The following is a 56,267-nucleotide window of genomic DNA, read 5'->3' as shown; positions in this document are numbered from 1 at the left end:
AATATCCTCATGACTGTCAACAAGAAGTGCAGTTGCCTGACGAACCTGACTTTCCTAGAATCCCAGAAAATCAGATCGAGCGCTCGACACGGGTGGCCGAAACCAACTCATTGGTGGAACTCCCTTTCGTCCCCATGCCCTTAAAATGCTGATATCTGATGTGTGTAAAGATGAGGCTGAACGAACTCTCTGCGTCCGCTGCCTCTTTCTGGAGAACGATCGCCTTTGTGTTGTGGAGTTAGCGCCAAGAAAATATAACGAGCAACAATTTCGAGCAATTCGACTAGGCCTTCCACAGATCGAGTGGCGCTAGCACTCAAGGTAATGCCCAACAGGCTCAGTAAAGCAATTGCAGTGTAGGTTTGCATGGGTAGTATCCGTGTCAGTGTCTATTACCTGATACGGACTTGCCTGGATCGATCAGGATAGATTTCTGGCAATTTTCGGAACTTTGCAAAAAACCTTACCCATTCAATGCTACTGCTCCTGCCAGCAGCCAAGCACCGGCAAAATTCAGCCTGCCCGATACTGTCAGAGGCTTTTCGGTTTCGCAATTATGTAAAAATCTGTCGGTTTCCGAATCTAAAGTCACGAGTTGCCAAGTTTGACTGGCTACGGATGCGGGACTTGTCAGGGTTAGCGTCCAATCTTGTGCGCTCAGGCGGCGGAAAATGCCCGAAAATTGGCTGTCGGTATTTGCTGTTTTACCGCTGGGATTTACAGAGAAATCCGGTTCAAATGTCAAGGTTCTGGGTTCAAATACAGAACTTTCGTTGAGAAACCCGGTTTTTTGATCGCTTTTGACTGACAAAGGAAAAGGACATTCGCCGCTGGCGGGATATGCTTGAGGTCGATCGAGATAATAGCGTTGCCGATCGAGCCAATCCGATCGATCTAGTGTCAAATTAAATAAAGGAATAACTGTCGCCCTCGCCTCAGCATCTTGCAGCAAAGCTTCCTGCAAAACTCTCACCGACAAATCCCGCGGCTGACATCCAGCTTCCGCGCACAAAGCCGCCGCCATCCCCGCCGCCTGTCCGATATTCATCACCACAGGCTGCAAGCGAGTTGCACCGTTGGCAATGTGAGACACGGAAATATTTTTTTCGCAGACTAGCAAACCGTCTGTACTCTCAGGAATTAGCGCACTGTAGGGAATTGTAAACGGAGTCCCAGTCCAGCGGCCGCCCCAACGGATGGATTTGGGCTGCAAGGGAATGTCGCCACTGGGATAATGGTGGTCATTTGCGTAGTTGCCGATCGCAATTGTTTCACAAATTCCCTCAGAATTGATCGGCAATTTCGCTACTTTTGCGCCGACAAACGGCAAAATATCTTGTTCTGTGACTGTACTTATCCCTCGCAAACGGCGGCTTTCTCGGTAGTAAGGGTGCAAGGCGAAAGCAGAAAGCAGGGAAGAATTGGGTTGATTTTCGATCTGGGAAATCGGGAAAATATTTTGTGCTAAGCCGTAGCGGCGGCCGAGTTTGGTTTGAATGAAGCGGGCGAAACTTTGAGTGTGCCAGAGACTTTCTTGGAGGAATTCTTGTCGGGATGTTTTTGATCCAATTAGTCGATCGACTCCTTCACCATAATCATTACCACGAATCGGCCAATTAATCATCAACAATCCGCCGGGAAGCCTACCGTAATTGAGAAATTGCTCGGGAGTGTAATCTTTCCAAGCATCGGAAAATCGATCGGGATTGTCAACAGGCGGCGCGGGAATTTCTGGCGCAATCGCACCTTCCCCAAAATCCTGCATAATTGCCACCCAAGTCGGAGCTTGCACCGAATACCGTTCTGTGAGATCGTTAGAGGCGATCGGCGCGCTGGGTTCTCCCCATTCAGCTTGGAATTCCCAACCCCAGCGGTGCCCAACTTCCCCTAAAGCCAGCAAATCTCCCAATTCCGTTGCATCCAAAGTGATTTTTGCCGTCACCGTAAAATCTGCAAACCGAACGCCAGAAATTCTGTTGCCTTCCCATAGCACATCTTGAGCAATTTGTCCAGAAATCCACTGCAAGTTTGGTAAACACTTAACCCAATCAGCAAAAATTTCAGCACCGATGCGGGGATCGTAAGTGAAAAAACTGACCCAGCCCCAATCTAAACCTCCCGGCTGTCGCTGCTGGAGTTCCCCCAGAAACGCGCCCCACAAACCTGTCTGAAAGGCGGCTAATTCGTTGCCGTCTGGAGCTGAAACGCCTGCTGTCGTCAGCATTCCTCCCAGCCAGGGAAATTCGCTGACTAAAATAGTTTTGGCACCTCGGCGGGCTGCTTGCACGGCTGCTGCGGTGCCGCCGGTGCCACCACCGACTACCAAAACATCTGCTTTTAAGGTTGGGGACATGGGGAATAGGATTTTAGATTTTAGATTTTAGATTTTAGATTGCAAGAGGCTCAGTCAGGTGCTACGGGATAGATGTTGGGCACGCTTGCGATCGCCAATTAAATTTTAAGATGTAAAGACTTGATAAATCATATATCGGTAATTACGCAGAGACCGCACATTTTTTATTTCCGCAACACTTTCAGATTACTTATTTCTGCTCTTCCTCTGTATCAAGAACATCCTTTGCGTCGATCGAAAAAATTAGTTATTGTGAGACCGATCGCCTTTCAAATCAAAAAAAAGTAGAAAATGGGCAACCGCGACAGTAAAATAATAAATCCTGTAATTTCCTCACAATTCACTACTAAAAAAGCAATTGAAAATGGACAAAGGTTTTATTTTGTGGTTCACCGGGCTGAGCGGTTCCGGCAAGACAACTATCAGCAAAGCTCTCGAACCCGAATTGAAAGCGAGAGGCTGCAAAGTTGAAATATTGGATGGAGATGTCGTTCGCACCAACTTGTCAAAAGGTTTGGGATTTAGCAAAGAAGACCGAGATACTAATATTCGGCGGATTGGATTTGTCGCGAACCTGTTGAGTCGCAATGGAATTGTGGCAATTACGGCAGCTATTAGCCCCTACAGAGCCATTCGCGACGAAATTAGGGCGATCGAGCCAAATTTTGTGGAGGTGTATGTCAAAGCACCGTTAGAAGTGTGCGAATCGCGTGATGTCAAAGGGCTGTACGCTAAGGCCAGAGCCGGAGAAATCAAAGGTTTTACGGGCGTTGACGATGCTTATGAAGAACCGCTCAATCCTGAGATCGTTTGTTACACAGAGGGGGAAAGTGTCGAAGAGAGTGTTAAAAAAGTTCTGAGCAAGTTAGAAGAGTTGGGTTACATTTGATGTTGGCGGGGTAAGAAGAGGATAGGGGCAAACAGCGATGGTGGTGAAAAGTTCTTCGCGCGGCGTACAACTCGATCAAAAATCTCACCCTTCGGCCTCCTCCGCACAGAGGGAAAGCAGAGGATTTTTCGCCTCTGTTTGCAGGAAAGCAACTGAGGGAGAGGTTTTGAGCAAAAGCGACAAGCTGGGTTATCGGGCAAGTAATGCTGTGAAAAATTTAATTGTCCAAAGTTTAACCGTGTCAGTGCTGGCGGTGGCGGTGGGTTCATCTCCGGCGGCGGCCCAGTTTTTGCCTCCTCCTCCTCCTCCTCCTGCTTCGGGTTCTCCCCTTCCTGTACCGGTACCCGCAGCGCCGGGATTTCCGACATTTCCGGCAAGTGCACCTTCAAGTGTACGATCGGAAGTTTACACTTTGGGCGCGGGCGATCGCATTCAAATGGACATCTTCAACGTCCCGGAATACAGCGGCCCCAACGGTCAACACCAAATACAGGCCGACGGTTCCCTGAGTTTGCCCTTAATTGGCAGCCTATCCGTGGCTGGAATGACCTTAGAACAAGCTTCTAATGCTGTCAAGGAGCGATACGGCAAATATCTCAAGCGTCCTTGGATTACGCTGAAACTACTAGCGCCGCGGCCTTTGCAAATTGCGATCGCGGGCGAAATCAACCGCCCCGGAGCCTATACAATATCTTCAGCAGCAGGCCCCGGAGGCACAACAGAGCAAATTGGAACTCAAATGCCCACGATATCGCGAGCTCTGCGAATGGCGGGCGGAATTACCCAGTCAGCAGACGTGCGGCAAATCAAAATCCGCCGCCCCCAGCGCAACGCACCCGAACAAATTATTAGTGTGGATTTGTGGGAATTATTGCAAAACGGTGATTTGCGGGCCGATATGACTTTGCGCGACGGCGATACGATATTTATTCCCACTGTAACTAGCCTCAACCGCCAAGAAGCACCGACTTTAGCAGTAGCTAACATTACCGGACAAAGCACTCAACCAATTAATATTGCTGTGGTGGGCGAAGTAACTCGCCCCGGTACTTATACTTTGGCCAAAGAGGTTCAAAGTAGGGTACAAGAGAATGAAATGGGTGCAGATTCTGGTTTGTTTGCTGCGAGGGAAACTCCCGGCTCCGGGGAAACTGTTTTGCAGCAAACTGTAACGAGAGCTATTAAAATGGCGGGCGGTATTACGCCGGTAGCTGATATCAGACAAATACAAGTTCGCCGCCTGACGCGGGCGGGTACCGAACAAATTATTAATGTGAATTTGTGGCAACTTTTGGAAGGGGGAGATGTATCCCAAGATTTAGCGCTGCAACAGGGAGATACGGTAATTGTTCCCAAAGCCGAAAATCTCGATGCACTCGAAGGCGCACAAGTTGCTAATTCTAATTTTTCACCGGATTCGATTAAGGTGAGTCTGGTGGGAGAAGTTGTGAAACCGGGGGCTTTTGCTTTACAGCCCAACACTACTTTAAATCAAGCGCTGGTAGCAGCGGGAGGTTTTAATAAATCGCGGGCAGAAATGGATTCGGTGGATTTAATTCGCCTCAATCCTAACGGTACTGTTTCGCGACTAAGCGTTAAGGTGAATTTTTCCGCAACCGCCAATGAGGAAACTAATCCCAAACTGCAAAATAATGATGTAATTATGGTAAGGCGATCGAGCCGCGCCACGTTCTCGGATAATGTAGGCGGGACTCTCGCTCCTCTGAGCCCACTGTTGGGAATATTCCGATTGTTCAATATTTTTCGGTGAGTTGAATAGACTAGCGCTAAGGCTTCATCAACCCGCTTTCTAGAAAAAATTTCAGTTTGGTAACGAGATATCTAGTCAGAAACCGGGTTTCTGAAACTGCGCCCGCCGTACAGATGTTTAAACTAATAAGTTGTAGAAATCAAATGAAACCAGGGAAAAAATCTCAAATAACACTGTTTAATAACAATAAAAAAGCCGCTGGACAGCAAAAATTATCTTCCGTGCTTTATGAAGAAGAGCAATTTTTTAGCAGAGACAATACAGAGGAAGAAGAGTTAAGTTTTTGGGAAGTTTGCCGCAGTCGCTCCCTGTTAGTGATCGGTGTAGCAGCGGCAGTGACAACCGGGGTTTTTGCGTGGACGCTGAATCAAAAAAGCGAGTACGAAGGGCGCTTTCAATTATTGGTAGAACCCGCAGTTACGCAAAACACTTTAGCAAAAATCTACTCCGGCGAGGTAAAACTGCAACCCGCAGCCCCCGCAACTCCAGAGCAGCCAGGTTTTGACTACGAATCGCAAATACAAGTTTTGCAAAGCCCGCAAGTAATGTCGCCGATTATCAAAGAGTTGCGGGCTAAATATCCCGAAATAAATTACAACTACCTTTTGAACCAAAAAGCAGATAATTTGCCGTTTTCTCAGCAAACTAGGCTGTCGATTAATCGCTTCAAAAATACCAAAATTATCGAAGTTAGATATCGGGATTATGATCCGAAAAAAATTCAGTTTGTTTTGGAAAAAGTTGCCCTAGGCTACCGCAACTACAGCGTGCAAGATACCAGAACTCAAATTAGCCAGAGTCTGGATTTTGTGAAATCGCAAATTCCCAACCAGCAAAAGCGCCAACAAGTTCTGCAAACTGAAATTCAAAAGTTGCGCCAGCAATACAATTTCATCGATCCGCAAATTCAAACCCAACAACTGGCGCAGCAAATCAGCCAACTTCAAGCGCAAAGATTGGACGCGCAAACGCAGCTCAACCAGCAGAGATTGCTCTATGCCAACTTGCAAAATCAGCTGGGATTAAACCAGCAACAAGCCTTGATGGCTTCGGCTCTGAGTCAAGCTCCCCGCTATCAAGCGATGCTGACTCAATTGCAGCAATTGGAAGGGCAAATTGCGATTAACTCGGCTACATATACAGACAACTCTCCGCAAATGCAATTGTTGCGAGATCAGCGGAAAAATTTGATTCCTTTGTTGAAGAAAGAAGCCCAACAGGTTTTGGGAACTGATTTGGCTAAGGTGAATTCGCAAGTGCTGGCTTTTCAAGATCCGGTGCGGATTAAGTTAATCGAACAGTTTATCGGTACTGCTAATTTAATTCAGGTGTTGGGGGTGCGGAATCAAGTTTTGGAACAGGCTGCTAAGCAGTTGAATCAATATTCTCAAGGATTCCCGGTGATTTTGCGGCGCTATTCTGATTTGCAGCGGGAGGCGGAGTTGACTAACAGTACGCTGAATAGTTTGCTGGCAAAACAGCAAGCTTTGCAGCTTGAAGCTGTGGGTAAAAAAGAGGTGGCTTGGGAAGTTATTGCGAAGCCGGAAATTCCGCGCTACAAAAATGGCGAGTTGATGGCTGTGGCTCCGATTATGCCTTTGAATTTGGCTTTGGGAGGATTGGCTGGTTTGCTGTTTGGGATGCTGGCGGCGCAGTTGGCGGAACGGTTTAATAATAAGACGGTGTTCCACACTCCAGAGGATGTCAAACACTCGATTCGCCTGCCTTTGTTGGGGGTAATTCCTGCTAGCGATAAAATTTTGAGACTGCCGCCTGCGGAAACAACTCCGATTGATGTGGGAACTTCGCCGATGCCTACGGATGCTTTTCAAGAGGCTTTTCGATCGCTCAATGCTAATATTCGGTTGTTAAACGTTGATACTCCGATCAATTCTTGTGTAATTACGTCTTGTCAAGTAGCTGACGGCAAGTCTACTGTGGCGGTAAATCTGGCGCGGGCGGCGGCTGCAATGGGCCAGCAAGTGCTGTTGGTGGATGCGGATTTGCGGAGGCCGCAGGTGCACGAAATGCTGGGTTTGCCGAACTGGCAAGGCTTGCACAACGTGATTGCTGAGGATTTGGATGTGAAACAGGTGATTTTGCGATCGCCCCGTGATGAAAACCTATTTGTGTTAACATCAGGCCCGGTTCCTCCCGATCCCACAAAGGTGCTTTCTTCCAGAAAAATGCAGCATTTAATGGCAGCTTTGGCAAGTCATTTTGACTTGGTTATTTACGATACTGCGCCGCTTTTGGGTTTGGCGGATGCGAATTTGTTGGCGGCTCATACTAACGGATTGATGCTGGTGGTGGGGCTGAATCAAACTGAGCGGGAGGCGCTGTTGTTGGCTTTTGAGGATTTGAAAATGGCGGGGATTCCGCTGTTGGGAATGGTGGCGAATAATGATAAGGGCAGCAGGTATTTCTATCAGTCTTACGTGCAGAATTACATTCAGGAAAAGTCTGTTTAGGAGCGTGTAGTTACTCGTTTGTTACTTGTTACCAGGCTCTGCCTGGTAACGGAGATCCGGAGGCTCTGCCTCCATTGTCGATTGTCCCAGCCGAGGCAGAGCCTCGCTTATATGGGTTCCCAGGCAGAGCCTGGAAGTTGCTCAGGCGCATTCGATCGCAAACATAAACTTTAACAACAAAATTTCTTAATATTTGCGATCGCTCCCCTACACTATAATTAAAAGTTGAGAGATTTAAACAAATCCCGGCACTTGCAAGTTAGCAAGACCTGAAAACGTGGATGTAAAATTTCAATTTTGTAATAGATTGATACAACAAATCCCCAGCTAGCTGGAGAAATAGCAGGGAGTTTTGTATTTTTTGAAATGGAGATCAAACAATGGCTATTGCTACTATCAACCCGGCAACGGGAGAAACGCTGAAAACTTTTGAGCCGATCGCAGATGAGGCAATTGAAGCTAAGCTGGAATTAGCACAGCAAGCTTTTAACAAGTACCGCTACCTGCCGTTTGAGCAGCGAGCAATCTGGATGCAGAAAGCAGCGGATATCTTGGAGCGCGATCGCGAAATTTACGCTGAAATGATGACGCTGGAAATGGGCAAAACACTCAAATCGGCGATCGGCGAAATAGAAAAATGCGCCTTAGTTTGCCGCTACTACGCCAAAAATGCCGCTCAATTTATGGCAGACGTACCCGCAACCACCGACGCTAGCAGTAGCTTTGTCCGCTACCAACCGCTGGGCGCTATCTTAGCCGTAATGCCCTGGAATTTCCCATTTTGGCAAGTTTTTCGGTTTGCCGCACCGACGCTGATGGCGGGCAATGTCGGCTTGCTCAAACACGCTTCCAACGTGCCGCAGTGCGCCTTGAAAATCGAACAAATTTTCGCGGAAGCTGGCTTTCCCGAAGGAGTTTTTCAAACTTTGTTAGTGGGAGCCGACAAAGTAGCTAAGATAGTTGCGGACGATCGCGTAAAAGCAGCAACTCTCACCGGTAGCGAACCAGCCGGGGAAAGTTTGGCAGCAAATGCGGGCAAAAACTTGAAAAAAGTTGTGCTGGAATTGGGAGGAAGCGACCCATTTATTGTGATGTCCAGCGCCGATTTACCAGCAGCTTTATCAACTGCTGTCACATCGCGAATCCTGAATAACGGTCAATCTTGCATAGGTGCTAAACGCTTTATTTTAGCAGAAGAAATCGCCGATGAATTTATCAAAGGATTTGTGGAAAAATTCGAGCAATTAAAAGTAGGCGATCCGATGTTACCCGCAACCGATATCGGCCCTTTGGCTACCCCCAAAATTCTCGAAGATTTGGACAATCAAGTGCAAGCTTGCATCAAATCGGGAGCAAAACTTCTCACAGGCGGCCGCCCATTGTCAGAGAATGCCGGCAATTTCTACTTGCCAACTATTCTGGCAGATATTCCCCCGGATGCTGCGGCGCGCCAACAAGAGTTTTTCGGCCCAGTAGCCTTAGTATTCCGGGTTGCAGGCATCGATGAGGCGATCGCCCTGGCAAATAGCACATCCTTTGGCTTAGCTGCTACCGCTTGGACTACAGTAAGAGAAGAGAGCGATCGGTTTATTTCCGAACTAGAAGCAGGCGCCGTATTCATCAACGGCTTAGTCAAATCAGATCCCAGATTGCCCTTTGGTGGCATTAAGCGATCGGGTTACGGACGCGAATTGAGCATCCAAGGAATCCACGAATTTGTCAACATTAAAACAGTGTGGGTAAAATAAGCGCGCACTCAATAAACTTTTCGCAAAAACCCAAATCTATCTGCGTTTATGGTGGCACGGGCGTCCCGCCCGTTTATGGTGGCACGGGCGTCCCGCCCGTTTATGGTGGCACGGGCGTCCCGCCCGTTCTTCTATCTGCGGTTATAAACTCAAATGCAGTATTTTTGCGAAAAGTTGACAGAGTGCGATCGCCTAAAAACTTTGTCAGCCTCAAAAGCTGTACAATAAATCCCGACATTGCAGATTATTTGAGAAAAACAAATCCACACTTACAGAGGAAAAAAACGGCAATGAACACAGCTCAACTACTCGTAAAATGTTTAGAAAACGAAGGCGTAGAATACGTCTTCGGACTGCCAGGAGAAGAAAATTTAGAAGTTCTAGAAGCCCTAAGAAACTCTTCAATTAAATTTATTACTACTCGCCACGAACAAGGTGCCGCTTTCATGGCCGACGTTTACGGCCGCCTCACAGGCAAAGCCGGCGTTTGCTTGTCCACCTTGGGCCCCGGCGCAACTAACTTAATGACAGGAGTTGCTGACGCTAACTTAGACGGTGCTCCTCTAGTAGCAATTACTGGACAAGTCGGCACAGACAGAATGCACATAGAATCGCACCAATATTTAGATTTGGTCGCTATGTTTGCGCCAGTTACTAAGTGGAACGCTCAAATTGTCCGCCCTAGCACCACCTCAGAAATCGTCCGCAAAGCCTTTAAAGTTGCTCAAAGCGAAAAGCCGGGAGCAGTTCACATTGACTTGCCAGAAAACATCGCAGCAATGCCTGTAGAAGGAGAGCCACTCACCAAAGACAACCGCGAAAAAACTTTTGGCGCTTACCAAAGTCTGAATAAAGCTGCTGTAGCAATTTCTAAGGCAAAAAGTCCTCTGCTTTTAGTAGGAAACGGCACGATTCGCGCTAATGCCAGCGATGCTTTGACAGAATTTGCTACTCGATTAAATATTCCGGTAGCTAATACTTTCATGGGCAAAGGTGTAATTCCTTATACTCATCCTTTGGCACTTTGGACGACGGGATTGCAAAAACGGGATTACATTAGCTGTGCTTTTGAAGAAACAGATTTAGTGATTGCTGTTGGCTATGATTTGATTGAATATTCCCCGAAAAAGTGGAATCCTGACGGCAAAATTCCGATTATTCACATTGGAGCTCTGCCAGCAGAAATTGACAGCAGTTATATTCCTGTTGTAGAAGTTGTGGGGGATATTTCTGATTCGCTGAATGAAATTTTGCAGCGTGCCGATCGCATGGAGAAAACCGATCCTTTTGCTAAGCAGTTGCGGGCGGATATTCGGGCTGGGTACGAACAATATGCAAACGACGACGGTTTTCCGATCAAGCCGCAAAAACTGATTTACGATTTGCGGCAAGTCATGGGCCCGGAAGATATTGTTATATCTGATGTGGGAGCTCACAAAATGTGGATCGCGCGGCACTATCATTGCGATCGCCCGAATACCTGTTTAATCTCCAACGGATTTGCGGCAATGGGAATTGCGATTCCAGGCGCGGTGGCGGCAAAACTCGTTTATCCCGATCGCAAAGTAGTAGCAGCAACGGGCGACGGCGGTTTTATGATGAACTGTCAAGAGTTAGAAACTGCGTTGCGCATCGGTACTAATTTTGTGACTCTCATCTTTAATGACGGCGGCTACGGGTTAATTGAATGGAAGCAGGAAGATTATTTTGGTCATTCAAATTTCATCAAATTTGGCAATCCCGACTTTGTGAAATTTGCCGAAAGTATGGGTTTAAAAGGCTATCGCGTGGAAGCGGCCAGCGATTTAATTCCTATCCTGAAGGAAGCGCTCGCTCAAGATGTCCCCTGCGTGATTGACTGTCCGGTAGATTATCGGGAAAATGCCCGTTTCAGTCAATTATCTGGGGATATGAGTTGCAATACATAAGTTAGGAAACGGGCATTTTTGTGTCCGTGTCAATCAAGATAGTTCACTTACCTGAAATCTGCTGTATTTCGGGTAAGGGAGACTCTTCGAGATAAAGTCTTGTAGCTTCTTTGAGATTGGCGATCGCTTCTTCAATGGTTTCGCCTTGGTCAACTGTGCCGACTTCGGGACATTCGGCAATGTACATATCTTCTTCTTTATAAATGATGGCTGTGAAGCTTTGAGTGCTCATAGTTTTTTTGCTTCCATCATCAGAGGTTGCTTGCTTTCTATTACCTAGTCTATCTCGGATGAATCATTTTTACAAGTATAGGGTTGAAATGGGCGATCGCTACGGGATCGCTGCGCCGCGCGGGCTTTTTCAGAAATTTGCGAGACGAAGGGCGATCGCGTTTGCATAAAAACAGCTTTCGGGTTAGATAATTTTCAAGATAGCATTCGGGCATGAGCAATTTCTCTGTCACATATAAGACGAACTTGTGAATTAAAGAGAGTGTCGTCTCCGGTTTCAAGAAACCAGATAGAACGCACAAACTGAGTGGTAACTATTTTAATTATGCTAGGATACTCTTGCGAAAAGTAGTGACATGACACGCGATCGCTCCCATTAAAATCCCGATCGCCTATGTTAAAATTATGGAAGCTCAACCACGAGAAGTACAAAACTACCTGAAAGCCGACGGGACAAGTCCCTTTGAAGGATGGCTTGATTCCCTTCAAGATACTAAAACTGTATCTAAAATCAAGAAGCGACTGAGGCGAGTTGAGCTTGGCAATCTGGGAGATTATCGCTCAGTAGGAGCGGCAGTTTATGAACTTAAAATTGATTATGGCCCAGGCTATCGGGTTTATTTTGGACAAGTCGGGTTAACAGTTGTGTTGCTGCTATGTGGCGGTGATAAAAGCACTCAAGAACGAGATATTAGCCAAGCTAAAAAATACTGGAGAGATTATGAAAGAACTCAAAGTGCCAACAACTAGAAGCTACCACGAATACTTGATTTCTTCTCTTAAAACCCCTGAAAGTGCTGCTGGCTATATCGAAGCCATGTTGGAATTGGAGTCAGAAGGCCCCGAACCTGAATTGCTGCGAGCAGGACTTAAAGATGTGGTGGATGCTTATTTACAGATGAATGAGTTATCGGCGGGAGCTAAATTTATTTATGAGAAATTAGATCGGATGTTGTCTGAGAGTGGGGGTGAAGAAATTTATGCTTTGATAACTCTACTAGATCAACTGGGGTTGCAGTTAGCTGTCGCAGTAAAATAGGTAATTAATAAAGGAGTTAGGGGGGGATGCTTGCCACTGGCTACACGCGCTTTGACTATCAGACCTGACTTTATTTCTAGATTGTCACCAATAGCTATAGTATAATTGAAAATATTATCCTTATAAAAGCCATGTCTCAAGCAACATTAACTGATGTTTCCTTAGATTCAATATTAGAGCGTTTGACACAACTTACTAAACTGGAACCAGACTGGGATTCTTATGGTGCATTGCCAGTTTCGCCCGTTGCTTTTGTGAAAGCCTGTCAACTTCTCATTGATGTTAAATATGCTCTTTCAGCTTTAGTTGGCGATCGACTTTTACCATCAGATGTCGCACCAATTGCTGATGGTAGCTTACAAATGGAATGGCGGGGGCCGCACGGGCAACTAGAAGTGGAAATTAAGCCTGACGTGGATTTCAGCTATTTGCTAATCAAGGGTGAAGGAAGCGAGAGAAAGTTTGAGGAGAAAAACCAGGTATCATTGTCTGAGGTCTTGAATGTGGTGTCTCAGGTTTTGATTCCATAAGTCAGGGTATGGTAATGCTAGAAGAAATTGCAGATAACGATCTCCTTTATCGTCGGATTCCTAATGTACATCTTTATGAGGATGATACTGTAAAATCAGTTGCTTTTCAGGTTAGAGGAAAACCTGATGATAGTATCTCAGTTGAGTTAGCTCGGCTAACAACTCCGCAGGAAAGTTTAGCTTTTGCGAGAAATCCTGATACTACTAAGGTGGGTGTTTTGGTAGCGGGATACGCCCGTTCTTTAGGTTTTATTGTCCGGCATGATCCCTTGCCAGATAATTTAGCTCATTGTCTGATTGAGGGGGAAAATAATAAAGTTAAGTGTAAACTCTTAGCTGAAGCTACAACTATTTTGACTTTGCCTGAGTAAAGGCGATCGCGCTTTATGGATGAGATGAAATAAGAAAGGGCGATCGCTCTTTTGCAGAAAATAGGGAGAGAAAGGGCGATCGCGCTTTTTCAGCTTCAAGTATTCGGATTAGCTGTAGCCTTCGTGATGTACTGGATAATCAGATCAAAATCCTTACGGATGTCTGCCAGTTGTTTTACCCAGGTATTTGAAGAAGAAATCGCTTCCTCTTCCTTCTGACGAGCGGCTGCAATTTGCTTCTCAATCTCTCCGTAAACTTGTTGCTCAAATTCTCGCAACTGCCCTTCAAGTTGATTTTCTAGGTTTTGAGATATCGCGATAAACTGACTTGTAATTTCGCTTCGAGCCTCAGACATTTTCTGCTCTTGCTCCTGTTCTTGTTTGGCTTTATAAAATTCCGCTCCGATTGAAACTAATGTTAGAAGAGGCCCGACAAACATAGCGACATTAGCAATGTCTTTAGCAATGTTGACTGCTTGCCAAGGTCGAAAGTTAAAGCCGATAAATTCTCCGACAGTCAAAACAGTTTTATGGAGATTGCTTCCTACCACATCCATAGAGCGTAAAAAACCCCCTCCAGCAGTAGGTAAAAACCCTCTTGTCCCTAAGTCAGTAAGTTGACTTACATCAAGTCCTACTTTTTCTCCAACTTGGAAAAGCATTTCAACTTGCTCTATCAGTCGATTCCTATCTTCATTTTGTATAGATACTTTTTGGTTGACCTGCAAACGGGCTACAAAAGCCTGGACTAAATTACTTTGCAGTATATCTTTAACTTCATCTTGTATTGACTCAACTGCTGTATTCACAGCTTGTTCCATTTCGCGCCCTGCTCTCTCATAGTGTTGTTGTACCTTGATTTCAGCCTGTTTATTAAGCATCTCAAAGTTATCTTTGCCACCAACTGCTGAGGCGAGGATTCTGCCTTCATTAACAACTGCTGATGACAATAGTAGTGCTATGCTATGAATCTTGGTACGGAGACGATCGCGCTCTTTACGCACTGTACGAGATAAACGGTTTAGCACTTCAAAAAAAGCAGAGTCTTCGCTAGAGTTGCGAGTAAAGCTCAACTGAGCATCGTCAACACAGCTTAGAGCAATTCGGACGGGTGTATCAAAACGAGCAAGGGAGCCACGACGCTCTACAAACTGATTGAGAGCATCAATAAAAGTTGGAAATCGGCTGATTTCCGTCAGAAAATCATCGTTGCCATCAATGCCTTCATAATAGTCTTTGGCATCGATAAAGCAAATCGGAAATTCATCGAGACTGTAAGGCTTCAGTGCATCAGCAAGACTTTGGCGGTAGTTAGCAATCTTTTGCTCTTCTTCTCCTGCTTCATCAGACATTTTATTGATAACCAGCATCATTTTCCAGCGATAGCCTTTTTCATAGGCTAACTTCTTGAAATTCTCTGCTGTCAGTGAGTCAAAGAGCATATAGGTGAGGCAGAAAACCAGCAAGTCTGATTTGTTGATCGCTTCATAAGTAGTTTCATCGTGATCTTGGCGGTCTGTAAAAAGTCCAGGCGTATCAATTAGTTTGATGTCGCTCCAGTCATAATTGGTAGTTTTATCAGTAGCAATATCAGCATCAATGCGAATATCTCGCCGTCCTGTCAATGCAGAAATAATGGTTGATTTACCTGCACTGTACTGCCCCACAAAAGCTACTCCGAGAATCCCCTGCTCTCGATACTCTTTTAATTCATCGCGCACTTTTTTGCGGATAGCTGTTAGTTCGGCTGTGTTTCCCAGAGCCAGTAAGTTGTCAAACTTTACTAGCGTTTTTTTGAAAGATGCACCGACATCAGCAGCTTTAAAGTTGGGGTTGTTATGGGTCATGGTAGTTTAGTCCTTATTTGGGAGATTTGAGATAGCTAAAGGAAATATCCTCTTGAAGGATGTGTTTGATATCCTCTAGTGATTTTAGTCGCTGAACTTTCGATTTTGTTACAATCTTCATGTTACGCCCGAAATCTCGGTGAACTTTAGCAATGGTTTCGGCGATCCGCTCATCTGTGAGAGGTTCGTTTTCTTCAACACACCAGTCAATAATTCGCTTGGCATAAGCACGATTTAGATAATTTGCTGTACCTGATAACTTCTTTTTTGCTTCTTCAAGCTGAGTCGCAAGTTCATCTAGTCCTTTAATTAACTCCTCAAAGTAGGCCTCAATATTCACGGCAACAGAATCACAAAACTTGCTGAAGTTAGCCTCAGCGTCTCTGAGGGTGGCTTGCTTATGCTTGCTCAATTGCTCATTTAGTGAAATTGAGATGTTTTTAACAGCCTCGCCACGCTTTTGATCTTTTGATTTAAAGCGATCGGCAAGCCAATTGATCATCAAACCACTAACCATTACGATTGCAGTCGCAGCAAGCGCAGGTAAACCAAGAGGTGTTAAAGCTAGTCCTGCTAAAGGTATAAGAAGAATGCTACCTATTTTAAAAGCTAATTTATTGAAAGTCTTTGAATCCTGCTCGACAAACTGAAAGTTACCACCTTCTAGTTGAGCAATTAGTTTTAATTCATTTCCGACTTCTTCAAGAACTTCCTGAACTTCTTTGTTAAATTTTTCGCCATTCTCTTGAAATGCGGCTTTCAGGCGTTCCTCAAATCGGATAGACTTTAATTTTTGTTCCCATCCAGACTTCATTTGATTTTCCTTGGATTCCCAATAAGCCTCAGCAAAAGATGGAATAGCATTGATAGCATCTTGAAAAATTGACACGATTTGTTGCTGTAAAGATTCGCGGCTGTCCCTTCCTGCTGTCTGGATTTGCTTTTTGACCGTCTGACGCTTATTTTTCAGCGTCTCTGTCAATTTTTCATAGACTAAAGCTTGTTGATTCACCCATTGGTAAGGATTATCAATTGCGCCTACGGTAGAACCAAGCAGAGTTTGAGAGCGCCGAATTGCCCCATGATTAACCAGAGATTCACGAATTGAATCAAGAAAATCCTGCATCCGGCTTGCGTTAAAAAGCTCCTCTTTCTTCTTTTCGTGTTCGGGTTCGCGGGAAAGCTGCGCCGCCAGCAACATCACAGGAACAATCTTGAAGTAGTCATTAGCATAATGCTCTTGGGCGTAGCGACGGATACGTTCAATGTGTCCGCCTAGCCCACTTTGACCCTCCATATCAAAGACTTTATCGGGGTTCTTTAAGAAATGCTCCAGCCGTCGAGAATCGCGTAAGTTATTCTTGACATTCAGTAGAATAATTAATGGCTTTGCTTTTTCCTTTAATAACTGCAAGAAACGAAACTCACTCTCTTGGATACTGTCATTTGTCACCACATAACAAATCACATCTGACTCGTCGATAATACTTTTAGCAATTTCTTCGTCACTTTGGCCGCCCGGAGCACCAATCCCAGGAGTATCAATGATGCGAATATTCTTCCACTCGTACACCCGATTAAACCGAGTTGTGCGCTGCTTGCCTACACCGATCGCATCCCATCCATCATCTGTAACTATAGCGTGAAGAGTGCTTTTCCCCGCCTTAGTTCGGCCCATAAAGGTGATGCTGAAATGATTGAGAGCGCGTTCCTTGGCCCGAAGCGCCTCCCGTACACTCTCCATTTCTTTAATAATCTCGGCACTCAGAGAGTTTCTAGTATCCTCAAGTTGCTTGGCGACTTCCTTAGCAGTGGTAGCTTGACCTTTCCCACCTGTTTTATGTTTGATGTCTTCGATAGCCAGTTGAATATTTTTGCCCAAATTGGAAAGTGCTAGTAAAGCTCTTTTAAGCGCTAATTCTGCAAATTTGTAATCTTCATCAGCGATGACTGCACACTGACGAATCGCCTCATCATATTCTGGCCCAGTTAACAGGATTTCCCGTCGTATTTGCTCAACTTTTTGCTCACTCCCAGTGAGCTTTGCTACATTATCCACTAATGCGCGTGAAAGGAGAGAATCAGCCCCTTTAAGGAAACGCGCACCGATAGAGAGTTTCTCTTGCTGATTGTCTTCGCCTATAAATCGAGTATCACTAAAGGCTCCAACTTCTGCCAACTGTCGCTGTACTTCTCCCGTTGGCCAGTTCCAAATCCCTGCTACTTGTTCCGCCATCTGGCGTTCTAATGCTGAACAGAAACCGTCAACATAGGCGATCGCCAACATTTGCGACATGGCCTCACTTTGCTGACCGGGCGACACTTTCCGAGCTAAATCTTCAACAGAAAGCTGGTTTTCATCTTGAGCCAGAATTTTTTCCATCTCCGCGAGAGTGCGTTGAGAAGCGCTGATCTGGAGCGCGAGTTCGCGTAGTGCTTTTGACTCTTCACTATGAATCTGCTGATCCGCACATACCATGTGCGTGACTAATAGGAATGGGTAGTCTAGGTGTTCGGTAGTTTTTGAGATTAGGTCAGACATTTTCACTTATTCAATTTTAGGATTTTTTACTAATTAAGGCAACGCACCAGCCATCGTGTAAGGTGCTTGATTTACTCGTATCTTCTTCCTTGTTCAAATAAATTGACCAATTATTTGTAATTTGCATACCTCCCTTGTTGCTGGAGTCAAGCTGAATCGTAACCGATACGGTAGTATCAGATGCTACCATATCTAGAATTTTGACGTTTCTAGGTGCAAAGAAAGATGATGCAAAATCTTGAGACTTACTACACCAGTAAGAAGTACCACTATTTCCCTTGTTCACGATGTCATCTAAATATTGCTCCATAAACTTTGTAGCTGAATCTTTTACTGGATCGCTGGTTGGTGACGGCGGACTAGAGGAGGCTACCACCGCAGGTAATGGAGTTTGTTGAGCAATTAGTATTCCTTTAAAGCTTAGAGCTGCTAAGACAATAACTCCTCCTGCCAGCAAAACTTTTTGACTCTGTGGATTCTCCTTAAGATGATTTTTAGATATTTCTAATACTTCTTGAAACTTTTGCTGTTTTATTAACTGAATAACTTGAGTCAAAATTTCAGGTTTATTTGCAAATTTATCTGTTGATAATTTTTTTGAATCTGAACTAACCTCTGCCTTTAGCTCAAACTCTCGATTCCAAGCCGGGAAATCCTCACCCACCTGCTGCCCGTAAACCTTCACAGAAGCGATGATCGCCCCCGCCTTCAAATTCGTCAACTCCCTGCGGACAATCCTAACAGCCGCTTCCTCATCAGGAACCCGATCGCCCTCCAGCATCACCTGCAAACAACCATCTTGCAAACTCGCAGTCGCACTAATCCCCTTATTTTGCAACGGCAGATTTAACAGAGATGCGATCGCCTCCACATCCCCAAGCTTAGCCCGTTCCTTCAAACTAAGCTGATTTGACTCCGTATTTTCACTAGCACTTGCCCGCCCATCTGTAACATCCGTAACAGGCAACTTTAGCCCCGCCACTTCAAACTCTTGACTCCACGCCGGCACCTTCGCGCCCGTCTGTCGCCCGTAAACCTTCACTTTCTCAATCGATGCAGCCCCCAAACCAGCGATCGACTTACTCACCCACGCAGCTAGGGCTTGCTGACTAGGCGCTTCTGTCGCTTCCAGCATCACCTGCAAACAACCATCCTTAAGGGAAGCTGCGGCGGTGATGCCCTTGGCTTGTAGCTGGCGGTTCAGCAGAAGGGCGATCGCCTTTGCATCTCCCTGTTTCGCGAGTTCCAAAATATTCGGTTGTGTCATAACAGGTAAATACAACTAGCAGTTAACATAACATCTGCTGTCTTAAGTATAAATTGTTTCTTAAGTACCAAAACTTGTCAAGCCATATAAAGTCATATTTAGTAGTTTTTTTCCCTCCAACTAGGTCATAAAAAGTCACATTTAGTTGGTTGCTACTAAAAAAGTCATATTTAGTTGGGTTACAATCAGGTCAACCCCTTGCATCTGCCTAACCGATGGACGTTGAAGAAGCCTTAAAATTTACAGACAATCTAGCTTTAACTACTACGGGAAAACACTTAGATAGTCTGCAAAAAGCTATACTGCGCGGCGCTTGGGACAATCAAAAATATAAGGAAATTGCCGAACAACACCACCGTTCAGAAAAATATGTTAAAGAAGTTGGCTTCAAATTGTGGAAAATTCTCTCAAGTGCATTAGATGATGAGAAATTATGTAAAGCCAATTTTAGAGCTAAACTAGAAAATTTACGAGTTGGGAATGTCTCACTCGTCGGGAATGGCTGCATCCATATTGGCAACATCTCTGCTGAAAGTTTGCACTCTCCAGAAGTCTCACAATCTGAACCGCAAGACAAGGATAAATTTAAAGAAAAAGCAAGCAATTCCGAACCTCAAGTACATTTAGACTTATCTGACGCACCAGAACCCAACCTATTCTATAACCGCACATCCGAACTCACCACCCTCAAACAGTGGATTTTGGAAAACCGCACCCGCCTCATCACCATATACGGCTTATCCGGTATCGGCAAAACCGCCCTAACTCTCCAATTAATCCCACAAATTCAACACGAATTCGATTATATTATTTACCGCAGTTTCCGCAATTCTCCACCCCTGCCAACCCTGCAAACAAACTTAATTCAATTCGTCTCCCAGCAACAAGACATCGAATTGCCCTCACTTATTGAGCATTTGCGATCGCACCGCTGTCTCCTAATCCTCGATGACGTACAAACGATTTTCAGCAGCGGACAACTCGCAGGCCACTACCAACCAGGCTATGAAAATTACGGCACATTCTTCAAACAACTAGCAGAATCATCCCACAACAGTTGCTTAATTCTCCTCACTTGGGAAAAACCCAGAGAAATTGCCGCCCTAGAAGGCGAAAACCGCCCGTGTAAATCGCTGCAACTCAACGGTTTGGGCGCGGAAGCAGGGGAAATATTCAGAGAAAAAGGTTTAGCAGAAGAGGAAAAATGGTCGCAACTGATTGACCTTTACCGAGGCAATCCCTTATGGTTAAATATAGTTGCAACTATGATTCAAGACTTATTCGGTGGCAGCGTTTCCGAGTTTCTCTCCTATGATACCCTATTTTTAGGTGATTTAGAATGTCTGCTGCACCAGAAGTGCGATCGGCTAACCGAATCAGAAAAACAAGTGATATCCTGGTTAGCTAGTGAAGCCGAACCCGTTGAAATATCAAAATTTTCAGCCAATCTCGAATTATCCCGATCGGCATTGTTACAAGCTGTACAATCCTTGGGACGGCGTTTATTAATTGAAAAAGTGAAACAAGGTGATAAAACACTTTTCACACTCCAGCCTGTATTAATGGAGTATCTGAAAAACCAGCATTAATAACTCACTCAATTTGTGATTAACTAAATCTCTCAATAAACATATCGGGAGTAATAATTTCTACTGTCCTAAAAGGATTTAATATCAACAAATCCATATCCCCCGTAACAATTATATTGGCATTACCACTAACAGCTAACTCTAAAAACTTATTATCTTTTTCATCTCGACACACTGCGATTGTTTCGGTAATAGAGACTAACTGGGATGAACTGATAAATTTAAGCAAAAATACCTTTCTGTCTTCTAAAGAAAGATACTTGTTAAACTTTTGACGATTCAAAACTTGCTCTAATTCTTTTAAAGTCGCTTCAGAATATAAAATTATTCCTTGTTTTTCTGCCAATTCGATCGCCCGAAATGGTACTGAGGTTTTAAAAAGCAAAGCACTGATTAAAACATTAGTATCGATCGCAAATCTATTCATCATTATCGGCTAAAATCTCCTGTAAAATTTCTGGTGTCAAGCCGCGCTGTTGTGCTCGATCAGAAATTTCTGCCATTACCTCCGTTAAAGTTTTGTTGTGTAAATTTTCTCTCAAAAATAATTGAAGAATCGAGCTTAACTGTTTATGAGTCTCAGGAGTAGCCCCTTCAAAAGCCTTCTTAATGTCTTCATCAACTTGAATTGTAATTGTTGTCATAACCCTTAAAAAGATAAAAAGTTAATCAGAAAACAATTTCTTGCTTACATTTATTGTATCACAGGGTGTTAAGTTCAATTTCTACTAAGACCCCATATCCCTCAGCTTGCGCCACGCTACGCTATCAGCCAAATCTGCCTCAATGCGCTTACGTGCGATTCACGCTCGGGATAGCTTCGCCGATCGCACATCCGAACTCACCAACCTCAAACTGTACTATACTATAGAGCGTCCCGCTGGCGACCATCACTCACCAGCATCCCGATCGCACTCCGATGAGTAAATCTAAAATCTAAAATCGACTAATCTATTACTTAACTATAATGAAAATCGCCACCTGGAACGTCAACTCAATTCGCACCCGCATAGAACACGTTACTAACTGGTTACAAACAAACCAAATAGACATTCTCTGCTTGCAAGAAACCAAAGTTACAGACAAAGACTTTCCCCTGCAACCCTTCCTCGACATCGGCTACCACTGTTATATTTCCGGTCAAAAATCCTACAACGGCGTAGCTATTTTTAGCCGATCGCCCATGTCACAGATCAGCGCCGGATTTTCCCCCATTCTCGGCGACGCAACCGTCGGCAGCTTCGACGAACAAAAGCGCCTCATAGCCGGGGTTATAGACGATATTTGCATCATCTCCGTGTACGTTCCCAACGGTTCCGAGGTGGGTTCCGAGAAATATGAATACAAACTAAAGTGGCTCAAACTGCTGCAAGAATACCTCAAAATAGCACTAGACAAATCGCCCAACCTGTGCATTTGCGGCGACTTCAACATCGTACCGGACGATCGAGATATTTACAATCCCAAAGCTGCTGCAAACTCAGTTGGCCTATCAGTAGCCGAACGCCAAGCATTAACAGAAATCACCGAATTAGGATTGAGCGACCCCTTTCGCAAATTCACCTCAGAAGGCGGACATTATAGCTGGTGGGACTACCGCGCCGCCGCATTTCCCCGCAACAACGGTTGGAGAATCGACCACCATTATCTCAGCCCTACCTTGTACGAAAAAGCCAAAAACTGTACAATAGATATTGCTCCCAGAAAATTAATCAAACCCAGCGATCACACCCCCGTAATTGTCGAAATTTGATTTATAAGTTATAAATAAAACTAAGGCAAAAGAAACCCGGTTTCTACCCTAAATCTTAGGTTGAGCAACCATAAATTTAAGAAATCCGGTTTCTTGAATCCTAGGCGATGCTTGACAAAAGAAACCCGGTTTCTACCCTAAATCTTAGGTTAAGCAACCATAAATTTAAGAAACCGGGTTTCTAAAACCCCTTGCAGAAGATTCCTTCTTCAATCCGTTAAATCCGTTACAAAATCCGCTGCCGAACTTCCTTCTCCCATAACAACCAACAACCAAAAATCATGTTCTTAGTAACCGGAGCAACAGGCGCACTAGGCCGCCGAATTGTACGAGAAATCAGACAGCAAGATCAGCCTGTGCGCGCATTTGTTCGCCTCGCTTCTCGATACTCAGAACTAGAAAACCGAGGCGCAGAAATTTTTATCGGCGACTTGAAACAAGACAAAGATATCAAAAAAGCTTGTCAAGGAGTGCAGTACATCATCAGCACCCACGGCACCGGCGGCGACGTTCAAGCAGTACACTACCGCGCCAACATAGAACTAATCGACTGCGCCAAAGAAGCCGGAGTGCAGCACTTTGTCTTTCTTTCGGTACTGGGAGTCGATCGCGGATACGAAGATTCCGCAGTATTCAAAGCCAAGCGAGAAGTTGAAAAATACCTGCAAAACAGCGGATTAAATTATACCATTTTGCGGCCTGCCGGTTTTGCTTCGAGTTTGTTACCGCTAGCAGAAAGGTTTCGAGAAACCGGACTTTACCTGCTGATTGGCGATCCCAAAAACCGCACCTCTGTTGTCAGTACCGACGACTTGGCAAAAATTGCAGTAGACTCGCCAACAGTCGAAGGCGCGCGCAACCAAATTTTACCAGTCGGCGGCCCAGATGTGCTGACCAGAGACGATATTGCCCGCATTTTTGGACGGTTATTCAAGCGCGAACCGATGGTAATTAACCCTCCAATGGTTGTGTTTGACGGATTGCGAAATGCCTTGGGTTTATTGAATCCTCAAGCTCAAAAAGGCTTGGGAACTTTGCGGGTATTGTTAGCTAACGAGTTTTTCTGCACTCCCGAAGAAGTGCAAAATCTGGAATCAATCTACGGCATGAGAATGGAATCTCTGGAAAGCTTTTTTCGGCGCAATTTGAGCGTTTAAAAAACTCGTTCGCAGTTGCTGGAAAGCGCAACTGCGAACATTTTAAGCAGACATAGGCACAGCTTCAACACTACCAATATAGCTGGTAGTTGTTATGGGTGGAGAAGTCGGCTTAGCAATCAAATAACCTTGAACAAAAGTTGCTCCCCGTTCCCGTACCCAATCGAACTCCTCCAAAGTTTCCACACCTTCAGCAACAGTTTTAATCTCTAATTGAGCGGCAACTTCTAACATTTTTTCAGTAATTAGTGCCTTATAATAATCTTGATGGACGTTGCGAATTAATTGCATATCCAACTTAATAAAATCTGGACGCAACTGGTGCATCAAATTTAAATTTGAAGAACCGCTGCCAAAATCATCCATTGCAATTAAAAAACCCGCTTCTCGGTAAAACATCAGAATCTTAATCAAGTGATCCATATCAGGAGGGTGCTGAGATTCCGCTACTTCAAAAACAATATTGCTGTGAGGAATTCCCGATTCATCAATAGCCTGCACCGTCATTCGCAGGCACGTAGCGGGATCGTAAACGGAAGTCGGAGAAAAATTAATAAAAAGCAGTTCTTTGATATCGTGGACTTTGGCTTCGCGAATAGCGCGAGTCCGGGCTAGAGCATCTAGCTGAAAAATCATGCCCGCTGATTCAGCTTGACCAAAAATCCGACCCGGAGGAATTAAGTTTCCTTGCTCGTCAATTCCTCGGAGTAGCGCTTCGTGGGCAAAAATCTTAGAAGTATCTGAGGTATAAACAATCGGCTGAAAATGCGTAGTAATGCGTTCTTCGGACAATAAATCTAATAGCCAATCCGACTGGCTGAAGTTAATAAACGAGTCTAAGGAAGTGCTGCGATAAAAATCGCTAAATTTTGGTTGTTCAGCTTCGCGCATCCACAAAACTTTTGTCTCTTTCAACTCTTGATTTGTCAGCAACGAGGATGCTAGGGCGCTAAACTTTTCTCTCGCTATTCCCTCAAGGATCACATACAGACACTTGCTCTCTTCTAAAAGCTGGAATTCAAGTTTAGCCTTTGCCAGTGCAGAAATAACTTTTTTCAGCGTGTGCGATACTGGAAACCACAGGTATAAACCTCCGCTGCCCTCTATTTTTTCGGGTACTGTTTCGCAGCGAGAGCAGGAGCCGAAGGTTTTGCCACTTCTTTGCACTAGAATATCCTCCGATTTTTTGGTAGAGTTTAAAAATGTTAGCAATTAATCCTCATTATAAGCTAATTCAGCGATTAATACATCTATCTCAAGATTTACATCTTGATGAACTTGTAGTTAAAAATTATTGCAGTATTTTTATGTGCCTGTGGTTTCAAACTTTGGTGAAATATTTAAGCATTGAGCAAATACCTGTAATCAACACAGTCCCAAATCCCAACAGAGGGAGAATACTAAGATTTGTTGCTCTAATTCTTTACGCCTTATTTTCTGATTCGCTTTGCAAAAACAGCGACTACAGTTATTTTTTTGGCAAAGGGGAATCAACACGCACGCGCGGCGCAGCTATCCTGAGCAGGAATCGCCCGATCGCCAATTTGTGCTCCACCATAAGTATAGAACGCCGAGCGATCGCCCAAACAAAATTCCCACAAACTCAATAGCTGCGGCATATCCGATTTAATTTGAAAATCGGGATGACAGGATTTGAACCTGCGACCCCCTCGTCCCGAACGAGGTGCGCTACCAAGCTGCGCTACATCCCGAATTTAGTCAATATACTTTTAGCATATCACTCAGGTAAAAACTTAGCAACCTCGTATATAATGTTTTGTAAAACATTACTCAGGCGGAGACAGGCGTGACAGTTAAGCCCCAGTGGTTGCGAGTTAAAGCCCCCCAGTGGGAGCGCGTCGGCAATGTCAAAGAAATTTTGCGGGATCTATCCCTAAATACGGTTTGCGAAGAGGCATCGTGTCCGAACATCGGCGAATGCTTCAGCGCAGGTACTGCGACATTTTTGATTATGGGCCCGGCTTGTACCCGCGCCTGTCCTTACTGCGACATCGATTTTGAGAAAAAGCCCCAAGCTCTAGATCCGACGGAGCCCGAAAGATTGGCGCAAGCAGTGCAGCGACTCAAACTCAACCACGTCGTGATTACCTCTGTTAACCGGGACGATTTGCCGGATGGGGGCGCATCTCAGTTTGTCGAGTGCATTCAAGCTGTGCGATCGACAATGCCCGATACAACTATAGAAGTTTTGATTCCCGATTTGTGCGGCAACTGGCAAGCTTTAGAAATTATTCTCGCAGCTAAGCCCGATGTACTCAATCACAATACCGAAACGGTAAAACGACTTTACCGCAAGGTGCGGCCGCAAGGAAAGTACGATCGCACCCTCGAACTTTTACAGCGCAGCCGCGAACTCGCACCGGGGGTTTATACCAAATCCGGGATCATGGTCGGACTGGGAGAAACAGACGCTGAAATTCGGGAGGCGATGCAGGACTTGCGGGCTGTTGGCTGCGATATTTTGACAGTTGGACAGTACCTGCAACCGACTCAAAAGCACTTGAACGTAGAAACTTTTGTGCCGCCGGAACAGTTTGATGCTTGGAGAGAGTTTGGCGAATCTTTGGGATTCTTGCAAGTTGTCGCTTCTCCCTTAACTCGCAGTTCCTATCACGCCGAACAGGTGAGGGAACTGATGAAACTTTACCCGCGCTAGCAATTTTCATCTGAGTTAACTCGCGCCCGATCGCACAATTTTCACTGAAACTCGATCGGGTAACAGCATTGATGACAAGTTAAGCCGGAGGCTGCATTTGTCCAGCAGCCATTAGGCGAGCAATTTACTCGGATTTTGGATCGCAAACTGAGATTCCGGCGAGCTTAGGGAGGGCAATATTTATGCCCGCTCACCCCCAAATCGCGAATTTTACACTCTTAAAAAGCATTTTTTTGAGTAATATTACGGATTGACAAATGCAACGCCAGTCTTAAATTTTAATCACAGCGGTAATAGCGGCGAAAAACCTACACTTTCTGTGCCAGCGGGAGTGCAAAAGAGCCTGTTTTTGATGGTGTTCATATTCGGTGAGGTTAAGTCCCAAGCCCCAGCCCACACCCAAAAAAGTTAGAGATCGATCGCCCCATCCCACTCGAAACCTACGCTAAATAAATGGAGCAGCCGGGTTTTTTGCTCGAATTTCTGAATTTAAACCGATAATTTTCAGGAAGCAACCCCATTGCTTCGCCATCCGCCAACTGGGTCGGGCAGGCGGCCGAAACTCTCAAGCTCATATTCTGTAAGGGATTAAACTTCCACCAAACTCCAATAGATATGATCGAGAGGGCTAAATATATAAAGTTTTATTAAAAAAATCCCTATTTTTCCGAAGTGATCGGGAACCAGGTTATTGGTGATGAAGATTAACTTAACTTCTGACGAAGGTCACTTGTTTTTAGCTGGTCATTATCTATACTAGCTACATAAACAAAGAAGTACAACGCACTTTTCGGGCCTTCAACCTGTTACATCAGAAAGTTCTTAGCGTTTTCCCGAATCTTGGTAAAACAAGTGGGGCAGCCAAAGCTCGATCGAACAACAGCACAAAAGTCAGGAAAGTTAGTCAAGAAACAAACAGCGGTGATGCTTCGTCTTAACAAAGTGGGCATCATAATTATAAAAAACCGCTAAGCGTAGCATCTTTTCACCCGGAGCAATTGAGAAAATCACTATGCCAGCCACCTCTTTTTACGCTCAAGCTGAATTCGACGAACAACTGCGAGTCAATCCCTTGCAAGATGTAGATGTGTTGGATGAAGATGCTGAAGAAGCTGGAGACGAACCCATCGACCAAGACTCAGCAGAGACTGAAGATGCCGACACAGCATCCAAATTGCAAAAAAATGCCAGCCGTCGCACTACAGATTTAGTGCGCCTGTACTTACAAGAAATCGGTCGGGTGCGTCTCTTGGGTAGAGACGAAGAAGTCTCCGAAGCTCAAAAAGTTCAGCGCTACATCAAATTGCTGGAATTGCGCAACACCGTTGCCTCCCAGGAAGAAGGGCTTATTGGGCGCTTCGTGCATCTAATTGAGGTGCGCGATCGCCTGTCTGCACAGTTGGGACACAAACCTTCCCTAGAACGCTGGGCATCAACCGCTGGCGTCGAGGACGTGCCAGAACTCAAGCGAATTATGGCAGAAGGCAAGCGCCAGTGGGCCGAGTTAGCAGAGATGACAGTGGAGGCGATCGAAAGAATTCAAGCCGAAGGCGTCGAAGCTAAAGACCACATGATTAAGGCGAACCTGCGCCTGGTGGTTTCGGTGGCAAAAAAATATCAAAATCGCGGTTTAGAATTGCTCGATTTAATACAAGAAGGTACTCTCGGACTGGAGCGAGCTGTCGAAAAGTTCGACCCGACTCGGGGCTATCGGTTTAGTACATACGCCTATTGGTGGATTCGGCAGGGAATTACGCGGGCGATAGCGACTCAAAGCCGCACCATCCGCCTCCCCGTCCACATCACCGAAAAACTTAACAAAATCAAGAAAGCCCAGCGCAAAATTTCTCAAGAAAAAGGTCGCACAGCGACTATTGAAGATATCGCTGTCGAGCTGGACATGACAGCGCCCCAAGTCCGAGAAATTTTGCTGCGAGTCCCCCGCTCTGTTTCTCTGGAAACTAAAGTGGGCAACGAAAAAGATACAGAGTTGGGCGACTTGCTCGAAACCGACAGCATCTCCCCAGAAGAAATGCTGATGCGAGAAGCTCTGCACCGCGACTTGCAGCAACTGCTGGCAGATTTGACCAGCCGCGAACGCGATGTAATTCTGATGCGCTTTGGTTTGGGCGACGGACACCCCTACTCGCTGGCAGAAATCGGTCGCGCTCTCGACTTGTCCCGCGAGCGAGTCCGCCAAATTGAAGCCAAAGCTTTGCAAAAACTCCGCCAACCCAAGCGCCGCAACCGCGTGCGCGACTATCTGGAGTCTCTGGGCTAAAGGGGGTGGGTGTGCATTTATTATCAAAATTAATGGGTTTAAAACCCCGTACTTGTAGGACGGCTTTGTGTTAGAATGTATATACCGAGAGCAAAAAACGGATATCTTGAGAGTAAAAGTCAGGCCGGGGCCGGTTCCGGCAAACGATATAAACTGATTTGTATTTGTACCGATGGATGGTCGGGAAAGGAAACTGTCTGGGCACTTCCGTGCGTCGGGGATATGTGGGTAACTACAGATCCAGATAGTGGGTGAAAAACCGTAAGGAAACAACCAGAAAATCTAAATCGTGAGGTTTAGAAGCTTTGCCCTTTTAGGGCGGAGTAATGTCACTGTCCGTTTCAGGATCGAAGTAGAAGGCAGAAGGCAGAAAGCAGAAGTAATATTTTCTACTTCAACAGGATTTCTCTGTCCTCTGTCTGCGGCTTTCGGGGCAGTTTGCCATCGAAAATTATCAAAAACTAAATTTTTCCTCAACCTTTTTTCAATAAGCTCTGATATTTGCAAAATATCTCGATCTTTGTGTATGATTGTCAATAGGCAGACTTTCTTGAGAGGGTCACTATGGCACTTTACACCGCGTCCTCATTCAAATCCGAACTCAATGACAAAGGCTGGCGGATGACTCCTCAACGGGAGACCATCTTGCACGTTTTTCAGAACCTCCCCAAAGGCAATCACCTGAGCGCCGAGGATTTGTACACTTTGTTAAAAAATCGCGGAGAAAACATTAGCTTGTCCACCATTTACCGAACTTTAAAGTTAATGGCAAGGATGAGCCTGCTCCGCGAACTCGAACTAGCCGAAGGTCATAAACACTATGAAATAAACCAGCCTTACCCGCACCACCACCATCACTTAGTCTGCGTTCAGTGCAACAGAACGATCGAATTTAACAACGATTCGATTTTGAAAATTGGCATGAAGCAAGCTGAAAAGTCTGGGTTGCACCTGCTAGACTGCCAGCTAACGATTCATACGGTGTGCCACGAAGCTTTGCGGATGGGATGGCCGTCTTTGGTTTCCAGCAATTGGTCTTGTCCGAGGTCGATCGCCACCAACGGCAGCACCGCCCTGGATGCAATCGAGTGACCATACACTATTTTCGCATTTCAAGTACAGATTGTTACAATTATTAACAAAAAACTTCGGCGTAACTGCGATCGCAGTTACGCCGAAACCGGGTTTCTTCAGGAAAATAGATCGTTTCAGGAATGAGTCGGGAACCAGAAACCCGATTTATTTGATGTCGGGTTCGCAAATCCGGTGCTAAAAAGTTTGGCTCAACAAATCGTGGCTGCTGACGCCGTAACTGCGCCCTTGCTCGATCGAGCGCGTCTTTCGTCGGAGTATCAAAAACTCCGCTGATCGAGCCTGTGTAAAAGCCGAGGCCTTGCAGCCGCGTTTGCAATTACTGAATGCTCGATCGAGAGTTGAAACTGCTGCTGCTAATTGGAACAGCAGGAACAGCCACCCGCCCAGCTAATCCGTTTTGCAGCGCAGCCAAAGTCGCCGGAGTGGCAATACCCGTCGCCGGCGACAAATTGCGTTCCCGCTGAAACGACAGCACCGCCCACTCAGTCTCGGCTCCAAATACTCCATTGATCGGGCCTGGGTTTTTACCCAGACTCTTGAGCGCGGACTGAAGCTCTCGGACACCAGGCCCAGTATCACCCCGCCGCAAACCCGCTGCGACTGGCTGCTGCGCCTGTGCAGCTTGCTTGTTGCCTTGCCGCAAAGCCGATCGAGTGCTGCGATCGACCCTTCCAGTCCCGAACAGCCCGGAATCTCTCTGAAACCGGATCAAAGCTGCTTGAGTTGGTCGATCGAACCAACCGTGAATCTGGCTCCTGTAATAACCCAATTGTTGCAGCCGCCGCTGCACAAATTCTACTTCTGGGCCTCTGTCCCCCAACTCCAGAAAATCTCCGGCATTACTCTGCTGGTCATTTTCCCCAGGAAATAAGGTAATTTGAGCTGCCCTCATCTGGGCATCGATAGCAGTCAAAGTAGCAGTGTCAGCGCAGCCGTCAGAAACGAGATTGTAATCTTGCTGAAAACGAGTCACAGCGTAGAGAGTGCGTTCGCGAAACTTGCCGTCAACGCCGCCTTCAAAATAGCCCAAAGCTTTTAACTGCCGCTGGATCAAGTCTACCGTCGCCCCTGTGTCCCCGAACCGCAGTCCCTTGCAACCGCCATTTCCCGAAATATTCCCTGGAGGCGTAACGGGGGAAACCGGCCTAGTGGAACCAAACAGCAAAGCTAAAGTTTGCCTGTCTGCAACTCCTGTCACCCGCAGTCGATTGATTCGCTGGAAGTATCTCACCGCATTCAGAGTAACTTCGCGAAAATTCCCTGTGGGATTCGCCTTGAAATAGCCTAGCTGCTGCAACCTGCGCTGGAGGGCCGAAACATCTGCGCCTGTGTCTCCAAAACGCAGCTCTTTATAGTTTGTATAAGTAGTTTTAAAAGGTCGATCGTCCTCGGCTAAACTGTTGAGTGCGGTCACAGTAGCCGGATCAGGTCTACCAGTCAGCGACAGTTGATAGTCTCGCTGAAAGTTAGTCAGAGCTTGTTTTGTTACCTGGCCGAGCTGACCGGTGGAAGTTCTGGGAAAATAGCCTAGATCCCGCAACCTGTCTTGAACAGAGCGCAAATTGGGATTTCCCGGATCTATTTGAGCAAAAGCCGAACCGGCTGCACTCAAAACCGACAGCATCAAAGCCAGAGACAGCAAACGCACATAAGTCTGACTTGAAAGGTTTTGCCACTTGGGTGCATCAAAAATTTTCGACTCTAGTGCGGGTGCTTCGCAAACAAGAGCAAGTTCGAGGTAGGCGAGGGATTCCATAACTTTTTACTGTGAAATTGTGGCTGTGGTATCTGGACAAACTCGCAAAGCTGAGCTTTGGGTTGCTAAAAATCTATTAAGGCTAAGTTTTACCTGTTTTGGCGAAGCACCCGTGTTTGAAAAAAAATTGCCTTCAAAAATAATTACAGGTAATAACCAAGATAGCATCGCTGTTTATGGAGCAATACGCTTGGGTTAACAATTTTTATTGCCCGGAGAACCCCCTCGCATCCCCCGATCGAAAAGGGACTTTGATCGAGTTCTTGTTCCCCCTTTTTTTAAGAGGGCTAGGGGGGATCAGCCTGATCCCAAGCGTATTGGTTTATATAGACGCGAGAGTCAGGAAAATAGTTTGCAGCCACATCTTAGCCTTGATGGCGGAAAAATGACCAGTTTTTGCGTATTTTTGGCTAAAACTTTCTTTTGTGGTCGCTAAAAAAAATATGTTTTGACTATAAATTAAAAATCCCCACCTTTGCTAGGTGCAAACAGGGCGGGGACTTGATTGGTTGACTATTCTGTAAAAATGGGACATTAACTTAAATTAAGCCGAACCGATCGCAAATTAAAGCTATTCCGGCTGCAAACACAGTAATTCCCAACGCTACCAGCGGGTTTTGTCCTCTGCTCACCGCAAAAGAAGTGACCACCCCAGCTCCTAAAGCCGCAGTTACAGCAGCAGTCGCCAAATCTCGATCGGGACGTTTGTCGTACATATTTTTGATTGTTGGTAGCTGTGAAGCTGAAAACTTAGATCTTGTAATCAAAGCTATCACTCTTGCTTCTGCTGCGGTGACAAAAGCCTACGCTTTGCAACTAAGCTTAAAATTTTGCTAAGTTTCTTAACATACTCTCATTAACAACATAAGTTTAAATTATGTATCTTCGAGTTTTTCTGTTGAGTTTTAGCTATTAAAACCCTTTGTATGCTGAGCTTTCATCCCAAATTTAAGATTTTGCTGGGGCGATCGCACCTACAGTCTCAGCGTCTCAGATGGCAATTCCCAATATCGTAAATAAATTTACCTTGACTTTTAGAATTAAATGTGATTAGAGCTTTGTGAAACTGGAGATTAACCTTAGACTTATTTCATAAATTTTTGATAGAGCCGGTCAACCGCAGATCGAGGCAGATAGACGCAGATAAACGCAGATAATTTCCAGATATGAGAGCGAATGAATGCAATTGCTCGTAAGAGTAAAATCATGATGACTGAAGTCCGAACGATCAAACCGATCGCTGTTCTTTTACAGGACTTGAGATGAGGCATTGTCCTATTCGCCTTCAACTTTTTCGGTATTCCCGCCCTTCACCCAACCTTCGCGGTTGCCATCCTCAACTCGAATTCGCTGCCACTCTTTGTCCGGCGAATCTTCCAAAACCACGACTTTTTCCTTGTAACCAACGCCGCCAATGCGGTTCGAGTCTCGGTTGCCGCTATCCCGCAGAATTAAGCCGATCGGCTGAGTTACCAGAGCTCGGTAAGCTCCCGGTTCCAGCGGTTTCGGAGACGGGGCATCGCTAGAAGTAGAAACAGGGCTGGCCTTGTCTGTCGGCTTCACCCCAGCCCTGGCAATCTGAACGGCTGTTTTGTCGTTGGGAAAAACAGGTCTTTCCGGCGGAGTGCTTAGCTTAGAGGCAAAGTAAACGGCTGCCGCCACGCTAGCGCCTGCCATCAGTACGATCGCTAGCAGAAAACCCACTAAAAACTTGAAAACGCTATATACACTGTTCATATGAAGGAAGAGTTGACAGTTGACAGTTGACAGTTGACTGAAGGAACAAGGAAGAGTTGACAGTTGACCGCAAGCATCGGGAATCGGGAATCGGGAATCGGGAATCGGGAATCGGGAAATTTGGGCTGGGCGGGATAGACTCTGGGAGGAAAATTTCAGCTTCTGCCGAATGCCGAATACTGTCTGCACAATGTCTTCGATCGACTATCCCTGAATCCGGCGGCTCAAACTGCCGTATCTCGAAGCAAGGCGAGCTTTCCCAGCAGCAGCCCAATCTTGGAGAAACTGGATTTGTTCGCTCGCGGTTCTGGCTAAAGGCACCATCTGACTAGCTGATTCTAAAATATCATCTGTCGTAAAGTCTCGATTTTGGCTAAACCCAATGTGCATTGCTTCAATCAAAGTTTGCTCGATTTCGGCTCCTGAAAAATCGGGAGTTTCGTAAGCCAAGCGCTCTAAATCGTAATTTTTGATGCAGTGCGATCGCAAGCGCAACAAATGTACCTCAAAAATCGCCTGCCGTTCCTCCTGAGTGGGCAAACCCACAAAAAATATTTCGTCAAACCTGCCTTTTCTGAGCATTTCCGGCGGCAAAGACTGGATGTTGTTGGCGGTGGCGACGACAAACACCGGCGAAGTTTTTTCGCCCAACCAAGTAATAAAAGTTCCGAATACGCGGCTGGTTGTCCCCGAATCGCCTTTACCGTCTAATCCCGAAAAAGCTTTGTCAATCTCGTCAATCCACAGCACGCAGGGCGCCAAAGCTTCCGCTAGCTGAATCATTTGTCTGGTGCGCGATTCCGATTCGCCGACTAATCCGGCAAACAAGCGCCCCACATCCAACCGCAGTAAAGGCAAATGCCAGTGGTGGGCGATCGCCTTTGCGGTTAAGGATTTTCCGGTTCCTTGAATTCCGACTAACAATAAACCTCTGGGATGCGGCAAACCGTATTGGCGGGCGCGATCGGAAAAAGCACCGCCGCGTCGTAGCAGCCATTCTTTGAGATTGTCCAAACCGCCGATATCGGAGATGTTTTCGCGGGCTGGGTAAAAATCGAGAATTTGAGTTTGGCGGATGGTTTGGCGTTTTTCTTCTAAAATCAGTTCTGCGTCGTCGGGATGCAGTTCGCCTCTAGTGGCGATCGCCTTTGCCAAAACTCGGCGAATTCGTTCGATCGACAATCCTTGACAGGAGCGCACCGTTTCGTCCAGCAAACGCCCTTCTATGGCTTGTCCGGTAGATCCTAGAAGTCTTTCGACCTCAATTTTGATTTCCGCCGCCGCAGGCAGGGGAAACTCCAAAACTGTGATTACTTCGCTGAGGTCTTCCGGGATCGAAACTATCGGAGATACGATGACAATATTTTTGGGTACAGATTTGAGGAGTCTCGCCAAATTCCGCAGCTTGCGGGAAATCGCCACATCTTCTAAAAACCGCTGAAAGTCCCGCAGAATAAAAATTGCCGCCGCGGATGCTGGCAGTTTTTCGATAAATTCTAAAGCTTGCAAGGGGTTGCGCTTGCCAAAACCGGCATCGTTGGGATTGCCTTGGTAGCCGTCAACAAAATCCCAGATGTAGACGGCGCGAGCACCCTGTTTTTTGGCGCATTGGGCGATCGCCACTTCTACGCGCTCTTCTTCCCGTGTGGGAATGTAAATTAGGGGATAGCGCGATCGCAGCAGCAGTTCAAACTCGTCGCTAAAAATAGTCATTTGTCAGTTGTCAGTTGTCCGTTGTCAGTAGCCAGTAGTCAGTAGTCAGTAGTCAGTAGTCATTAGTCATTAGTCATTGGTTATGCGTTTTTAATCATTAGTCATTAGTTATGCGTTTTTAATCATTAGTCATTAGTCATTAGTTATGCGTTTTTAATTATTAGTCATTAGTCATTGGTTGTGCGTTTTTAGTCATTAGTCATTACTCATTAGTCGTGGGTTTTTAGTTATTAGTTTTTAGGTCGTCTTATTATGAGGTTTTGGTTATGCTACATTTATTAGTTGTTAGCTACTGACTGCTGACTAATGACCAATGACTGCTGACTAATGACTAATGACTAATGACTAAGGCAATTGCCGTTTAAGTGCTGCTAGAGATGCCCAGCGACTGTCCGATGCAGCTTCTGAGCTTTCTGTCTCTGCATCATCCTCATTTAAATCTATTCCAGGACATTGAGTATCGCATAGCTGTTTGTGCGGCAGTTCCAAACACATTTGCTGATACACCCAATCACTTGGAGAAAAATATCCACCAGGGGACAAGTTTTCCACCAAATCTTCTAAATCAACTTCAAATTCTCCTGAACTTGAATCTGTCTGAGTTTCTTTTTCTTCCAGCCAAATTATTTCAGATGATTGGAGTTTCAAACGGTGATTATATTGTTTCAGGCATCTGTGACAGGTGAGAGTCACAATTGTTTCTGCTTTCGCCTTCACCTCTAGATAATTCCCTTGGTGAGTCACTTGCAGCCGCCCCCGCACCGGAGTAAGAGTTTCTAAATCGGGGAGAATTTCTTCAAAATCAATGACCTCTTTCCGCTCGGTTTTGGTGAGTAGATGAGGGATATAAATTGTCTCCATAATTATCTTTCGCCGTTTGATTATCCTCGTCTCAAGGCAAAAGTCAAAAGGAATAGCTAATTTTTGGCTTTTTCCTTTTTCCTTTTTCCTTTTTTTCCCAGAAAGAATTGGTTTAAAGCCGGAACCCTTTTAGGGATAAATTAAAATCAGACTATTCATTACTCGAATCCTCTTCCTTCTAGGTAGAGGTCGCACTCAAGCAGTCAACTGTCAACCTGTTTGCTGTCAACTGTCCCAGGTCAACTGTCCCAGGTCAACTGAATGAACGTCAGCGCAGCCGCACTACCAAACGCCGATCGGCATCTTGTCCTTGACTGTAAGTTTCTATATCCTCACATTCGCTCAAAAAGCTGTGGACTTGGCGGCGTTCTGCCGAAGACAGAGCTTTGAGTTCAACTTCAACTCCCGTCGATCGCGCTTGATCTGCTGCATACTCAGCCATCGATCGCAATTCCTCTTGGCGGCGGAGGCGATAGCCATTGAGTTCAACTGTATAAGGAATGGGCTCCTCTGACTCGTTACCTATGTTAGCAACCGTGTTGCAGAGGTACTGAATGGCATCTATTACATCACCGTCAGGCCCGACTAAAATCGCCACTTGTTCTGGACTCAGATTGCTTTCATCTATTGTCATCCAATAGCAATCTTTTTGTTGTTCGCATACCACTTTTGACGGAATTTCGGACAGTTTTAGCAATTCTTCTAACCATTGCTGTCCGCGCTGCATTTGAGATTCTTTCATTTTAACAATCAAGCCTTTTTCTTAGAACGCTTGGGCTCAAAGGGAAGTGCATCTAATCCCTGTTCTTTTTGGGTTTTCGCCTCTGCTTCGTCCACGATTTTTTGGAGGTTTTCGGGCAGCGGTTCTCTAGACAAAATAAACGATTGAACTGTTTGGAAGATGTTAGCAATCAGCATATACATCAACACGCCGGCGGGCAGCGGGAAGAACAAAAACATCCCCGAAAATATTACAGGCGTCAGTTTGTTAACTGTGGCCTGTTGGGGGTTGTCGTTTGGCCCTTGTGCTTGTCCCGAAAGAGTTTGGTTGATATACAAACTAATGCCGAAGCCGAGGATCATTACCAAAATGTCCCAGTGGATTGTACCGTCTGGGTCGATCGCGCCAACGCGGCCTAGAGCTTCGATAAACAGGAATCCTTTGTTGGTAGCCAATCCGGGGATTGTGCCTTGAACTGTGGCTTCACCGGGCGCTAAGGCGACGATGTTGCCCTGTTCGTCTACCTTGACGAATTCTTCGCCTTTGATCACTTTCCAGCGGGGAACAAAATCAACTTCGCTCTTATTTTCTGTCGCTAAAGCTTCCAGAGGTTTGCCGTCTGGTGTTTGAAAATCAATCTTGGTTGTGCCGCCGACTGCGAGTTTGTCGCCGCCTGGAATCACCCCCACAACTGGAGCATGAAAAGTACCTGTGACGTAAATATTTTGGGGCGGTGTAGCAAAAGCTTGCGGTTGAACAGCTTCGATTTGTTCTTTTGGCAAAACTTGAACATTAACGCTGTAATTTATGTCAGAAAACGGCGAACCCCTGAGCGTCGCAAACAGTGCAAAAAGCACTGGCATTTGCAGCACCAACGGGAAGCATCCTGCTAGAGGATTGCCAAATTCTTTGTATACCTTGCTCATTTCCTCCTGCTGTTTGGCAGGATTTTCTTTATAGAGTTTTTGAATTTGATCTACTCGCTCTTTCATCAACGGCTGGGCTACTTTCATGCGTCGCATATTGCGAAGAGAGCCTGCGTTGAGAGGATAAAGAGCAAAGCGAATCACGAGCGTCAGAGATACGATCGCTAAACCGTAGCTTGGCACGATCCCGTAGAAAAAATCTAGGATCGGGAGCATGAGGTTGTTGGAAAGAAACGAGATACCAAAATCCATTCGCTTTGAGTTAATTTAGGTGCTCTTTGATTTGCTGTTGAGAACGAATTGCATCCGCTGGATGCGGGCTGCCTCAACTTTTAGGCTTTTGTCTATATCTTAGGACATTGCCCGTCGATCGACCGCCCGGCCCGCGGTTTTTTTGTCATGAGTTTGCCAATAGTCGCACTAATTTCGCCCTCAAATCAGGGTGAAAGCGGTTCGGTTATTTAGCTTTGGCCGCGTTGGCTTTTTGAGCTGCTGCGGGCAGTTTTTCGTTAATGTAGTCATACATTGCTCGAAATTTCGGAATCGATCGCAGTTCCAAGCGGCTGCCATTTTTCATTGTCAGCACCATGTCTCCGTAACTTCCGAAACCGCGAGGTACTGTGACGATTTTGACTATATCTGAGTAGATAACGTCTGTGCGTTCGCCCCCCATCCAACCGCTAGTTACCGACACTCGGCGGCTGGTGATCCGATAGCGCAGCCACAGAGCCCGGACAATTGATCCTACTGCCAGGGGGATTCCCACCACAGTCAGCCCCAGAAGTAAGTTGATGATCAAGTCTCCAGGCGCGGGGCCGCCTTCATAATATACTTCCTCTCGAATTCCCATCTAGTACCTCGGCTTCTACCAACAACTGCTCTAATTCTTGCAGAATTTCTGCATAATTGCACTCTTGTGCGATCGGACGCACGACAATTACTAAATCCCACCCGAATTTTAATCGGGGCAATAGCTGTCGCAAAGCTGCCCGAATCTGGCGCTTAATCCGGTTGCGGACTACAGCGCGCTTGCTAACCTTAAGGCTGATAGAAATACCTGTGCGAGTGGGCTGCAAGGATTTCTCGACTGTCGTCGGTTTGCTTGATTCGACGCTTTTGGGTTTACGCAGAGCTCTTAAGCTGAAATGAGCGGAGTTGCGGCGCATTCCCTTGCGGTAGACGGCGCTGAAGTCTTTTCGGTGCTTGAGTCGGTTTGTAGGAGGCAACATGGCGTTGGGCGTGCGTTGAGGCTTCTCAACCCAGAGTGCAGTGCTAGACTGCGAGGCGGTGGCGACCTTTGCTGCGGCGGGCCTTGATTACCAATCGACCGGTGGCGGTGCGCATTCTGGCGCGAAAACCGGATGTTCTTTTTCTTTTGCGGCTGGTTCCGTGCAGGGTTTGCTGTGTCATTTCGGTTTCTCCCGGCTTGTTACTTTACTTTTGATTAATATTCACAATCTTCGAGTTTACCATACAGTGGTTTTCTTTGCAATATTTTTTTATGATTTGAAATGAGAGTAAGACTGAAGTTGCGATATCCCAATGAAAGCGTACACAGAGATTTTTCAAAGGTAGATAGCTATGGTGGTTCCATACGTTGGAGGGTGTCAATGTGGGCAGATTAGATACGAGATTCAGGCTGAACCCCTAACTCTTTATGTTTGTCACTGCACAGAATGTCAACGACAATCGGCTAGTGCTTTTGGAATGTCAATGCCAGTTCCTCGTGATGCCGTGACCATTCTTCAAGGGGAACCAAGGCAATGGAGCCGGGTGTCTGAGAGTGGGCGTGAAGTCATCTGCTTTTTTTTGTGGTGAGTGCGGTACGCGGTTGTTTCATAATCCCACTCGTAATCCCAATATCACTAACATTAAGCCTGGAACACTTGATAATACGAGTTGGTTACGACCTGTTGGCAATTTGTGGACTCAAAGTGCTCAACCCTGGATAAAGTGCAGTGAGGAGATGCTTAATAGACAAGATTGCAAAATTCATTTTAATCAAATTTTGTAACAGGCTCTCCGGCCTGTTCCACAAGAAAAAATGTTTTTTGTGGAACGGCATCTTGCCCGTCCTAGTTATTTTTGCAAGAGGTCTAATTAGGAAGGACAGCCCACTCCAAATGAGTTCTCACAGTTAATTGTAAGGTTTTCTAACGTGTCGCAGTACAACAACGCTGTTGCAGCGGACTGAATCAATCCGTTGGTGCTGGGGGATTATAAACTGCTGACATCTATTATTGAAAGCATTGCCAAAAGAATTGGATGTTTAAGAAACAATGGGTTAAAATGCCACATATAGCCAACCGGAAAAAACAGATGGATGCCACACTATTAAATCCTAATCCGAATCCTAATGAAAAAGTGACTATTGTCCGCACAGAAAGGGGGCTTACGATCGCGGGAACACGCATAACTCTTTATGATGTAATAGATCATCTCAAAGCCCAGTATCCCCCTAAATTCATTCGCGATGTACTTAACCTTACGGATGAGCAGTTGGGCGCTGCCATTTCCTACATTGAGTCGCACCACAAAGATGTAGAAGCTGAGTATCAAGAAGTTTTGAAATCAGCCGAAGAAACTCGGCAGTATTGGGAAGAACGCAACCGCGAACGCTTTGCTCGCATCGCTGCAACTCCCCCTCGCTCTGAATATGAAGCTGCGCGAGTCAAACTTCAGGAACGAAGAGCGCAGCGGGAAGCAACAAAGCAATGATGATTCTGGCTGACTACAATTTGAATCGGCAAGCTCTCTTGATTTTGGGAAGTCTGGTGGCAGGAGGGTGGTTAGATATTGCTCCCATTCGGTTAGTGACATTTCAAGACATTGGCTTACCATCTAATAGCGACGATCGAGTTGTTTGGAGATTCGCTCAATCTAATCAGATGCTTTTATTGACGGCAAACCGTAATGCAAAGGGTGAAGACTCTCTGGAACAGGTGATGCGGGAAGAAAATGAGCCAACTTCATTTCCAATTATTACCATTGGCGATCCGGATCGGGTTAACGAATATGATTATCGAGAGCGTTGTGTTGAAAAGCTTGTAGAAATCGCGATCGATATCCAAGACTATATGGGAGCAGGTAGGTTATTTATTCCGTAATCTGAATAACCGCTACGGTGAGTTTGAACGAAGGCTCTTCGAGGTTCTAGCCAAAAGCGGTGAACGGGTTTTTGTCTTGGGCGTTGCAGGTGATCTGCTTGTCGCCAACGCAGTCAAGGATGGCTTCTTCGATGACAAACACGTCGCTGGAATGGCGTTGGACGTAAGCAGCAGCGACGGGTTTCAGAAGAGTTTTCCAATGACGTTTACCTACTGGGTCACTGACGCCGGCGTTGATTTCATCAAGAGGTTCTCTCAAGGGGAGAACATTGCGTGACAAGGTGGCTAACCCTTCGTTCGAGCCGCCCCCCTCCGGTTTGCGGTCTCCGTGGGCGGCTCAACTCAAACGTTAGGCTACTTTCGCTACAGGCTGTTATAGCACAGCCTACGGCAAAATCGATTGTATTGCCTTGAAGTACCGCCAGATTGCGATCAAACCGCACAGCACTGTCACCACCAAAGCCCTAAACAAAGTTGTCGCACCTACTATCCTATACATCCGGTAATCGATCGGGATCGATACCTTGCGATCGCAGCATTTCCTCTAATCGTTCTACACGTTGCTGGGCTTGTTCCTTCGCGAGTCGCTCTTGCTCCTTCGCCAGTCGCTCTTGCTCTGTGCGTTGTCTTTCCCGCTCTTCAGGGCTTAGTTCGCGATCGCCCGCTGCGTCGTACCACGTTAAAATCTCCTGGGACAAGCCACCTACCAAACCCCGATAGCGTCCAATTCCCAACCCCACCTCCGGCATCCAGTAAGGTTCGCCAATTTGTAGTTGATAAACGCCATTTTCGAGTTTGTACAGTTCAAAGGGTTGATGGCGATCGCGCTGCCAAAATTCGGGGTTATAAATTAGGTAATACAGCACGCCTAACTCGGCGTAGAGCTCCAGTTTTTCGTCATATTCGCCTCCGGGACGGTGGGACACCATCTCCAACACAAAAATCGGCACCACCTCGTTTTCTTCCCAAGTGGCATAGCTGCGCCGCGATTTTCCTCCCTTCTTGCGCTCTACCCCCAGACTCAGGAAAGCATCAGGAACCACGGGCACTTTCGGACTCACGCCAGTAGTGTGATACACCGCCATATCGACGCCGAAGTACCAGTCCATCCGCGCTGACCAGAGGTAAATCAATGACAGCAGCAGCAAATTGGGTAACAGGTTCTGGTCTTCGTTATCCACGGGCGTATCGTCCGAACAGGGCAGGTCGGCAGTGCTGGGCAAATTTTTTTGCAACAGAGGCTTGGAAATCACCGGAGGAACCGCCAGAGAAACTTAGTTGATACTATTGTACCGTAGCTGACATTAAAGGAAACACAGTTAAATTCATCCGTGTATCCGTATCAACATCCGTGTCGCGCGTGGCTTCATTTCAGTTCAACATTTACAGTAGCAGACATCCCAGGTGCAATCCGTGATTCATAGCCTTTAATGCTTTCGGCATCAAACACAACTTTCACCGGAATCCGTTGCACAACTTTGGTGAAATTTCCCGTCGCATTGTCGGGAGGTAATAAGGAGAATTGAGCGCCAGAAGCAGGGGAGAAACTATCGAGACGACCTTCAAATTTGCGGCTGCCAAAAGCATCTAATTTGATTTCTACTTTTTGGCCTGGTTTCATGTTTGCCAGTTGCGTTTCTTTGAAGTTGGCAATTATCCACAAATCGTTGCTGACGATCGCCATTAACGGAGTTCCCGGCTGCACCCGCTGCCCGATTTCAACGGATTTGCGCCCGATTTGTCCGGCGGCGGGAGCGGTGATATTCGTGTAGGAAAGTTGCAGTTGAGCGTCTTTCACCGAGGCTTCCGATTGGCCGATCGCAGCCTTAGCAGCATCATACTGCGATCGACTGACTTTAGTTTGTTCGCCCGTAGCTTCAGCCTGTTGCAATCCGCCCTTCGAGGTAGCAAGTTTAGCCGCTGCGGTGGTGATACCTTCCTGCGCTACAGCGACTTTAGCTTGCGCGGTGGCGATACCAACTTTGGCCCGCGCTACTTGAGCTTCAGCTTGTTTGACGCCTTCTTGAGCTTGGGCGACTCCTGCTTGGGCTGCGGTTACGCCTTCTTTGGCTTGGGCTAAGCGCGCTCTAGCTTGGGCAATTCCTTGTTGGGCGGCGGTGGTTTGGGCTTGGGCTACTTCGTAGGCGGCTTTGGATGCGTCTAATTGCTGGCGGGCGATCGCACCTTGAGACTGCAAGCTTTCGTAACGTTTATAATCAGCTTGCGTTTTAACGAGATTAGCTTGCGCTTGCACTAATTGAGCTTGCGCCGCGGCAATTCCGGCTTCGGCTTCCGTCACTTTGGCTTGTGCTTGGGGAATTCCGGCTTCAGCTTGGGCGACTTTGGCGATGGCGGCGGGCACGCCAGCTTCGGCTTCAGCAACGGTAGCTTCGGCTGCGGGTACGCCTTGTTGGGCTTCTCTAATTGCTGCTTGGGCGGTAGAAATCGCAGCATTCGCACCGCCGATATCTCCTTCGGCTTGGGCTGTTTTGCCTTGGCTGGTTTGAGAGGCTAGGGAAATATTAGCTTGCGCTGCTTCGGCTTGGCGACGGGCGTTTTCTAAGGCTGCTTGGGCTTGTTGGACTTTAACTTGGTAGTCGCGGGGGTCGAGTTTGATCAGCAGTTGTCCGGGTTTTACTTGTTGGTTGTCTTGTACTAAGACTTCGCCGACTGTACCGTTGACGCGGCTGCTGATTTGGTGGATGTGTCCGGCTACTGTGGCGTTTTCGGTTTCTTGGTGGATTGAGCTGTATTGCCAGTAATGGTAGCCGAAGTTGCCTGCGGCGATCGCCCCGAGGCCCAGCGCTGCTAAAATTATCGCTTTGGTGGGCTTTTTCTTCGGTGTTTCCGGCGCCGGCAGGGGTGCTTGGATTTCTGTTTCTGGGCCTGTTTTGACTTCGGCGGGGGCGCTGACTTCTATTTCTGGGGCTGGCGTGACAGGCACCATTTTAGCTTGGGTGTCGATCGGCTTTTCTAATACAGCTACTGCTTTGCCGTTGCCGTTGAATTCTGCTGGGTTGATTTCGTTTGTGCCTTTCATGGTATTTGACTCCTGATTCTTTAGTTAGTAAGATGTCGTTTGTTTAGGGTACGTAGTTTTTATTTAGTAAGACTGCTTTTTTTGGTGTTATCAAAGAGGGTGCGTAGTATTTTTCGGTTATTTGTAATGTAGGGGTGGTAGATGCTGCTGCGCTTCACTCGCAAGAGCGATTTGTCGGTTTAGGAAAGATTGAGAATCGCCCGATCGATCAATTGGGAAAACAGTTCGCGATCTGCCTCTGAAAAGCCCTCTACAGCTCGATCTCGGATGGAAGCTACCAGCGGGGGCAGTACCTCTTGCAGTTGGGTGCCTGCGTCTGTCAGCCAAATGCGCCATATGCGTCGATCGCGCGTGTCTCTCTCGCGGCGGACTAAGCCTCTTTCTTCCATGCGATCGAGTACGCCTGTCAGTGTCCCGCCTACCTGTTGCAGTTTGTCGCCAATGCTGGAAGTTGGCAAACCGTCTTCTTGCCACAAGCAACACAGTACCAGCCAGTGAAAAGGTGTCAGCCCAAAGGGTTCGAGTCCTTCTTGCAGCCGGCGGCTGCCTAGCTGTGCTAGCAGTTTGATGCGGTAGCCCAGGCTGTGGGGGGCGAGAACGTCGTGCCACTGGGCTAGATTTGTGCGATCGACAGTGGATGTAGTAACCATCTGTTTATTAGTTAGCGTTCGTACTATCAGTGTAAAATGTTTCTGGGGAACTGTCAAGGGGCGATCGGCAAGTTTTTGGTGAAGCTAGTACCCCAGTGGCGGATGTCCTTCTGGAGAAGTGTGTTTACATTTCTTAATTGTTCTTAAACTAGAAAGGGTAAATCTAGTTTGCGATCAGAATTTATGTTGCTTCCAGCCGATCAACGTACCAAGTTAGACAACACCGACGATACACTGTTCTATTCCTCTCCTCGGTTTGTGACTCATGTAGATGACGGGTTTATTCAGCAACTAACCGATTTGTATCGGGAACGGCTGAAGCCGAATACTCGGATTTTTGATATGATGAGCAGTTGGGTTTCTCACTTCCCCGATGAGATGCAATTTGCCCATGTCGAAGGACACGGGATGAATCAAGAAGAGTTGGCAAAGAATCGCAGACTGAATCATTATTTTGTCCAGAATTTGAACGCAAATCCTAAATTGCCGCTGCCGGATGCAGAGTTTGACGCTGTTGTCAACTGCGTTTCGGTACAGTATTTGCAACACCCGGATGCGATTTTTGCCGAGATTCACCGCATTTTAAAGCCTGGTGGCGTAGCAATTATGAGCTTTTCCAACCGGATGTTTTATCAAAAAGCCATTGCAGCTTGGCGGGAAGGTTCGGAGGGCGATCGGGTAAAATTAGTCCAGGGTTACTTTGATGCTGTCAAAGGAGCGAACATACCCGGATTTAGCCAGCCCGAAGTAATTGTTCGCAAGCCTAACTTGCCTAGTTTTATGCAAATGATGCGAATAGCAAGTGGCGATCCGTTTTATGCAGTAGTTGCTTACCGCCAAAGTTAGGATTTTTTTAATGTTTGTAGTGAGGACTTTAGTCCTAGGATTTTTATGAGGACTAAAGTCCTTACTACAAACTTGCCCGGAGTTGAGTAATTATACAAACTGTTACTCTTCTAGCCATTCTGCGTAACCGCAAGCAAGCAAATGCTTTTTCAATTTAGCAATAGCTTCAGCATCCGGTGCATCGGTTGAACCGACCCCATATACATCATTCAGAACAAGATAATAATCTTTACCTGTACAGTGTGCCATGACTTCTGCTAAATTGCGATCGGACATTTCACCGTAAAGCAGTGCCAAAAGCGGAAAATAATCCTCCTGTTTAACTCCGTCAGGAAAAGCACGTTGAATCAGCTTGTAGGTACTCGACAAATAATGTTCAATAGCAACTTTCATTGTTAGTTTCCCGTTAAACGACACGGAGGGTGGACGTACACGCTGAAATCAACACCTTGACCGCTGATTGCCCTAACAGCTTTAGCATCTGCTGTCATGGTTGTGATGCCCAACTGGTCGCCTGTTCCCAAAATTATTATATCATTTGCGCCTAAGTTTCTAGTTGTCTGCAAATTTAACGATCTAGCAGAAGGATTGTCGCGAATGACAGTCACTCTCTGGAGGAATCGACTTGCTCGCGCTTGCTCCAAGGCACCTGCTATGCTTTGAACAATATTAGTCAACTCATTAAAAGCCGTCTGAGTCATCACCATTTGCTGTCCTTGCACGTATTGTCGCAACTGAGCGCGGACTGGCGAATTTTCCGAAATAAATGCAATTCCCGTGCTAGTATCTAAATTGAGCATTTAAACAAAAAATACAAATCCATCACAATTATACTGTGAAACCATATCAGCAAATAGCGATCGATGAATGCGGCGAACCTTTAGTGCCAATTCCCCCTGAACATTTTGCGTTTGAAACGCCGCACCCTTATCAAAAGTTGGGTGCTCCATATCATAACAGCAAAGCAGATTCGCCTTACTATTTGCGGCAAGGAGTTGTAGATAGTTTAATCGCCGCTAAAATTCAGCTACAGCAAAATTATAAAACTTGGCAAATCCTAATATTTGATGCTTACCGGCCGGTGGAAGTTCAGCAATTTATGGTAGATTATACTTTTAATCAAATTGCCGTAGCTCAAGGCTGCGAATTTCCGGTTTCCGAAGACAAACGCCAAGTGATTATAGAACACGTATATCAATTTTGGGCTGTACCGAGCATGGATCGCACTACGCCTCCCCCTCACAGTACAGGTGCCGCTTTAGATGTAACTTTAGTGGATGAAAATCATCGCCCAATTGATATGGGTTCTCCGATTGATGAAATATCGGAACGTTCTTATCCCGATTATTTTGCTCGTAGCAAGGAGCCGCACAAACAAGAATATCACCGGCGCAGGCAAATATTAAAAGATGCAATGATAGCTGCTGGTTTTCAGCAGCATCCTAACGAGTGGTGGCATTTTTCTATTGGCGATCAGATGTGGGCTTGGTTGACAAATCAAAAGAATAGTGGTAGTCAATTTGTGGCACGATATGGCCGCTATTAATGGAGTACGCAGTTATCAGAAATTTGGTTGATGAGGAATTCTGTACCCAGAAAGTAGAAAAGCTTTCTGGGCATAAATCATTTGTATCACCATACACGGAGGCTATTGCCAGCGGGGTAGCGGTGCTTTAAAATTAATGAGAGCGAACAAGTGCAGGCAAATCGAGCCAGCACCGCAAACCCTAAAGGATAACTCAGAGTTCACCCAATGAAAGCACTCATCCTCTCTGGCGGCAAAGGAACACGCTTGCGTCCCCTCACCTATACGGGTGCTAAGCAGTTGGTTCCTGTGGCAAATAAGCCGATACTGTGGTACGGAATTGAAGGAATTGTGGCGGCTGGGATTACGGATATCGGGATTATTATTAGTCCCGAAACCGGGGAAGAGGTGAAGGTAAAAACGGGAGATGGATCTCGCTTCGGTGCAAAAATTACTTATATATTGCAAGCAGAGCCGGCGGGACTCGCTCACGCCGTGAAAGTGGCCAGACCGTTTTTGGGCGATTCTCCGTTTATTATGTATTTAGGAGATAACTTAATTCAGAATCAGTTAGATCCGTTTTTAGAGATTTTTCACAATCAGAAACTAGACGCTCTAATTTTGCTGCGTCCAGTTCCCAATCCCTCTGCTTTCGGTGTTGCAAAAGTTGATGAAAACGGGCGAGTTTTGCAGTTAGTAGAAAAACCCCAAGTTCCGCCGTCGAATTTAGCACTGGTGGGGATTTACTTTTTTGCTCCTACTATCCACGAGGCGATCGATCAAATTCAACCTTCGCCCCGCGGTGAACTCGAAATTACCGATGCTATCCAACAGCTCATCAATCAGAAAAAACACGTAGAAGCCTGCAATTTAGAGGGTTGGTGGCTGGATACGGGGAAAAAAGATGATTTGCTGAGTGCCAACCAAATCATTTTAGATAGCTGTATCGTAGCTTCAACTGAATTAAAAGTAGACTCCAAAAGTCAAATAATCGGGCGAGTGCAAATAGGCGAAGGCAGTGAAATCATTAATTCTACAGTTCGCGGGCCTGTGGTAATTGGGGAAAATTGCCGGATTGAAAATTCGTTTATCGGGCCTTACAGCAGTATTGCCGATCGCGTGACGATGATTGATGCTGATATCGAACACAGTGTGATCTTGCAGGGAGCAAAAATATCTGGCATTCACCAGCGAATTGTGGACAGCGTGATCGGACAGCGAGCTCAAATTACCAATGCGCCGCCGCGTCCGAAAGCTCTGCGGTTTATGATCGGTGATGACAGTCAAATCGAGTTAGCTTAACTTGGGATTTGCACCATTCTGGTAGCAAAAATTCACGGGATAATGCGCACCGATTGAGCTTGTAGGGTGCGCATTGCGCACCGGTGGAGCTTGTAGTAGGATGCTAGATTTAAAGGAGACGGAAGATTGCTGTACGAAGAAATACCAACTCAACAAATCATAGATAAATTGCGGCAAACTTTGAAGCCGCGAATTGGTATTGCTGAGCTGTCTGGGAGAGAAAATAGTGCGATCGCCCAAAATGAAGATGACGAAGACATCGCTCTGTTGAAGACGGGTTTCGACATTTACAACGTCCCCATTACATCTTACCAAAGGCGGCTGGGTTCGGCAGTAATTGCAGTTAGGAAAATCGTCCGAAAATTGCTCAGGCCCGTACTGGAGCGACAAGTAATTTACAATTTTGCCAATACCCGCGTCGTGCAAACATTGAGCACACAGTTGCAAAAATTGCAAGAAAATCAACAAACTCTAGAGAAAAAAATTAAATCGGAATTCAGCAGCGGATTTTCCGAAGTTACAGCGCAGCTTGAGACTCAACAACAGGCGATCGCAACTTTTCAGTCTGAAATAGAGCAAATAAAAGCAGTGCAGCAGCAACATACTGCTATTTTAGAGAAGATTACCGCTCAATTGCTCGATCGACCGCACTAAAACATCAAAAATGACCAGAAATAATTTGGTCACAAGCCCCGTATTTATTTGCGAGAGCAATGCTTCAATCAAAAATTGAAGATTATTCAATTCTTCAATCTAAAATCTAAAATCCAAAATCTAAAATCGAATGACTGCACTGCCAATATGCTCGTTAATTATAGTTAACTATAACGGTCTGCGCCACACCAAGGATTGCTTAAAATCTCTACAAAAACTTGCGTATCCAGAATCGCAACTCGATTTAATTGTAATTGATAATTGCTCTCAAGACGATTCCGTTAATTCACTTCGCGAACTGTTTCCGAAAGTTCGCATTTTTGTCAATACCGCCAACAACTTTGCGAAAGCCCTCAACCTGGGGATCGGCGAAGCGAAAGGGCAATATATCGGCTTGGTCAATAACGATGCAACTCTTGATAGTCGCTGGCTGGAAATATTAGTTAAGCAGCTAGAAACTCACCAGAAAGTCGGTGCGACTAGCGGCAAATTGCTGTTTAAAGACGGGCGAATTAACAGCGCGGGCATTAAGCAATTACCTAATTTTTATTGGCAAGATATCGGTTTTGGCGAGAAAGATGCGGGACAGTACGATACACAACGGGAAGTCGCAGGGCTTTGTTGGGCGGCGGTGCTTTTTCGCAGAGAGTGTCTGGAAGATGTGGGGGGGATTGATGAAGATTTTGTGATGTATTATGAGGATGTAGAGTTTGCCAAACGCTGTCAAAAACGCGGTTGGAAAATGCTTTATACTCCCGCAGCTATCGCCCATCACGAGTATCGAGGTTCGAGTAAAGGTAGCAAACTCACCGAGTATTTTTGCAACCGCAATCGGTTTTTGTATTTGGCGAAACACGAACCTTGGGAATTAGTTAAAGCTATTCACACTTCGGATTTTTTTAGTAACAAGCAGTACGATTTGCTGTTCGAGAGTTTGTTTGTCGCGATTAAAAAACTGCTAGATTATCAGAAACCGGAAATCGTCGCCACTATACTGCCGCAGTTGTCGGAAAAGTTGGCGGTGATTTACAGTCGGATCGAGGTTGATCGCATTTTACCTCGATTGCAGGTAGTGCGGGGCGATCGCAAAATGTCGATCGCAATTTACGATCACGGACTGCATTTTATCGGCGGCGGGCAAAAATACGTCGCTACTATGGCTTCGCTGCTGCAAAATGAATTTGACATTACTTTCATCGCCAACAAACCCGTTGCTGTTTGCGATTTAGAGTCGTGGTACGGACTCAACCTTTCAGGATGCAAAATTAAAATTATGCCGTTGCAGTTTTACGAAAAACGCGGAATGCAGTGCATCGATTCCAGCATCATCGCCGAGGATATGGAAAATCCCTTTGATGAAATTGCTAGAGAAAGTAAAAAATACGATATTTTCATCAACGCCAACCAACTCGAAAAAGTGAAACCGCTGTCGCCGATTTCAGTATTTTTTTGCCACTTTCCGAATACCTTTCGCAACCGTCATTTTGCGGTTGATGACTACACTTTTATAATTGTCAGCAGTCAATTTAGTCTCAAGTGGTTGGATAAACGCTGGAATCTACAGCCAACTTTTCTGCTTTATCCGCCGGTGGAAATGGCAACTGTTAAAGTGCCGAAAGAAAAGATAATTTTGGGTGTGGGACAGTTTGAAGCTGGGGGGACAAAAAAGCAAATTCAATTAATCGAAGCTTTCCGCAGTTTGGTAGCAAATTATCCCGAACAATTTCAAGGATGGCGGCTGATTTTAGCGGGTAGCAGCATTCCGAAAAATCCTTATTTAAAGACTGTGCAGAATTTATTGAAGCAAGATTCAAGGGCGATCGAACTCAAAGTCAATGCTGAGTTGGATGAGGTAAAATCGCTTTATGCTAAAGCGAGTATATTTTGGCACGCCTGCGGTTTGGGTGAAGTCAATCCGCAAAGATTTGAGCATTTCGGGATGGCGACTGTGGAAGCAATGCAAAACAGTTGTGCTCCGATCGTGTTTGCTGGCGGCGGCCAACCGGAAATTGTCGAACACGGGCGATCGGGCTTTTTGTTCAATACCGTTGAGGAACTTTGCCAGCATTCACACCAACTAATTGATAATCCCGGTTTGCTAGCAGAACTTCAAGCTGGTGCACAGCAACGCAGTCAGAACTTTAGACTTGCACCTTTCGATCGCAAAGTCAAGAGTTTTTTTGAGCTTATTCACCAAGAATATGCTACAATTCGGCTGCCAAATCCTGCCGATATCGCTCAAATGCTCGATCGACCTTAAGCATACAGATATGGATGTGGATAAGGACACGGCAGTGCCGTTTCCCTACGGATCGAGGACACGGCAGTGCCGTTTCCCTACGGATTATTCGTTACCAATTAAAATTAATTTTTACTCAAAGCGTGTCCAATCAACTGTTAATCAATTTATCCTTCCTAACTCCCGAACCAACAGGCATTGGGACTTATGCCGCTAATCTCTTCCCCCAACTTCAAAAACTAGAACCAACATTACTTACATCCCAGCAAATTGACGATTATACTTGTTATCAAATCCCAGATAACATCAGACCGGATCGAGGCCCGAAAGGACAAATCAACAGACTGCTGTGGACTCAATTTAACTTACCTAAAATTTACAACAAATTGCAGTCAAGCTTAATATTTTCGCCAATTTCCGAAGCACCTTTATATTCCAGATGCCGCTACATAGTTACAGTTCACGATTTGATCCCTTTGCGATTTCCCCAAAAATTTTCCCGCTTGACAGCTTATTTCCGCTACTACATACCGCAGGTTTTGCGACAAGCTGAACATATTATTTGCGATTCTGAAGCAACGGTGATAGATGTTGCTAACTTTTACCAGATTCCGCGTCAAAAAATGACCGCAATTCCCCTAGCTTGTGATAATATTAATTTTAGATGTCTCGACTTGCCAGCTAAAAATTATTTTCTTTATACCGGTAGACACGATCCTTACAAAAACTTGGAAAGATTAATTGCAGCATTTGCCAGTTTAGCCGATCGCACAAACTACGAATTGTGGCTAGCCGGGCCTCCGAATGCTTACACGCCGCAGTTGATCGCACAAGTTGAAGAATTAGGTTTACAATCTTCGGTAAAGTTTCTCGGTTACGTGCCATACGCTCAACTGCCCGTACTGATGAATCAGGCGATCGCCCTAGTATTTCCCACACTCTGGGAAGGCTTTGGCTTGCCGATTTTGGAAGCAATGGCCTGCGGTACACCAGTCATCACTTCCAACCTGTCATCGATGCCAGAAGTAGCCGGAGATGCGGCATTATTAGTCAATCCTTACAGTGTCGGAGAAATAGCCGCAGCTATGCAAACGGTAGCCACAGATTCAAAAGTGCGATCGAACTTAAAAAAAGCTAGTTTAGCGCGATCGGCCGAATTTAGCTGGCATAAAACCGGAGAAGCAACCGCTAATATTTTACAGCAATATCTTTAAATATTCTCTCTCTATCTTTCATTCTCTCCCTCTGCGCCCTCTGCGCCCTCTGCGGTTAAACAAAAAAATCCAGCCCAAAACCGCAATCCTGACATTAAGTAGATGGGGACAAATAAACATTTGATGGGGAGGGCGGGTTTTGCATTAATCCACTGGTTTTTTTCAGAGATTTTTAGATGGGGAGGGCGGGTTTTGCATTAATCCACTGGTTTGTTTCAGAGATTTTTAGATGGGGAGGGCGGGTTTTGCATTAATCCACTGGTTTGTTTCAGAGATTATCGGCTAAACCCGCCCCTACAAGATACTATTGTTTTTCGCAATGACCTACTTATTATATGCCAAACCCCCAATCTAATCTGCTAATTAATCTCTCCTTCCTAATTTCCGAACCAACCGGCTTAGCAATCTACGCCAAAAACCTATTTCCCCACCTAAAAACCCTCAACCCAACTTTACTCACCGCCCAAAAATTTCCCAATAATAACTGCTACGAAATCCCAGCCAACCTCACACCAGAACAAGGAAGCAGAGGACACGTCAACCGATTGCTGTGGACACAAACCCAACTCCCCAAAATTTACAAACAGCTCAAATCTAACCTGTTATTTTCGCCAATTCCCGAAGCTCCTCTATTTGCCGGTTGTCGATATATAATTACAGTACATGATTTAATTGCGCTGCGATTTCCCCGCCGCTTCGATCCTTTGGCAGTTTATCACCGCTACTACATTCCCCAAGTGTTGCGGCAGGCTGAACATATCATCTGCGATTCCGAATCAACTGCCAATGATGTTACTAATTTTTGTAAGATTCCAAGTTCTTTAATTACACGAATTTTTCCCGGCTACGATGCCAGTTTTTTTAAGTTTCTAGATTTGCCAACAAGCAATTATTTTCTGTATATGGGCCGCCACAATCCTCATAAAAACGTGCAGCGAGTTGTCGCAGCCTTTGCGGCTTTACCTAATAATTCCGAGTACGAATTGTGGATCACAGGTTCGGAAGATAAACGCTATACGCCGCTGCTGAAGGCGCAGGTTCAAGAATTGGGATTGTGCGATCGCGTAAAATTCCTCAATTACCTCCCCGCGGCTGACTTGCCCAAAGTCATCAACCGGGCGATCGCCCTGGTATTCCCCAGTCTTTGGGAAGGATTCGGCCTCCCCGTGCTCGAAGCAATGGCCTGCGGCACTCCTGCGATCACATCTAACCTATCTTCAATGCCAGAAGTGGGAGGGGATGCCGCACGGTTAGTCAATCCCTACAGCGTCGCGGAAATTGCCTCTGCTATGCAAGAGCTGGCAACCGATGCCAAAGCTCGATCGCAGTTGCGGGAACTCGGTTTGGCTAGAGCAAAAGAATTTAGCTGGGAAAAGACAGGCCGGGAAACTGCTGCGATTCTCGATCGATACAGTTGACAGTTGACAGTTGACAGTTGACAGTTGACCGAAGGAAGAGGGAAGTTCGGCAGCGAGCAATGTACGGGATGTAACGGATGTAACGGATTGAAGGAAGAAGGAAGAAGGAAGAAGGATGATTTTTCCAATCTCCCCCTCTCCCCCTCTCCCCATCTCCCCATCTCCCCCTCCGCCTCACCGAGGGACTGTAAGCCCCTCTACTTGTTGATACCCAACTGATCGCCGCGCTTGTACTGCTGATAAGCAGCAAAAAACAGCCCCGCCAGAGTAACAAAGATTAGACCCAGAACAATACCTGAAAGCAGCGGTTCTACCATGAGAGCTCCTTAACGTTAAGATTTAACAACCTATTTTTAATATTACCAGCACTTACACAGATGAATTTTCGCATTCTTTAGCCTTCTGGGGGTATGAGAGCTTGCTCTCCCCGCTGCGAACGATTAAGCTATGTAATGAGAAATAAATTTTCTTGTAGATAGTTTTTTTAAATTGAACTCCTTTGAATCACCAACTTGCCACGAATGAACTTAAAAACCCGATCGAGCGAATTGTCATATTTGCGATCGCGGTGTTGCTTGCCATCATCTTGGCGAGTCTGACAATTCGTCAGTTTCAAGTCGCCGATCCCTACGTCAAAAGCGTACTGTCCCTTACGGGTGACCAGTTTCAGGGTTCGGCTATCTTTCAAATGAACTGTGCCGGCTGTCATATATCCGTTGCAGACAGTCAAGTCGGGCCCAACTTGCATCGAGTGTCCGATCGCAAATCCGAATTCGAGCTGATCCGCCAAGTCACCAGCGGGCGAACCCCGCCAATGCCACAGTTTCAGCCGAACCCGCAAGAAATGGCCGACTTGCTGAAATATCTCGAACAAATTTAACCACAGCAGGGGAACGAATTATCGTTCTGTTGTCTGAGTCCACAATCATCGAGATCCCCCCTAGCCCCCCTTAAAAAGGGGGGGACAGGAGTCGGCTCAAAGTCCCCCTTCGATCGGGGGATTTAGGGGGATCGAGACTCGCGTCTAAACGAGAGATACAGAGGTTTTTAGGCGATTGTTGACACCAATGCCTACTAAGGACTAAGGACTACAGACTAAACCAGCAAGCCAAAACTGCTCGCCGATAGCTGGTTAGGCAGCACGCCCGCCACTACAGCCAAAATCTGGTTGTTGTTCGCGATCGCCGTCGAGCCGTTAGTTTGGGTAAGTGACAGTTGATTGAAGTCCAAGCCTCCCGCCAACAGCAGCGAATCTAATCCGGGCGTAAAGTTGATAATCGTGTCAGTTCCCGGGCCAGCAGCCAAGAGAAAGCGATTGGCGCTGGTACCGCCGATCAGGATATCGTTACCGCTGCCGCCAAAGAGCAAATCATCGCCGCTGCCGCCAAAGAGCAAATCATCGCCAGCGCCACCAAGCAAGGTATTGTTACCCTCATTGCCGCAGAGAGTGTCATTGCCTTGATCGCCAAATAGCACGTCATCGTCGAGACCTCCCAACATTACGTCGTCGCCTTTGCCACCGTACAATACGTCATTGCCTTGGTCGCCAGAGATCGAGTCGTTGCCGCGATTGCCATAAAGCGTATCGTCGCTGATATCGCCAAAGATCAGGTCAAAGCCTTTGCCGCCAAAGAGAGTATCGGCATCGATGCCGCCGTAGACGGTATCGTTGCCGGTGTTGCCATTGATGTAATCGCCACCCTCTTGGCCGAAGACCAAATCGTTGCCACCCAACCCGAATATAGAGTCACTGTTGGCACTGCCCACGAGCGTATCGTTGCCGTTAGTGCCGTTGATAACATTGTTCCGTGAAGGAGTGGCCGGCAGATTGGGAGCCGCAATCCTGGGGAAGTCATCAGGGCAAACCAAATCTGTCGGTGTCGGCACAGGATCAGGCGTCGGTGTCGGCACAGGATCAGGCGTCGGTGTCGGCACAGGATCAGGCGTCGGCGTCGGTGTCGGCGGTGTCGGCGTCGGTGTCGGCACAGGATCAGGCGTCGGCGTCGGTGTCGGCGGTGTCGGCGTCGGTGTCGGTGCAGGTGCAGGTGTCGGAGTCGTGACAACAGGTGTCGGTATCGGCGTCGGCGGTGTCGGCGTCGGCGTCGTGATAATCGGCGTCGGCGTCGGGGAGTTCCCGAAGTTGATGCCGGTGACAATAGCACCCGAAGTCAGCGTGATGTCCGCAGGGTTGGGGGTGCTTTGGGTGAACCCAGTTTGGTTGACTTCCCGGACGCTGTAGGTTGCCGGCGCTAGGTTGGCGAACAGGTAGTTGCCGCTGGCGTCTGTGGTGGTGGTAACAGGAGCGGGCGCAGGAGTAGGAGCGGGAGCGGTTCCAGTCACCACCTTATTTAACACAATTTGGAAATTGGCTAAACCCGGTTCTCCGGCATCCTGAATGCCATTCTTGTTAGTGTCTTGGAACTTGAGACCTCGGATCGCGCCCGGTTGGGGCAGGAAGTTACCGAAGTTGATGCCCGGGATGGCATCTCCGGCATTAACTATAACGTCGGCGGGGTTAGCTGTCGTCTGAATCCAGCCAGTTTGCGGTACTTCTCTTACCTGGAAAGTACCTGCGGGTACGTTGCGCAGAGTGTAGGTGCCATCAGCATTGGTGACCGTGGTAATTTCCCCTTGATCGAAGACTCCATTTTGTGGGTTGCTATCGAGGAAGATTTGCCAGTTAGCTAGCCCAGGTTCCGTAGCATCCTTAACGCCGTTTTGGTTGAGGTCGTTGAATTTTTGACCGCTGATGGTGCTCGTCTGGAAGAAGTTGCCGAAGTTGTTGTTTTGGGAGTCGCTACCGCTGGTGACGGCAACCTGCAACGCGGTGGAAATGGTAGGCGTGGCTGGGTTGGCGGCGGGCAAGGTTTGTATCCAGCCCGGTTGCTGTACTTCCCGCACGTTATAGGTGCCGGCTAGCAGGTTGGTGAACTGATACTTACCGGCGACATCGGTGACGGCGACGGTTTCGGTTGCCTCTTGAGTGCCGTTGTTGTTGGCATCCAAGTAGATTGTCCAG

At 46.3% G+C, this 56,267-nt stretch carries 59 protein-coding genes and 1 tRNA gene (1 of these 60 cut by a window edge); 29 read left to right on the top strand and 31 right to left on the bottom strand.

The genetic code is table 11. From position 1 onward, the window contains the following. Positions 1 to 140: 140 nt before the first annotated feature. Together QUB68_RS09210 and QUB68_RS09205 are read right to left on the bottom strand one after the other, a co-directional pair. A complete protein-coding gene (locus QUB68_RS09210; RefSeq protein ID WP_332991514.1) occupies positions 141 to 368 on the bottom strand; it encodes a hypothetical protein in 228 nt (75 codons plus the stop codon). 95 nt (positions 369 to 463) lie between these two features. Then, positions 464 to 2,353, bottom strand: coding sequence for an FAD-dependent oxidoreductase (locus QUB68_RS09205; protein WP_332991512.1), 1,890 nt, complete (start codon positions 2,351 to 2,353; stop codon positions 464 to 466). A gap of 358 nt (positions 2,354 to 2,711) precedes the next feature. Between QUB68_RS09205 and cysC the strand changes: the two genes are divergently transcribed. The 4 genes from cysC (at position 2,712) to QUB68_RS09185 (ending at position 9,232) form a co-directional block, all read left to right on the top strand. After that, entirely contained in the window at positions 2,712 to 3,242 is a 531-nt protein-coding gene (gene cysC / locus QUB68_RS09200; RefSeq protein ID WP_332991511.1) for an adenylyl-sulfate kinase, read from the top strand. Positions 3,243 to 3,285: 43 nt separating this feature from the next. Next, positions 3,286 to 5,013 (top strand): polysaccharide biosynthesis/export family protein, encoded by a 1,728-nt coding sequence (locus tag QUB68_RS09195; protein ID WP_442923060.1) that lies wholly within the window; start codon positions 3,286 to 3,288, stop codon positions 5,011 to 5,013. 143 nt (positions 5,014 to 5,156) lie between these two features. Beyond that, the gene (locus QUB68_RS09190) at positions 5,157 to 7,484 is read left to right on the top strand and encodes a GumC family protein (RefSeq protein WP_332991507.1); all 2,328 of its coding nucleotides are present in this window, start codon (positions 5,157 to 5,159) and stop codon (positions 7,482 to 7,484) included. Positions 7,485 to 7,864: 380 nt separating this feature from the next. Beyond that, positions 7,865 to 9,232, top strand: a complete 1,368-nt coding sequence (locus QUB68_RS09185) for an NAD-dependent succinate-semialdehyde dehydrogenase (protein ID WP_332991505.1) — start codon at positions 7,865 to 7,867, stop codon at positions 9,230 to 9,232. 100 nt (positions 9,233 to 9,332) lie between these two features. On the opposite strand, the gene QUB68_RS09180 is transcribed toward QUB68_RS09185, so the two are convergent. After that, a complete protein-coding gene (locus QUB68_RS09180; protein WP_332991963.1) occupies positions 9,333 to 9,470 on the bottom strand; it encodes a hypothetical protein in 138 nt (45 codons plus the stop codon). A 52-nt stretch (positions 9,471 to 9,522) separates the two neighbouring features. On the opposite strand from QUB68_RS09180, the gene QUB68_RS09175 reads away from it, so the two are divergent. Next, positions 9,523 to 11,160: an acetolactate synthase large subunit gene (locus tag QUB68_RS09175; RefSeq protein ID WP_442923059.1), complete on the top strand. Its 1,638-nt coding sequence runs from the start codon at positions 9,523 to 9,525 to the stop codon at positions 11,158 to 11,160. 43 nt (positions 11,161 to 11,203) lie between these two features. Here QUB68_RS09175 and QUB68_RS09170 read toward each other — a convergent pair whose 3' ends face one another. Further along, the gene (locus tag QUB68_RS09170; protein ID WP_332991503.1) at positions 11,204 to 11,392 is read right to left on the bottom strand and encodes a type II toxin-antitoxin system HicB family antitoxin; all 189 of its coding nucleotides are present in this window, start codon (positions 11,390 to 11,392) and stop codon (positions 11,204 to 11,206) included. A 404-nt stretch (positions 11,393 to 11,796) separates the two neighbouring features. Between QUB68_RS09170 and QUB68_RS09165 the strand changes: the two genes are divergently transcribed. The 4 genes from QUB68_RS09165 to QUB68_RS09150 all read left to right on the top strand — a co-directional run bounded on the left by QUB68_RS09165 (position 11,797) and on the right by QUB68_RS09150 (position 13,331). Continuing rightward, entirely contained in the window at positions 11,797 to 12,141 is a 345-nt protein-coding gene (locus QUB68_RS09165; RefSeq protein ID WP_332974914.1) for a type II toxin-antitoxin system RelE/ParE family toxin, read from the top strand. Continuing rightward, positions 12,113 to 12,430: a helix-turn-helix domain-containing transcriptional regulator gene (locus QUB68_RS09160; RefSeq protein WP_332991501.1), complete on the top strand. Its 318-nt coding sequence runs from the start codon at positions 12,113 to 12,115 to the stop codon at positions 12,428 to 12,430. Before QUB68_RS09165 ends, QUB68_RS09160 begins: the two co-directional genes overlap by 29 nt. A gap of 131 nt (positions 12,431 to 12,561) precedes the next feature. Next, positions 12,562 to 12,960, top strand: coding sequence for a hypothetical protein (locus tag QUB68_RS09155; RefSeq protein ID WP_332991499.1), 399 nt, complete (start codon positions 12,562 to 12,564; stop codon positions 12,958 to 12,960). A 14-nt stretch (positions 12,961 to 12,974) separates the two neighbouring features. Then, the gene (locus tag QUB68_RS09150) at positions 12,975 to 13,331 is read left to right on the top strand and encodes a hypothetical protein (protein WP_332991497.1); all 357 of its coding nucleotides are present in this window, start codon (positions 12,975 to 12,977) and stop codon (positions 13,329 to 13,331) included. Between the two features lie 95 nt (positions 13,332 to 13,426). Here the strand turns inward: QUB68_RS09150 and QUB68_RS09145 are convergent, their stop codons facing one another. From QUB68_RS09145 to QUB68_RS09135, 3 genes are read right to left on the bottom strand one after another with little or no spacing between them, the layout of a single operon-like run. Continuing rightward, positions 13,427 to 15,178 carry a GTPase gene (locus QUB68_RS09145; RefSeq protein WP_332991495.1) on the bottom strand — a complete coding sequence of 584 codons (1,752 nt, stop codon included), beginning with the start codon at positions 15,176 to 15,178 and terminating at the stop codon, positions 13,427 to 13,429. Positions 15,179 to 15,191: 13 nt separating this feature from the next. Continuing rightward, the gene (locus QUB68_RS09140) at positions 15,192 to 17,720 is read right to left on the bottom strand and encodes a GTPase (protein WP_332991493.1); all 2,529 of its coding nucleotides are present in this window, start codon (positions 17,718 to 17,720) and stop codon (positions 15,192 to 15,194) included. Between the two features lie 16 nt (positions 17,721 to 17,736). Then, the gene (locus tag QUB68_RS09135; RefSeq protein ID WP_332991491.1) at positions 17,737 to 18,987 is read right to left on the bottom strand and encodes a hypothetical protein; all 1,251 of its coding nucleotides are present in this window, start codon (positions 18,985 to 18,987) and stop codon (positions 17,737 to 17,739) included. Between the two features lie 215 nt (positions 18,988 to 19,202). Between QUB68_RS09135 and QUB68_RS09130 the strand changes: the two genes are divergently transcribed. After that, a complete protein-coding gene (locus QUB68_RS09130; protein WP_332991489.1) occupies positions 19,203 to 20,576 on the top strand; it encodes an ATP-binding protein in 1,374 nt (457 codons plus the stop codon). 19 nt (positions 20,577 to 20,595) lie between these two features. Here QUB68_RS09130 and QUB68_RS09125 read toward each other — a convergent pair whose 3' ends face one another. Further along, positions 20,596 to 21,006, bottom strand: a complete 411-nt coding sequence (locus QUB68_RS09125; protein WP_332991487.1) for a putative toxin-antitoxin system toxin component, PIN family — start codon at positions 21,004 to 21,006, stop codon at positions 20,596 to 20,598. Further along, positions 20,996 to 21,220: a hypothetical protein gene (locus QUB68_RS09120; RefSeq protein WP_332991485.1), complete on the bottom strand. Its 225-nt coding sequence runs from the start codon at positions 21,218 to 21,220 to the stop codon at positions 20,996 to 20,998. Before QUB68_RS09120 ends, QUB68_RS09125 begins: the two co-directional genes overlap by 11 nt. Before the next feature lie 142 nt (positions 21,221 to 21,362). Between QUB68_RS09120 and QUB68_RS09115 the strand changes: the two genes are divergently transcribed. From QUB68_RS09115 to QUB68_RS09105, 3 genes are all read left to right on the top strand, one after another. Then, entirely contained in the window at positions 21,363 to 21,503 is a 141-nt protein-coding gene (locus QUB68_RS09115) for a hypothetical protein (RefSeq protein ID WP_332991484.1), read from the top strand. Between the two features lie 40 nt (positions 21,504 to 21,543). Next, the gene (gene xth, locus QUB68_RS09110; RefSeq protein ID WP_332991482.1) at positions 21,544 to 22,329 is read left to right on the top strand and encodes an exodeoxyribonuclease III; all 786 of its coding nucleotides are present in this window, start codon (positions 21,544 to 21,546) and stop codon (positions 22,327 to 22,329) included. A 281-nt stretch (positions 22,330 to 22,610) separates the two neighbouring features. Further along, entirely contained in the window at positions 22,611 to 23,486 is an 876-nt protein-coding gene (locus QUB68_RS09105) for an SDR family oxidoreductase (RefSeq protein ID WP_332991481.1), read from the top strand. A gap of 42 nt (positions 23,487 to 23,528) precedes the next feature. Here QUB68_RS09105 and QUB68_RS09100 read toward each other — a convergent pair whose 3' ends face one another. The 3 genes from QUB68_RS09100 to QUB68_RS09090 all read right to left on the bottom strand — a co-directional run bounded on the left by QUB68_RS09100 (position 23,529) and on the right by QUB68_RS09090 (position 25,198). Next, the gene (locus QUB68_RS09100; protein WP_332991480.1) at positions 23,529 to 24,653 is read right to left on the bottom strand and encodes an EAL domain-containing protein; all 1,125 of its coding nucleotides are present in this window, start codon (positions 24,651 to 24,653) and stop codon (positions 23,529 to 23,531) included. Between the two features lie 323 nt (positions 24,654 to 24,976). Then, complete coding sequence (locus QUB68_RS09095; RefSeq protein ID WP_332991478.1) at positions 24,977 to 25,105, bottom strand: hypothetical protein; 129 nt, start codon at positions 25,103 to 25,105, stop codon at positions 24,977 to 24,979. A gap of 19 nt (positions 25,106 to 25,124) precedes the next feature. Next, positions 25,125 to 25,198 (bottom strand) — tRNA-Pro (locus QUB68_RS09090). Positions 25,199 to 25,293: 95 nt separating this feature from the next. Between QUB68_RS09090 and lipA the strand changes: the two genes are divergently transcribed. The 3 genes from lipA to QUB68_RS09075 all read left to right on the top strand — a co-directional run bounded on the left by lipA (position 25,294) and on the right by QUB68_RS09075 (position 29,536). Then, complete coding sequence (gene lipA, locus QUB68_RS09085; protein ID WP_332991476.1) at positions 25,294 to 26,163, top strand: lipoyl synthase; 870 nt, start codon at positions 25,294 to 25,296, stop codon at positions 26,161 to 26,163. Positions 26,164 to 27,175: 1,012 nt separating this feature from the next. Next, positions 27,176 to 28,444: an RNA polymerase sigma factor SigC gene (gene sigC, locus QUB68_RS09080; RefSeq protein ID WP_332991474.1), complete on the top strand. Its 1,269-nt coding sequence runs from the start codon at positions 27,176 to 27,178 to the stop codon at positions 28,442 to 28,444. 564 nt (positions 28,445 to 29,008) lie between these two features. After that, a complete protein-coding gene (locus QUB68_RS09075; RefSeq protein ID WP_332991472.1) occupies positions 29,009 to 29,536 on the top strand; it encodes a transcriptional repressor in 528 nt (175 codons plus the stop codon). A gap of 43 nt (positions 29,537 to 29,579) precedes the next feature. Here QUB68_RS09075 and QUB68_RS09070 read toward each other — a convergent pair whose 3' ends face one another. Together QUB68_RS09070 and QUB68_RS09065 are read right to left on the bottom strand one after the other, a co-directional pair. Further along, positions 29,580 to 29,855 (bottom strand): peptidoglycan-binding domain-containing protein, encoded by a 276-nt coding sequence (locus QUB68_RS09070; protein ID WP_332991470.1) that lies wholly within the window; start codon positions 29,853 to 29,855, stop codon positions 29,580 to 29,582. Beyond that, positions 29,856 to 31,295, bottom strand: a complete 1,440-nt coding sequence (locus QUB68_RS09065) for a peptidoglycan-binding domain-containing protein (RefSeq protein ID WP_332991468.1) — start codon at positions 31,293 to 31,295, stop codon at positions 29,856 to 29,858. It abuts the gene before it with no gap. Between the two features lie 19 nt (positions 31,296 to 31,314). Here QUB68_RS09065 and QUB68_RS09060 point away from each other — a divergent pair, with 19 nt between their 5' ends. Next, positions 31,315 to 31,494 (top strand): hypothetical protein, encoded by a 180-nt coding sequence (locus tag QUB68_RS09060; protein WP_332991466.1) that lies wholly within the window; start codon positions 31,315 to 31,317, stop codon positions 31,492 to 31,494. A gap of 340 nt (positions 31,495 to 31,834) precedes the next feature. Here the strand turns inward: QUB68_RS09060 and QUB68_RS09055 are convergent, their stop codons facing one another. The 9 genes from QUB68_RS09055 to rpmH all read right to left on the bottom strand — a co-directional run bounded on the left by QUB68_RS09055 (position 31,835) and on the right by rpmH (position 38,663). Beyond that, positions 31,835 to 32,011 (bottom strand): hypothetical protein, encoded by a 177-nt coding sequence (locus QUB68_RS09055; protein WP_332991464.1) that lies wholly within the window; start codon positions 32,009 to 32,011, stop codon positions 31,835 to 31,837. Between the two features lie 559 nt (positions 32,012 to 32,570). Beyond that, the gene (locus QUB68_RS09050; RefSeq protein WP_332991461.1) at positions 32,571 to 33,032 is read right to left on the bottom strand and encodes an SH3 domain-containing protein; all 462 of its coding nucleotides are present in this window, start codon (positions 33,030 to 33,032) and stop codon (positions 32,571 to 32,573) included. Positions 33,033 to 33,236: 204 nt separating this feature from the next. Continuing rightward, positions 33,237 to 34,745 carry an AAA family ATPase gene (locus tag QUB68_RS09045; RefSeq protein ID WP_332991459.1) on the bottom strand — a complete coding sequence of 503 codons (1,509 nt, stop codon included), beginning with the start codon at positions 34,743 to 34,745 and terminating at the stop codon, positions 33,237 to 33,239. A 345-nt stretch (positions 34,746 to 35,090) separates the two neighbouring features. Continuing rightward, positions 35,091 to 35,606: a YceD family protein gene (locus QUB68_RS09040; RefSeq protein WP_332991457.1), complete on the bottom strand. Its 516-nt coding sequence runs from the start codon at positions 35,604 to 35,606 to the stop codon at positions 35,091 to 35,093. Positions 35,607 to 35,874: 268 nt separating this feature from the next. Next, positions 35,875 to 36,348: a Jag family protein gene (locus QUB68_RS09035; RefSeq protein ID WP_332991456.1), complete on the bottom strand. Its 474-nt coding sequence runs from the start codon at positions 36,346 to 36,348 to the stop codon at positions 35,875 to 35,877. Between the two features lie 8 nt (positions 36,349 to 36,356). Next, on the bottom strand, positions 36,357 to 37,505 hold the full coding sequence (gene yidC / locus QUB68_RS09030) for a membrane protein insertase YidC (RefSeq protein ID WP_332991455.1): 1,149 nt from the start codon (positions 37,503 to 37,505) through the stop codon (positions 36,357 to 36,359). 205 nt (positions 37,506 to 37,710) lie between these two features. Further along, on the bottom strand, positions 37,711 to 38,103 hold the full coding sequence (locus QUB68_RS09025; protein WP_332991454.1) for a PH domain-containing protein: 393 nt from the start codon (positions 38,101 to 38,103) through the stop codon (positions 37,711 to 37,713). Next, on the bottom strand, positions 38,075 to 38,482 hold the full coding sequence (gene rnpA / locus QUB68_RS09020; RefSeq protein ID WP_332991452.1) for a ribonuclease P protein component: 408 nt from the start codon (positions 38,480 to 38,482) through the stop codon (positions 38,075 to 38,077). Before rnpA ends, QUB68_RS09025 begins: the two co-directional genes overlap by 29 nt. A 43-nt stretch (positions 38,483 to 38,525) precedes the next feature. Beyond that, complete coding sequence (gene rpmH / locus QUB68_RS09015; RefSeq protein WP_006632320.1) at positions 38,526 to 38,663, bottom strand: 50S ribosomal protein L34; 138 nt, start codon at positions 38,661 to 38,663, stop codon at positions 38,526 to 38,528. Between the two features lie 171 nt (positions 38,664 to 38,834). Here rpmH and QUB68_RS29950 point away from each other — a divergent pair, with 171 nt between their 5' ends. From QUB68_RS29950 to QUB68_RS09005, 4 genes are all read left to right on the top strand, one after another. Beyond that, positions 38,835 to 39,071: a GFA family protein gene (locus QUB68_RS29950; protein WP_442923057.1), complete on the top strand. Its 237-nt coding sequence runs from the start codon at positions 38,835 to 38,837 to the stop codon at positions 39,069 to 39,071. Continuing rightward, positions 39,037 to 39,267 carry a GFA family protein gene (locus QUB68_RS29945; RefSeq protein WP_442923056.1) on the top strand — a complete coding sequence of 77 codons (231 nt, stop codon included), beginning with the start codon at positions 39,037 to 39,039 and terminating at the stop codon, positions 39,265 to 39,267. The genes QUB68_RS29950 and QUB68_RS29945 overlap by 35 nt, the downstream gene beginning before the upstream one ends. 305 nt (positions 39,268 to 39,572) lie before the next feature. Further along, positions 39,573 to 39,971, top strand: a complete 399-nt coding sequence (locus QUB68_RS09010) for a DUF433 domain-containing protein (protein WP_332991451.1) — start codon at positions 39,573 to 39,575, stop codon at positions 39,969 to 39,971. Beyond that, positions 39,968 to 40,360: an ACP S-malonyltransferase gene (locus tag QUB68_RS09005; protein WP_332991449.1), complete on the top strand. Its 393-nt coding sequence runs from the start codon at positions 39,968 to 39,970 to the stop codon at positions 40,358 to 40,360. The genes QUB68_RS09010 and QUB68_RS09005 overlap by 4 nt, the downstream gene beginning before the upstream one ends. A gap of 46 nt (positions 40,361 to 40,406) precedes the next feature. On the opposite strand, the gene QUB68_RS09000 is transcribed toward QUB68_RS09005, so the two are convergent. The 4 genes from QUB68_RS09000 to QUB68_RS08985 all read right to left on the bottom strand — a co-directional run bounded on the left by QUB68_RS09000 (position 40,407) and on the right by QUB68_RS08985 (position 44,050). Next, complete coding sequence (locus QUB68_RS09000) at positions 40,407 to 40,640, bottom strand: hypothetical protein (RefSeq protein ID WP_332991447.1); 234 nt, start codon at positions 40,638 to 40,640, stop codon at positions 40,407 to 40,409. A 211-nt stretch (positions 40,641 to 40,851) separates the two neighbouring features. After that, positions 40,852 to 41,541, bottom strand: coding sequence for a Uma2 family endonuclease (locus QUB68_RS08995; RefSeq protein ID WP_332991445.1), 690 nt, complete (start codon positions 41,539 to 41,541; stop codon positions 40,852 to 40,854). Between the two features lie 185 nt (positions 41,542 to 41,726). Beyond that, entirely contained in the window at positions 41,727 to 43,400 is a 1,674-nt protein-coding gene (locus QUB68_RS08990) for an HlyD family secretion protein (RefSeq protein WP_332991442.1), read from the bottom strand. A gap of 179 nt (positions 43,401 to 43,579) precedes the next feature. Then, positions 43,580 to 44,050 (bottom strand): MarR family winged helix-turn-helix transcriptional regulator, encoded by a 471-nt coding sequence (locus QUB68_RS08985; protein ID WP_332991440.1) that lies wholly within the window; start codon positions 44,048 to 44,050, stop codon positions 43,580 to 43,582. A gap of 183 nt (positions 44,051 to 44,233) precedes the next feature. Here QUB68_RS08985 and QUB68_RS08980 point away from each other — a divergent pair, with 183 nt between their 5' ends. Further along, complete coding sequence (locus tag QUB68_RS08980) at positions 44,234 to 44,896, top strand: class I SAM-dependent methyltransferase (protein WP_332991438.1); 663 nt, start codon at positions 44,234 to 44,236, stop codon at positions 44,894 to 44,896. A gap of 102 nt (positions 44,897 to 44,998) precedes the next feature. On the opposite strand, the gene QUB68_RS08975 is transcribed toward QUB68_RS08980, so the two are convergent. Both QUB68_RS08975 and QUB68_RS08970 read right to left on the bottom strand, forming a co-directional pair. Then, the gene (locus QUB68_RS08975) at positions 44,999 to 45,289 is read right to left on the bottom strand and encodes a DUF3349 domain-containing protein (protein ID WP_332991436.1); all 291 of its coding nucleotides are present in this window, start codon (positions 45,287 to 45,289) and stop codon (positions 44,999 to 45,001) included. Positions 45,290 to 45,291: 2 nt separating this feature from the next. Then, entirely contained in the window at positions 45,292 to 45,696 is a 405-nt protein-coding gene (locus QUB68_RS08970; protein WP_332991434.1) for a DUF1308 domain-containing protein, read from the bottom strand. A gap of 35 nt (positions 45,697 to 45,731) precedes the next feature. Here QUB68_RS08970 and QUB68_RS08965 point away from each other — a divergent pair, with 35 nt between their 5' ends. From QUB68_RS08965 to QUB68_RS08940, 6 genes are all read left to right on the top strand, one after another. Beyond that, positions 45,732 to 46,442, top strand: a complete 711-nt coding sequence (locus QUB68_RS08965) for a M15 family metallopeptidase (RefSeq protein WP_332991432.1) — start codon at positions 45,732 to 45,734, stop codon at positions 46,440 to 46,442. A 207-nt stretch (positions 46,443 to 46,649) separates the two neighbouring features. Further along, complete coding sequence (locus QUB68_RS08960; protein ID WP_332991430.1) at positions 46,650 to 47,723, top strand: glucose-1-phosphate thymidylyltransferase; 1,074 nt, start codon at positions 46,650 to 46,652, stop codon at positions 47,721 to 47,723. A gap of 126 nt (positions 47,724 to 47,849) precedes the next feature. Beyond that, the gene (locus tag QUB68_RS08955; RefSeq protein ID WP_332991429.1) at positions 47,850 to 48,377 is read left to right on the top strand and encodes a hypothetical protein; all 528 of its coding nucleotides are present in this window, start codon (positions 47,850 to 47,852) and stop codon (positions 48,375 to 48,377) included. Positions 48,378 to 48,507: 130 nt separating this feature from the next. Beyond that, complete coding sequence (locus QUB68_RS08950; RefSeq protein ID WP_332991428.1) at positions 48,508 to 50,637, top strand: glycosyltransferase; 2,130 nt, start codon at positions 48,508 to 48,510, stop codon at positions 50,635 to 50,637. 122 nt (positions 50,638 to 50,759) lie between these two features. Then, a complete protein-coding gene (locus QUB68_RS08945) occupies positions 50,760 to 51,830 on the top strand; it encodes a glycosyltransferase family 4 protein (RefSeq protein WP_332991935.1) in 1,071 nt (356 codons plus the stop codon). 335 nt (positions 51,831 to 52,165) lie between these two features. After that, positions 52,166 to 53,248, top strand: coding sequence for a glycosyltransferase family 4 protein (locus QUB68_RS08940; RefSeq protein WP_332991426.1), 1,083 nt, complete (start codon positions 52,166 to 52,168; stop codon positions 53,246 to 53,248). Positions 53,249 to 53,445: 197 nt separating this feature from the next. On the opposite strand, the gene petG is transcribed toward QUB68_RS08940, so the two are convergent. After that, on the bottom strand, positions 53,446 to 53,565 hold the full coding sequence (gene petG, locus QUB68_RS08935) for a cytochrome b6-f complex subunit V (protein WP_006632329.1): 120 nt from the start codon (positions 53,563 to 53,565) through the stop codon (positions 53,446 to 53,448). A 182-nt stretch (positions 53,566 to 53,747) separates the two neighbouring features. Here petG and QUB68_RS08930 point away from each other — a divergent pair, with 182 nt between their 5' ends. Beyond that, a complete protein-coding gene (locus QUB68_RS08930; protein WP_332991424.1) occupies positions 53,748 to 54,128 on the top strand; it encodes a c-type cytochrome in 381 nt (126 codons plus the stop codon). A gap of 215 nt (positions 54,129 to 54,343) precedes the next feature. Here the strand turns inward: QUB68_RS08930 and QUB68_RS08925 are convergent, their stop codons facing one another. After that, positions 54,344 to 56,267, bottom strand: partial view of a DUF4347 domain-containing protein gene (locus QUB68_RS08925; RefSeq protein ID WP_332991422.1) — the final stretch only. The gene runs 3,188 nt beyond the window's last position; only the last 1,924 of its 5,112 coding nucleotides appear in the window; the start codon falls outside the window, past its right edge; it ends in the stop codon at positions 54,344 to 54,346.

Origin of the sequence: Microcoleus sp. A006_D1, from assembly GCF_036702805.1 — a bacterium.
In the GTDB taxonomy this organism is placed as follows: Bacteria; Cyanobacteriota; Cyanobacteriia; order Cyanobacteriales; family Microcoleaceae; genus Microcoleus.
This window is presented reverse-complemented; position numbering and strand designations above follow the sequence as displayed.

What these genes read in the sequence shown, in the direction of transcription:
- QUB68_RS09145 (WP_332991495.1), bottom strand. Translation starts at nt 15,178, where the DNA reads ATGACCCATAACAACCCCAACTTTAAAGCTGCTGATGTCGGTGCATCT.
- QUB68_RS09095 (WP_332991478.1), bottom strand. Translation starts at nt 25,105, where the DNA reads ATGCCGCAGCTATTGAGTTTGTGGGAATTTTGTTTGGGCGATCGCTCG.
- QUB68_RS08990 (WP_332991442.1), bottom strand. Translation starts at nt 43,400, where the DNA reads ATGAAAGGCACAAACGAAATCAACCCAGCAGAATTCAACGGCAACGGC.
- QUB68_RS09130 (WP_332991489.1), top strand. Translation starts at nt 19,203, where the DNA reads ATGGACGTTGAAGAAGCCTTAAAATTTACAGACAATCTAGCTTTAACT.
- QUB68_RS09120 (WP_332991485.1), bottom strand. Translation starts at nt 21,220, where the DNA reads ATGACAACAATTACAATTCAAGTTGATGAAGACATTAAGAAGGCTTTT.
- QUB68_RS09115 (WP_332991484.1), top strand. Translation starts at nt 21,363, where the DNA reads ATGCGCTTACGTGCGATTCACGCTCGGGATAGCTTCGCCGATCGCACA.
- rpmH (WP_006632320.1), bottom strand. Translation starts at nt 38,663, where the DNA reads ATGACACAGCAAACCCTGCACGGAACCAGCCGCAAAAGAAAAAGAACA.
- QUB68_RS08980 (WP_332991438.1), top strand. Translation starts at nt 44,234, where the DNA reads ATGTTGCTTCCAGCCGATCAACGTACCAAGTTAGACAACACCGACGAT.
- QUB68_RS09190 (WP_332991507.1), top strand. Translation starts at nt 5,157, where the DNA reads ATGAAACCAGGGAAAAAATCTCAAATAACACTGTTTAATAACAATAAA.
- sigC (WP_332991474.1), top strand. Translation starts at nt 27,176, where the DNA reads ATGCCAGCCACCTCTTTTTACGCTCAAGCTGAATTCGACGAACAACTG.
- xth (WP_332991482.1), top strand. Translation starts at nt 21,544, where the DNA reads ATGAAAATCGCCACCTGGAACGTCAACTCAATTCGCACCCGCATAGAA.
- QUB68_RS09185 (WP_332991505.1), top strand. Translation starts at nt 7,865, where the DNA reads ATGGCTATTGCTACTATCAACCCGGCAACGGGAGAAACGCTGAAAACT.
- QUB68_RS09075 (WP_332991472.1), top strand. Translation starts at nt 29,009, where the DNA reads ATGGCACTTTACACCGCGTCCTCATTCAAATCCGAACTCAATGACAAA.
- QUB68_RS09175 (WP_442923059.1), top strand. Translation starts at nt 9,523, where the DNA reads ATGAACACAGCTCAACTACTCGTAAAATGTTTAGAAAACGAAGGCGTA.
- QUB68_RS08950 (WP_332991428.1), top strand. Translation starts at nt 48,508, where the DNA reads ATGACTGCACTGCCAATATGCTCGTTAATTATAGTTAACTATAACGGT.
- QUB68_RS29950 (WP_442923057.1), top strand. Translation starts at nt 38,835, where the DNA reads ATGGTGGTTCCATACGTTGGAGGGTGTCAATGTGGGCAGATTAGATAC.
- rnpA (WP_332991452.1), bottom strand. Translation starts at nt 38,482, where the DNA reads ATGTTGCCTCCTACAAACCGACTCAAGCACCGAAAAGACTTCAGCGCC.
- yidC (WP_332991455.1), bottom strand. Translation starts at nt 37,505, where the DNA reads ATGGATTTTGGTATCTCGTTTCTTTCCAACAACCTCATGCTCCCGATC.
- QUB68_RS09210 (WP_332991514.1), bottom strand. Translation starts at nt 368, where the DNA reads ATGCAAACCTACACTGCAATTGCTTTACTGAGCCTGTTGGGCATTACC.
- QUB68_RS09025 (WP_332991454.1), bottom strand. Translation starts at nt 38,103, where the DNA reads ATGGGAATTCGAGAGGAAGTATATTATGAAGGCGGCCCCGCGCCTGGA.
- QUB68_RS09165 (WP_332974914.1), top strand. Translation starts at nt 11,797, where the DNA reads ATGGAAGCTCAACCACGAGAAGTACAAAACTACCTGAAAGCCGACGGG.
- QUB68_RS09105 (WP_332991481.1), top strand. Translation starts at nt 22,611, where the DNA reads ATGTTCTTAGTAACCGGAGCAACAGGCGCACTAGGCCGCCGAATTGTA.
- QUB68_RS09065 (WP_332991468.1), bottom strand. Translation starts at nt 31,295, where the DNA reads ATGGAATCCCTCGCCTACCTCGAACTTGCTCTTGTTTGCGAAGCACCC.
- QUB68_RS09170 (WP_332991503.1), bottom strand. Translation starts at nt 11,392, where the DNA reads ATGAGCACTCAAAGCTTCACAGCCATCATTTATAAAGAAGAAGATATG.
- QUB68_RS09160 (WP_332991501.1), top strand. Translation starts at nt 12,113, where the DNA reads ATGAAAGAACTCAAAGTGCCAACAACTAGAAGCTACCACGAATACTTG.
- QUB68_RS09040 (WP_332991457.1), bottom strand. Translation starts at nt 35,606, where the DNA reads ATGGAGACAATTTATATCCCTCATCTACTCACCAAAACCGAGCGGAAA.
- QUB68_RS08940 (WP_332991426.1), top strand. Translation starts at nt 52,166, where the DNA reads ATGCCAAACCCCCAATCTAATCTGCTAATTAATCTCTCCTTCCTAATT.
- QUB68_RS09045 (WP_332991459.1), bottom strand. Translation starts at nt 34,745, where the DNA reads ATGACTATTTTTAGCGACGAGTTTGAACTGCTGCTGCGATCGCGCTAT.
- QUB68_RS09205 (WP_332991512.1), bottom strand. Translation starts at nt 2,353, where the DNA reads ATGTCCCCAACCTTAAAAGCAGATGTTTTGGTAGTCGGTGGTGGCACC.
- QUB68_RS09035 (WP_332991456.1), bottom strand. Translation starts at nt 36,348, where the DNA reads ATGAAAGAATCTCAAATGCAGCGCGGACAGCAATGGTTAGAAGAATTG.
- QUB68_RS09055 (WP_332991464.1), bottom strand. Translation starts at nt 32,011, where the DNA reads ATGTACGACAAACGTCCCGATCGAGATTTGGCGACTGCTGCTGTAACT.
- QUB68_RS08970 (WP_332991434.1), bottom strand. Translation starts at nt 45,696, where the DNA reads ATGCTCAATTTAGATACTAGCACGGGAATTGCATTTATTTCGGAAAAT.
- QUB68_RS09050 (WP_332991461.1), bottom strand. Translation starts at nt 33,032, where the DNA reads ATGAACAGTGTATATAGCGTTTTCAAGTTTTTAGTGGGTTTTCTGCTA.
- QUB68_RS09125 (WP_332991487.1), bottom strand. Translation starts at nt 21,006, where the DNA reads ATGATGAATAGATTTGCGATCGATACTAATGTTTTAATCAGTGCTTTG.
- QUB68_RS08975 (WP_332991436.1), bottom strand. Translation starts at nt 45,289, where the DNA reads ATGAAAGTTGCTATTGAACATTATTTGTCGAGTACCTACAAGCTGATT.
- QUB68_RS09005 (WP_332991449.1), top strand. Translation starts at nt 39,968, where the DNA reads ATGATGATTCTGGCTGACTACAATTTGAATCGGCAAGCTCTCTTGATT.
- QUB68_RS09140 (WP_332991493.1), bottom strand. Translation starts at nt 17,720, where the DNA reads ATGTCTGACCTAATCTCAAAAACTACCGAACACCTAGACTACCCATTC.
- QUB68_RS08985 (WP_332991440.1), bottom strand. Translation starts at nt 44,050, where the DNA reads ATGGTTACTACATCCACTGTCGATCGCACAAATCTAGCCCAGTGGCAC.
- QUB68_RS09010 (WP_332991451.1), top strand. Translation starts at nt 39,573, where the DNA reads ATGGATGCCACACTATTAAATCCTAATCCGAATCCTAATGAAAAAGTG.
- QUB68_RS09135 (WP_332991491.1), bottom strand. Translation starts at nt 18,987, where the DNA reads ATGACACAACCGAATATTTTGGAACTCGCGAAACAGGGAGATGCAAAG.
- petG (WP_006632329.1), bottom strand. Translation starts at nt 53,565, where the DNA reads ATGGTAGAACCGCTGCTTTCAGGTATTGTTCTGGGTCTAATCTTTGTT.
- QUB68_RS09180 (WP_332991963.1), bottom strand. Translation starts at nt 9,470, where the DNA reads ATGTCGGGATTTATTGTACAGCTTTTGAGGCTGACAAAGTTTTTAGGC.
- QUB68_RS08960 (WP_332991430.1), top strand. Translation starts at nt 46,650, where the DNA reads ATGAAAGCACTCATCCTCTCTGGCGGCAAAGGAACACGCTTGCGTCCC.
- QUB68_RS09150 (WP_332991497.1), top strand. Translation starts at nt 12,975, where the DNA reads ATGCTAGAAGAAATTGCAGATAACGATCTCCTTTATCGTCGGATTCCT.
- QUB68_RS09155 (WP_332991499.1), top strand. Translation starts at nt 12,562, where the DNA reads ATGTCTCAAGCAACATTAACTGATGTTTCCTTAGATTCAATATTAGAG.